48 protein-coding genes and 1 pseudogene (2 of these 49 cut by a window edge) are annotated in these 57,671 nt (G+C 69.6%); 27 read left to right on the forward strand and 22 right to left on the reverse strand.

What is annotated here, in order from left to right; all coding sequences use genetic code 11:
• From ACFZBB_RS11820 to ACFZBB_RS11840, 5 genes and pseudogenes are all read left to right on the forward strand, one after another.
• A protein-coding gene (locus ACFZBB_RS11820) for a LamG-like jellyroll fold domain-containing protein (protein WP_391120331.1) crosses the window boundary here: on the forward strand, positions 1 to 982 show its 3' end. Its footprint begins 2,687 nt before the window's first position; only the last 982 of its 3,669 coding nucleotides appear in the window; the start codon falls outside the window, past its left edge; its stop codon occupies positions 980 to 982.
• Positions 983 to 1,250: 268 nt separating this feature from the next.
• A complete protein-coding gene (locus tag ACFZBB_RS11825; protein WP_391120333.1) occupies positions 1,251 to 7,682 on the forward strand; it encodes an RHS repeat-associated core domain-containing protein in 6,432 nt (2,143 codons plus the stop codon).
• Positions 7,683 to 7,782: 100 nt separating this feature from the next.
• Entirely contained in the window at positions 7,783 to 8,766 is a 984-nt protein-coding gene (locus ACFZBB_RS11830) for a hypothetical protein (protein WP_391120335.1), read from the forward strand.
• 745 nt (positions 8,767 to 9,511) lie between these two features.
• Positions 9,512 to 10,846 (forward strand): annotated as a pseudogene (locus ACFZBB_RS11835) (IS256 family transposase).
• 519 nt (positions 10,847 to 11,365) lie between these two features.
• Positions 11,366 to 11,779: a hypothetical protein gene (locus tag ACFZBB_RS11840; protein WP_391120337.1), complete on the forward strand. Its 414-nt coding sequence runs from the start codon at positions 11,366 to 11,368 to the stop codon at positions 11,777 to 11,779.
• A 136-nt stretch (positions 11,780 to 11,915) separates the two neighbouring features.
• On the opposite strand, the gene ACFZBB_RS11845 is transcribed toward ACFZBB_RS11840, so the two are convergent.
• Positions 11,916 to 14,147 (reverse strand): tetratricopeptide repeat protein, encoded by a 2,232-nt coding sequence (locus ACFZBB_RS11845; RefSeq protein WP_391120339.1) that lies wholly within the window; start codon positions 14,145 to 14,147, stop codon positions 11,916 to 11,918.
• 458 nt (positions 14,148 to 14,605) lie between these two features.
• Here ACFZBB_RS11845 and ACFZBB_RS11850 point away from each other — a divergent pair, with 458 nt between their 5' ends.
• The 9 genes from ACFZBB_RS11850 (at position 14,606) to ACFZBB_RS11890 (ending at position 21,989) form a co-directional block, all read left to right on the forward strand.
• Positions 14,606 to 14,821 carry a hypothetical protein gene (locus ACFZBB_RS11850; RefSeq protein WP_391120341.1) on the forward strand — a complete coding sequence of 72 codons (216 nt, stop codon included), beginning with the start codon at positions 14,606 to 14,608 and terminating at the stop codon, positions 14,819 to 14,821.
• The gene (locus tag ACFZBB_RS11855; RefSeq protein WP_391120343.1) at positions 14,808 to 15,335 is read left to right on the forward strand and encodes a DUF6879 family protein; all 528 of its coding nucleotides are present in this window, start codon (positions 14,808 to 14,810) and stop codon (positions 15,333 to 15,335) included. Before ACFZBB_RS11850 ends, ACFZBB_RS11855 begins: the two co-directional genes overlap by 14 nt.
• A gap of 88 nt (positions 15,336 to 15,423) precedes the next feature.
• Entirely contained in the window at positions 15,424 to 16,284 is an 861-nt protein-coding gene (locus ACFZBB_RS11860) for a formyltransferase family protein (RefSeq protein WP_391121062.1), read from the forward strand.
• A 541-nt stretch (positions 16,285 to 16,825) separates the two neighbouring features.
• The gene (locus ACFZBB_RS11865; RefSeq protein ID WP_391120345.1) at positions 16,826 to 17,359 is read left to right on the forward strand and encodes a hypothetical protein; all 534 of its coding nucleotides are present in this window, start codon (positions 16,826 to 16,828) and stop codon (positions 17,357 to 17,359) included.
• A complete protein-coding gene (locus ACFZBB_RS11870) occupies positions 17,347 to 17,502 on the forward strand; it encodes a hypothetical protein (RefSeq protein WP_391120347.1) in 156 nt (51 codons plus the stop codon). The genes ACFZBB_RS11865 and ACFZBB_RS11870 overlap by 13 nt, the downstream gene beginning before the upstream one ends.
• Positions 17,503 to 17,693: 191 nt before the next feature.
• Complete coding sequence (locus tag ACFZBB_RS11875) at positions 17,694 to 18,032, forward strand: hypothetical protein (RefSeq protein WP_391120349.1); 339 nt, start codon at positions 17,694 to 17,696, stop codon at positions 18,030 to 18,032.
• Complete coding sequence (locus ACFZBB_RS11880; RefSeq protein WP_391120351.1) at positions 18,025 to 18,312, forward strand: hypothetical protein; 288 nt, start codon at positions 18,025 to 18,027, stop codon at positions 18,310 to 18,312. The genes ACFZBB_RS11875 and ACFZBB_RS11880 overlap by 8 nt, the downstream gene beginning before the upstream one ends.
• 513 nt (positions 18,313 to 18,825) lie before the next feature.
• Positions 18,826 to 19,335 (forward strand): hypothetical protein, encoded by a 510-nt coding sequence (locus tag ACFZBB_RS11885; protein WP_391120353.1) that lies wholly within the window; start codon positions 18,826 to 18,828, stop codon positions 19,333 to 19,335.
• A gap of 710 nt (positions 19,336 to 20,045) precedes the next feature.
• Positions 20,046 to 21,989, forward strand: coding sequence for a TIM-barrel domain-containing protein (locus tag ACFZBB_RS11890; RefSeq protein WP_391120355.1), 1,944 nt, complete (start codon positions 20,046 to 20,048; stop codon positions 21,987 to 21,989).
• Positions 21,990 to 22,012: 23 nt separating this feature from the next.
• On the opposite strand, the gene ACFZBB_RS11895 is transcribed toward ACFZBB_RS11890, so the two are convergent.
• The 5 genes from ACFZBB_RS11895 to ACFZBB_RS11915 all read right to left on the reverse strand — a co-directional run bounded on the left by ACFZBB_RS11895 (position 22,013) and on the right by ACFZBB_RS11915 (position 25,739).
• Complete coding sequence (locus ACFZBB_RS11895; protein WP_391120358.1) at positions 22,013 to 22,417, reverse strand: CPCC family cysteine-rich protein; 405 nt, start codon at positions 22,415 to 22,417, stop codon at positions 22,013 to 22,015.
• Positions 22,418 to 22,596: 179 nt separating this feature from the next.
• Complete coding sequence (locus tag ACFZBB_RS11900; protein ID WP_391120360.1) at positions 22,597 to 23,025, reverse strand: SH3 domain-containing protein; 429 nt, start codon at positions 23,023 to 23,025, stop codon at positions 22,597 to 22,599.
• 193 nt (positions 23,026 to 23,218) lie between these two features.
• Complete coding sequence (locus ACFZBB_RS11905; RefSeq protein WP_391120362.1) at positions 23,219 to 23,977, reverse strand: SDR family oxidoreductase; 759 nt, start codon at positions 23,975 to 23,977, stop codon at positions 23,219 to 23,221.
• A 311-nt stretch (positions 23,978 to 24,288) separates the two neighbouring features.
• Positions 24,289 to 25,248: an alpha/beta hydrolase fold domain-containing protein gene (locus ACFZBB_RS11910; RefSeq protein WP_391120364.1), complete on the reverse strand. Its 960-nt coding sequence runs from the start codon at positions 25,246 to 25,248 to the stop codon at positions 24,289 to 24,291.
• Positions 25,249 to 25,421: 173 nt separating this feature from the next.
• The gene (locus ACFZBB_RS11915; protein WP_391120366.1) at positions 25,422 to 25,739 is read right to left on the reverse strand and encodes an antibiotic biosynthesis monooxygenase; all 318 of its coding nucleotides are present in this window, start codon (positions 25,737 to 25,739) and stop codon (positions 25,422 to 25,424) included.
• A gap of 143 nt (positions 25,740 to 25,882) precedes the next feature.
• Between ACFZBB_RS11915 and ACFZBB_RS11920 the strand changes: the two genes are divergently transcribed.
• Together ACFZBB_RS11920 and ACFZBB_RS11925 are read left to right on the forward strand one after the other, a co-directional pair.
• A complete protein-coding gene (locus ACFZBB_RS11920) occupies positions 25,883 to 26,812 on the forward strand; it encodes an AraC family transcriptional regulator N-terminal domain-containing protein (protein WP_391120368.1) in 930 nt (309 codons plus the stop codon).
• 132 nt (positions 26,813 to 26,944) lie between these two features.
• Positions 26,945 to 27,178, forward strand: coding sequence for a hypothetical protein (locus tag ACFZBB_RS11925; protein WP_391120370.1), 234 nt, complete (start codon positions 26,945 to 26,947; stop codon positions 27,176 to 27,178).
• Positions 27,179 to 27,431: 253 nt separating this feature from the next.
• Here ACFZBB_RS11925 and ACFZBB_RS11930 read toward each other — a convergent pair whose 3' ends face one another.
• The 4 genes from ACFZBB_RS11930 to ACFZBB_RS11945 all read right to left on the reverse strand — a co-directional run bounded on the left by ACFZBB_RS11930 (position 27,432) and on the right by ACFZBB_RS11945 (position 32,119).
• Positions 27,432 to 28,307, reverse strand: a complete 876-nt coding sequence (locus ACFZBB_RS11930) for a geranyl diphosphate 2-C-methyltransferase (protein ID WP_391120372.1) — start codon at positions 28,305 to 28,307, stop codon at positions 27,432 to 27,434.
• Between the two features lie 63 nt (positions 28,308 to 28,370).
• Positions 28,371 to 29,426, reverse strand: coding sequence for a family 2 encapsulin nanocompartment cargo protein terpene cyclase (locus tag ACFZBB_RS11935; RefSeq protein ID WP_391121065.1), 1,056 nt, complete (start codon positions 29,424 to 29,426; stop codon positions 28,371 to 28,373).
• 71 nt (positions 29,427 to 29,497) lie between these two features.
• The gene (locus ACFZBB_RS11940) at positions 29,498 to 30,943 is read right to left on the reverse strand and encodes a family 2B encapsulin nanocompartment shell protein (RefSeq protein ID WP_391120374.1); all 1,446 of its coding nucleotides are present in this window, start codon (positions 30,941 to 30,943) and stop codon (positions 29,498 to 29,500) included.
• A 369-nt stretch (positions 30,944 to 31,312) separates the two neighbouring features.
• A complete protein-coding gene (locus ACFZBB_RS11945; RefSeq protein WP_391120376.1) occupies positions 31,313 to 32,119 on the reverse strand; it encodes a DeoR family transcriptional regulator in 807 nt (268 codons plus the stop codon).
• 72 nt (positions 32,120 to 32,191) lie between these two features.
• Between ACFZBB_RS11945 and ACFZBB_RS11950 the strand changes: the two genes are divergently transcribed.
• The 3 genes from ACFZBB_RS11950 to ACFZBB_RS11960 all read left to right on the forward strand — a co-directional run bounded on the left by ACFZBB_RS11950 (position 32,192) and on the right by ACFZBB_RS11960 (position 36,769).
• Entirely contained in the window at positions 32,192 to 33,505 is a 1,314-nt protein-coding gene (locus ACFZBB_RS11950; RefSeq protein WP_391120378.1) for an MFS transporter, read from the forward strand.
• A gap of 197 nt (positions 33,506 to 33,702) precedes the next feature.
• Complete coding sequence (locus tag ACFZBB_RS11955; RefSeq protein ID WP_391120380.1) at positions 33,703 to 34,956, forward strand: betaine/proline/choline family ABC transporter ATP-binding protein; 1,254 nt, start codon at positions 33,703 to 33,705, stop codon at positions 34,954 to 34,956.
• Positions 34,949 to 36,769, forward strand: coding sequence for a glycine betaine ABC transporter substrate-binding protein (locus ACFZBB_RS11960; protein ID WP_391120382.1), 1,821 nt, complete (start codon positions 34,949 to 34,951; stop codon positions 36,767 to 36,769). The genes ACFZBB_RS11955 and ACFZBB_RS11960 overlap by 8 nt, the downstream gene beginning before the upstream one ends.
• Positions 36,770 to 36,802: 33 nt before the next feature.
• On the opposite strand, the gene ACFZBB_RS11965 is transcribed toward ACFZBB_RS11960, so the two are convergent.
• The 7 genes from ACFZBB_RS11965 to ACFZBB_RS11995 form a co-directional block, all read right to left on the reverse strand.
• Positions 36,803 to 37,432: a response regulator gene (locus ACFZBB_RS11965; protein WP_391120384.1), complete on the reverse strand. Its 630-nt coding sequence runs from the start codon at positions 37,430 to 37,432 to the stop codon at positions 36,803 to 36,805.
• The gene (locus ACFZBB_RS11970; RefSeq protein ID WP_391120387.1) at positions 37,429 to 38,700 is read right to left on the reverse strand and encodes a histidine kinase; all 1,272 of its coding nucleotides are present in this window, start codon (positions 38,698 to 38,700) and stop codon (positions 37,429 to 37,431) included. Before ACFZBB_RS11970 ends, ACFZBB_RS11965 begins: the two co-directional genes overlap by 4 nt.
• Entirely contained in the window at positions 38,658 to 39,416 is a 759-nt protein-coding gene (locus ACFZBB_RS11975) for an ABC transporter permease (RefSeq protein ID WP_391121068.1), read from the reverse strand. The genes ACFZBB_RS11970 and ACFZBB_RS11975 overlap by 43 nt, the downstream gene beginning before the upstream one ends.
• 107 nt (positions 39,417 to 39,523) lie before the next feature.
• Positions 39,524 to 40,480, reverse strand: coding sequence for an ATP-binding cassette domain-containing protein (locus ACFZBB_RS11980; RefSeq protein ID WP_391120389.1), 957 nt, complete (start codon positions 40,478 to 40,480; stop codon positions 39,524 to 39,526).
• Between the two features lie 116 nt (positions 40,481 to 40,596).
• Positions 40,597 to 41,052 (reverse strand): flavin reductase family protein, encoded by a 456-nt coding sequence (locus ACFZBB_RS11985; RefSeq protein ID WP_355336440.1) that lies wholly within the window; start codon positions 41,050 to 41,052, stop codon positions 40,597 to 40,599.
• 74 nt (positions 41,053 to 41,126) lie between these two features.
• Entirely contained in the window at positions 41,127 to 43,403 is a 2,277-nt protein-coding gene (locus ACFZBB_RS11990; RefSeq protein ID WP_391120391.1) for a tetratricopeptide repeat protein, read from the reverse strand.
• Between the two features lie 126 nt (positions 43,404 to 43,529).
• Positions 43,530 to 44,810, reverse strand: a complete 1,281-nt coding sequence (locus tag ACFZBB_RS11995) for a hypothetical protein (protein WP_391120393.1) — start codon at positions 44,808 to 44,810, stop codon at positions 43,530 to 43,532.
• Positions 44,811 to 45,444: 634 nt separating this feature from the next.
• Here ACFZBB_RS11995 and ACFZBB_RS12000 point away from each other — a divergent pair.
• Together ACFZBB_RS12000 and ACFZBB_RS12005 are read left to right on the forward strand one after the other, a co-directional pair.
• Positions 45,445 to 48,891: an AAA family ATPase gene (locus ACFZBB_RS12000; RefSeq protein WP_391120395.1), complete on the forward strand. Its 3,447-nt coding sequence runs from the start codon at positions 45,445 to 45,447 to the stop codon at positions 48,889 to 48,891.
• 246 nt (positions 48,892 to 49,137) lie between these two features.
• On the forward strand, positions 49,138 to 49,452 hold the full coding sequence (locus tag ACFZBB_RS12005; protein WP_391121071.1) for a beta/gamma crystallin domain-containing protein: 315 nt from the start codon (positions 49,138 to 49,140) through the stop codon (positions 49,450 to 49,452).
• A 99-nt stretch (positions 49,453 to 49,551) separates the two neighbouring features.
• Here ACFZBB_RS12005 and ACFZBB_RS12010 read toward each other — a convergent pair whose 3' ends face one another.
• From ACFZBB_RS12010 to ACFZBB_RS12020, 3 genes are read right to left on the reverse strand one after another with little or no spacing between them, the layout of a single operon-like run.
• Complete coding sequence (locus ACFZBB_RS12010) at positions 49,552 to 50,451, reverse strand: TIGR03619 family F420-dependent LLM class oxidoreductase (protein WP_391120397.1); 900 nt, start codon at positions 50,449 to 50,451, stop codon at positions 49,552 to 49,554.
• A gap of 23 nt (positions 50,452 to 50,474) precedes the next feature.
• Positions 50,475 to 50,720, reverse strand: a complete 246-nt coding sequence (locus ACFZBB_RS12015) for a DUF397 domain-containing protein (protein WP_391120399.1) — start codon at positions 50,718 to 50,720, stop codon at positions 50,475 to 50,477.
• The gene (locus ACFZBB_RS12020) at positions 50,717 to 51,595 is read right to left on the reverse strand and encodes a Scr1 family TA system antitoxin-like transcriptional regulator (protein ID WP_391120401.1); all 879 of its coding nucleotides are present in this window, start codon (positions 51,593 to 51,595) and stop codon (positions 50,717 to 50,719) included. The genes ACFZBB_RS12015 and ACFZBB_RS12020 overlap by 4 nt, the downstream gene beginning before the upstream one ends.
• A 160-nt stretch (positions 51,596 to 51,755) precedes the next feature.
• Here ACFZBB_RS12020 and ACFZBB_RS12025 point away from each other — a divergent pair, with 160 nt between their 5' ends.
• Both ACFZBB_RS12025 and ACFZBB_RS12030 read left to right on the forward strand, forming a co-directional pair.
• Positions 51,756 to 52,220, forward strand: a complete 465-nt coding sequence (locus ACFZBB_RS12025) for an ATP-binding protein (protein WP_391120403.1) — start codon at positions 51,756 to 51,758, stop codon at positions 52,218 to 52,220.
• 24 nt (positions 52,221 to 52,244) lie between these two features.
• Entirely contained in the window at positions 52,245 to 52,769 is a 525-nt protein-coding gene (locus tag ACFZBB_RS12030) for a hypothetical protein (RefSeq protein ID WP_391120405.1), read from the forward strand.
• A 31-nt stretch (positions 52,770 to 52,800) separates the two neighbouring features.
• On the opposite strand, the gene ACFZBB_RS12035 is transcribed toward ACFZBB_RS12030, so the two are convergent.
• The gene (locus tag ACFZBB_RS12035; protein ID WP_391120407.1) at positions 52,801 to 53,187 is read right to left on the reverse strand and encodes a cupin domain-containing protein; all 387 of its coding nucleotides are present in this window, start codon (positions 53,185 to 53,187) and stop codon (positions 52,801 to 52,803) included.
• A 30-nt stretch (positions 53,188 to 53,217) separates the two neighbouring features.
• Complete coding sequence (locus tag ACFZBB_RS12040; RefSeq protein WP_391120409.1) at positions 53,218 to 54,669, reverse strand: amidase; 1,452 nt, start codon at positions 54,667 to 54,669, stop codon at positions 53,218 to 53,220.
• 159 nt (positions 54,670 to 54,828) lie between these two features.
• Between ACFZBB_RS12040 and ACFZBB_RS12045 the strand changes: the two genes are divergently transcribed.
• The 4 genes from ACFZBB_RS12045 to ACFZBB_RS12060 all read left to right on the forward strand — a co-directional run.
• Positions 54,829 to 55,317, forward strand: a complete 489-nt coding sequence (locus ACFZBB_RS12045) for a MarR family transcriptional regulator (protein WP_391120411.1) — start codon at positions 54,829 to 54,831, stop codon at positions 55,315 to 55,317.
• 10 nt (positions 55,318 to 55,327) lie between these two features.
• Positions 55,328 to 56,809 carry an MFS transporter gene (locus ACFZBB_RS12050; RefSeq protein ID WP_391120413.1) on the forward strand — a complete coding sequence of 494 codons (1,482 nt, stop codon included), beginning with the start codon at positions 55,328 to 55,330 and terminating at the stop codon, positions 56,807 to 56,809.
• Positions 56,810 to 56,941: 132 nt separating this feature from the next.
• Complete coding sequence (locus tag ACFZBB_RS12055) at positions 56,942 to 57,361, forward strand: YciI family protein (RefSeq protein ID WP_188285869.1); 420 nt, start codon at positions 56,942 to 56,944, stop codon at positions 57,359 to 57,361.
• A 233-nt stretch (positions 57,362 to 57,594) separates the two neighbouring features.
• Positions 57,595 to 57,671 carry the beginning of a DUF6596 domain-containing protein gene (locus tag ACFZBB_RS12060; RefSeq protein ID WP_391121074.1) on the forward strand. 1,192 nt of this gene lie beyond the right edge of the window, so only the first 77 of its 1,269 coding nucleotides appear in the window; it begins with the start codon at positions 57,595 to 57,597; the stop codon falls past the right edge of the window.

Raw genomic sequence — 57,671 nt, forward strand, 5'->3', positions numbered from 1 at the left:
CTCCTCCGCGAATCCGGCCACGTTCGGCGTGTGGACGCACGTGGCCGCTACCTATGACGCCTCGTCGAAGCAGATCCACTTCTTCGTCAACGGTGTCTGGCAGGGCAAGACTTCCTTCACCACCGCATGGTCGGCGACTGGGCCGATGCAGTTCGGACGCGCCAAGTGGTCGGACGCCTACACCGACTACGTCAACGGCAGCGTTGATGAGGTGAAGGTCTGGCAGATGGCGCTGCCGTCCGACACCGTCGCCGACGAGGCCCGCGCCCTGGACTCCGGCGGTTGGGGTGCCACCGAGATGGTGTCCGACTGGGACATGAACGACCAGACCGGAGCCACGTTCATCGACACCAAGGACAGCTACGGGCACAACCTCACTCTTGAGGGTGGCGCCACGCTGAACGGGCAGGACCTGGTGCTCAACGGGACCGATGCGGCCGCCACGACGCCCAGCACACCGGTGGACGACGCCGGTTCGTTCACTGCCACGACCCTGGTGAATGTTGACCGGGCCGCTGTGCTGGCGAAGCCTGATGGCTATACCGCACAGATCCTGGGGAACAGGACCTCGTCGGGGTCTTCGTGGGGGCTTTGGCTCACAAAGACCGGCACCGAGACTGTCGTCGATGACGATTTCAACGAGACCACAGTGCCGGTGGGTTTGTGGTACTTCGGCCGACTGAACAGCGACGGCACCATCACCGGCGTGCAGTCCGACGACGCCGCAGCGATCGGCGCCACGGTTCGACTGACCGGAGTCTTCAACGCGCAGGACCAGACGGCGAGCTTGTACGTCGGTCTGGCCCAAAACGGTATCACCACGCCATACACCGCGCAGTTGAGTTCTGATCCTTTGGCGGTCGGCAAAGGCTGGACGAACAATGCCTGGGGTCATTGGCTGCCCGGCGTCATTGGTGAGATTCGTATCTGGGCCGGTGCCATGACCGGTCCGGATGAAGTGCAGGAGATCATCGGCGATTAGGAGACCAGAGGCGCCCAGGACACGCGAGTCCTTCCTGGGCGCTCCAGGCACTGTCAACCGCACCACCCGCTGCTCCGCTTTTTGTTCACGCGCTCGACTGCCCTTCGCCTAAGTCCTTATGGGGGCTGGGGGCGTTCTATCCGACGTTGTCCTGGGGGTTGTCATCGTGAGTCCCGAGTCCGCCTCCCGGTGGATACCTGTCCGTCGCGACGCAGGTCGTGTGCGTGCTGTTCGGCGGCGTCGGGCCGCTGCTTGGCGGCGCACCGCTGTGATCGGTGTGGCGGTGGCGGTGGCGTTGACGGTTCCGCTGGTTTCGGCGACATCCGCCCAGGCGCGGGGGTCGCAGGCCCTGGGACGGCCCGATGTGCCGAAGCCGCAAGTGAGCAAGGTGTACGTGCCCGGGCCGGGTGCGAAGGAGGCTCGCGCGGGGGTCGCTCACCAAAAGGCGGTCAACGCGGCGCAGGCCAAGCGGGCACGCGCGGAACAACACACCTCCTGGCCTACAGCCGCCAGCAGCAGCATTACCTTGGCACCGAAGGCGGCCGCTGCTGCGCCGGGCGGGTTGCCGGTCACCCTGTCCGCGCCGGGCGTACACGCCGCCTCAGGCTCCGCCAAGATCACTGTCGTCAGCCGGGCGGCGACCAAGGCCGCGCACGTGCAGGGTGTGCTGCTGAGCGTGACTCCTCAGCACGGTGGCAGCGCGAAGATCAGTGTCGACTATGCCAAGTTCGCGTCCGCTTACGGAGGTGGCTGGGCCGGCAGGCTCACCCTGGTGCGATTGCCGGCGTGTGCGCTGACGACGCCGGAGAAGGCCGCGTGCCGCACGCAGACGCCCGTCGTGACGTCCAACGAAGTCTCCGCCCAGCAGTTGAGCGCCACCGTGGACCTCGCTCCGGCCGCGTCCGGCGCGGACAGCGCTGAGGTCACGCTTCTGGCGGCAACGGCCGGGTCGGGTGAATCGGCCTCGGGGCAGGGCACGTACAAGGCGACCGAGCTGAACTCGTCGGCCACGTGGGCCGCCGGAGCGTCGTCCGGTTCGTTCACATGGTCCTATCCGATGGCGGCGCCGGCACCGGCGGCCGGGACGTCTCCGCCGCTGACGCTGTCGTACGACTCGGGCAGCATCGACGGGCAGACGGCCAATACCAACAACCAGGGCTCGCAGGTCGGTGAGGGTTTTTCGCTGTCCGCCCAGTCGTACGTCGAGCGGCGGTACGACTCCTGCGACGACGACGGCCAGGACGGCAAGGACGACCTGTGCTGGAAGTACGACAATGCGTCCCTGGTGCTGAACGGCAGTTCCACCGAGCTGGTCAAGGACGACACCAGCGGCATCTGGCGGCTGAAGGACGACGACGCTTCCAAGGTCGAGCGCCTGAACGACACCGGTCTCGGCAACGGTGACTCGACCGGCGAGTACTGGCGGATCACCACCGGGGACGGCACCCAGTACTACTTCGGTCAGAACAAGCTGCCCGGCTGGTCCGATCACGGGGCGGACGCGGACGATCCGGTCACCAACTCGGTGTGGACCGCGCCCGTCTTCGGCGACGACGTCGGCGAGCCCGGTTACAGCAACGGCAGCACGTTCGCGGACCGCTCCACAGTGCGGGCCTGGCGCTGGAACCTGGACTACGTCGTGGACACCCACGGCAACGCCATGTCGTACTGGTACACCAAGGAGACCAACTACTACCCGAAGAACGGCGCCTCCACCGCGAACGCCGCCTACACCCGCGGCGGTTACCTCACCAAGGTCCTCTACGGTCAGCGGTCGGACAACCTCTTCGCTACCGCCCCCGGCAAGGTCGCCTTCACCTACAAGGAGCGGTGCACCGCAGCCGACTGCTCGTCGCTGACCGACTCCACCGCGGAGAACTGGCCCGACGTCCCCTTCGACGCGCTGTGCAGCTCGGGTCAGTCCACCTCTGACTGCCACGCAAGCGGTCCGTCGTTCTTCACCCGTAAGCGCCTCACCCAGATCGATACCTCTGTCAATCCAGGCACCGGGGATATCCCTGTGGATACCTGGACGCTGACCCAGGAATACCTGGACGGCGGAGACATCGGCGATTCCTCGGACCAGTCGCTCACGTTGTCGTCGATCACTCGCGTCGGACACACCGGCGCCAGCGGAGGCAGCGGCGGAGACGCTCCGCTGGACCCGGTGTCCTTCACCTATCAGTGGCGCGCCAACCGCGTGGCGGGCGGTACGCAACCTGGCGGCGGCAACATCCTGCCGCTCACGAAGCCGCGCATCTCCACAGTGACTTCAGAGACCGGTGCGATCACCACGGTGACGCTGTCGCCGGAGGACGATTGCGTGCGCGGTACCAGGATGCCTGTTGTCGAGGACAACAACACCGATTCGTCGGTCGCCTGCTATCCGGTGTACTGGCATATCAACGGTGCTGAGGACGCGACTCTGGACTGGTTCCACAAATACCGCGTCATCGCGGTGACCACTGCAGACCCGGCGGCGAACAATCCGATCGTGGAGTACGGCTACGACTACTCCGCCCCGGCCTGGCATCACGACGACTCGCCTTTCACGCCGACGGACGAGCGCACGTGGTCGCAGTGGCGCGGCTATGGGACCGTGACCGCCTACACCGGTGACACGGCGAATCCCCGTTCCAAGACCGTTACCCGCTTCATGCAGGGTATGAACGGTGACACGAAGAAGGACGGCACCACCCGCTCCGTCACCACCGCTGGCATCGACGTCACCGGCCTGAATGTCGCGGACACCACCGACAGCGATCAGTACGCCGGTTTCACTCGCGAGCAGATCACCTACGACGGTGCGACGCCGATCTCGGTGACGGTCAACGACCCGTGGTCGAAGAAGACCGCGACTCAGCACAAGTCGTATGCGGACGTCGAGTCGTACTTCGTGCGGACCTCGAAGACCGCGACCTCGACCTACCTCACGGTTCCGAAGACCTGGCGCACCACCGCCACGTCGACCACGTACGACTCCTACGGCATGCCGAGCAAGGTCGACAACGCAGGTGACACCGCCGTGAGCGGCGACGAGACCTGCAACCGCATGTGGTATGCCCGCAACGACGACCTTGGTATCAACGGCCTTGTCTCGCGTGCCCGGACTGTCGGCCAGTCCTGCTCGGTCGCCGAGGTGAGCCTCAGCCTGCCTGCCTCCAGTGCCACTGCCGGAGACGTGCTGTCCGACACCGCCACCGTCTACGACAACGCCACTGCCACGGCTTGGACCGCCAGCCAGACGCCCACCAAGGGCGAAGCGGACTGGACCGGCCGCGCTTCCGCCTACCCCGCGACCGCCGATTCCGGCGGTGAGCGGGCTCCCAGCATCTGGCAGAAGATCGCAAGCACCACGTACGACGCGCTCGGCCGCCCGCAGACCGTGACGGACGTCGCCGGCCACGTGACGCGCACCGACTACACCCCGACCGGCAACGGTCCGCTGACGAAGACCATTGTCACCAACCCCAAGTCCCAGAAGTCAGCCACTTTCCTGGACGGTGTGCGCGGGTTGCCGCTGCGTACGTACGACGTCAACAGCAAGAAGACCGAGCTGACCTACGACGGGCTGGGCCGCACGACGGGGGTGTGGCTGCCCAACCGGTCAAAGGACGCCGGCCTGAGCGCCAACACCACCTTCGCCTATCACCTCAAGCGTGGTGACGCCCCGTACGTCGCCACCGGGTCGCTGCGCCGTGACGGCGGCTACAACACCACCTACACCATCTACGACGCGCTGCTAAGGCCGTTGCAGACGCAGTCCCCGACTCCCATCGGCGGACGCATCCTCACCGACACCCGCTACGACGCTCGCGGTCTCGCGTACGAGACGTACGGCGACATCTACGACAACCTCACCACGCCCAATGGCACGTACGCCCGCGCCGAATACGGCCGCGCTCCCAGCCAGCACGAACTGACCTTCGACGGTGCCGGCCGCCAGGCCACTGACACGTTCACGGTCTTCGGCGTCGACAAGTGGACCACCACCACCAGCTACACCGGCGACAGCACCGCCACGACCACGCCCAGCGGGGGTTCGGCCTCCCGTACCATCACCGACGCACTCGGCCGCACGGTGGAGACGCGCGCCTACGCCTCGACCGCGCCGACCGATGCCGCCTACGGCGGCCAGAGCCCGGCGCCGTCCTACCACACCACCAAGTTCACCTACACCCGTGACGGCAAGCAGGCCACCGTCACCGGCCCGGACAGTACCATCTGGTCGTACGTCTACGACCTGTTCGGCCGGCAGATCTCCACCACGGACCCGGACAAGGGCACGACCACCACCGCCTACACCACCCTCGACCAGGTCGACTGGACCAAGGACGCGGGCGGAGCCAAGCTGCTCTACGACTACGACGAGCTCGGTCGCCCCACCGGCCTGTGGCAGACGGACAAGACCGACCCCAACAAGCTCGCCGCGTGGGGCTTCGACACCCTCGCCAAGGGACAGCTTGACTACTCCACCAGGTACGACGGCGGCGTCGGCGGCAAGGCCTACACCACCAAGGCACTCGCGTACGACGACCTGTACCACGCGACCACGTCGGAGCTTGACCTTCCGGCAACAGATCCCCTGGTCGCGGCCGGAGCTGCGCAGGCCAGCTACACATTCCAGAGCATCTACAACATCGACGGCACCCTGCAGAGCGGCTATCAGCCCGCCGCAGGTGGCCTGCCCGCGGAGTGGGTCGGCTACGACTACACGCCCACTGGCCAGGTCACCACCGTCTCCGGTGCCTCCGGCTACGTCCTCGACACCAGCTACTCCCCCCTCGGCCAGCCCCAGCAGCTCACTCTGGGCACCTCCGACACCGGTGTAAAGAAGGCCTTCCTCACCAACAACTGGGAGGCAGGCACCGGACGGCTCACCCGGGCTTCCGTCACAGACCAGACCCACGCCTGGATGCCCCAGGACCTGCACTACAGCTACGACAACGCAGGCGACGTCACCACCGTCGACGATCCCGCGACGATGGGCGGGACCGGCAAGGCGGACACCCAGTGCTACGCCTACGACGGCTACCAGCGCATGACCGAAGCCTGGACGCCCACCAACGCCGACTGCACCACCAGCCAGCGCACCACCACGAACCTCGGCGGCGCCGCCCCCTACTGGAGCAGCTACATTTACGACCCCGCCGGCCAGCGCATCACCGAGACACAGCACACCACCAGCGGCGACACCACCACCCGCTCCTGTTACACCAACAGCGCTCACCCGCATGCGCTCAGCGCCACCAGCACGACCGCGACAAGCTGCACCGGCGTGCCGGCCACCTACGGCTACGACGCCAACGGCAACACCACCGCCCGGCCCCACAACACCGCAAGCCAGACCCTGACGTGGAACAGCGAGGGCAAGCTCGCCTCGCTCACCGAAGGGTCGAAGAAGGCCACCTACCTGTACGACCCGGACGGCAATCTCCTCATCCGTCGCGCGGTCGGCGACGGTGAGACGGTCCTCTACATCGGGGACACCGAACTCCACTACCAGGTCACCGGCGCCACCAAGAAGACCTGGGCCACCCGCACCTACACCTCCGGCACCGCAGACGTCGCCATCCGCACCAACGAAAGCGGAACCGCGAAGCTAAGCTTCCTCTTCGGTGACGCCCACGGAACCTCAAGCCTCGCGCTGGACTCGTCCACCCAGGCCATCACCAAGCGCTACAGCACACCTTTCGGCGCCCCCCGCGGTACCGCCCCCACCACCTGGCCCGACGACAAGGGCTTCCTCGGCAAAACCACCGACGACTCCACCGGCCTCACCCACATCGGCGCCCGCGAATACGACCCTGCCACCGGCCGCTTCCTCAGCGTCGACCCCCTCCTCGACACCACCGACGACCAGTCCCTCAACGGCTACACCTACGCCGACAACAGCCCTGCCACCGACTCCGACCCCACCGGCCAAATGCGGGAAGGAGGCCGTGACGGCGGTAACGGGTCCATTGTTCCGTCTACTCCGCGGGAAACTCCGATAAGAGATACCCCGGGGGTGGATCGGACTGGGGCGAACCCTGCGATGGAGGACCCGGCGGACTTGTTCGGGCTGCAGCGCGTAGCAGATACCATTGATGTAGTCGATAGATACGTGCAAGGCCGAATAGATGCCACCAGGACTCAAAATAACACTAGCCCACGCGGAGATTTCACGTACATTGTGGCAGAAGTGGATGTTGACGTCCACGGGATTAAGGTTCCGCGGATAGTCGTCACGAGCAATCAGAAACTCCCCAGTTCTGTGATCGATGAATTGGCCGACATGGATGTCGTTGCTTATCATTCAGGTTTCAGACGGAAGTCAGATAGCAAGATCGATCATGCTGAGTCCGCCGCCGCCAGCCTGAGGGATCAGGAAGATGTTCAGGAGCGAGACCTGGGAGGCAAGATAACTCGCGTTCAAACCGCGGTCGTGAGCAGTAAGGTTTGCACTGAGACGTGTGCAGAGAATTTGGGTAGGTTTATGAATTTGCCGTCGGCGGCTGCAAAATCCCTGAAAGGCACGTGGGGATCTGTCAGGGGTCGGGTCATTGATCCAGCCGAGGTGAAATCTTTGAGGGGTGGTGTCCCTGCCTATAAGGTGAGTCCTCTCAGGGCGGTAGGCAATGCGATCGAGTTGGGCAGCTTTGAGATGAGGCCGCCGACCGGCGGTTCCTTCATTCCAGTGGAGGAGATTCCGGAATAGTCCCAGAGGAATATCCGTGGATACGGAGTGATGGTCGGTGTGGTAATCTCACTCTTGGCATCCGTTAGTGTTGCGCAACGTGTGGGCATTCGGGAGAAGTATGCGTAATCCGCTGGACGTTGTCTTGGAGGTATCGTTCGCGGAGCATTCCCCGGATGGTGTCGTTCCGGTGCTGGCGTGGGGCGGAGGCGAGCGGTCTACGGACACGCCTCTGCTGCTCTCGAACGGCACCGGCTATGACGCATGGCGTTGGGATCCGCGTACCGGCGAAGAGTGTTGGAAGTTCGCGGGCGAGGATCTGGTGTCGACCATGTCCGTGGCCACCCCGGCCGGGCATGATGCCGTGGTCGTGGTGGCCACGGACATCGGGGTGGTGCGTGTCGATGCCGAGACTGGGAGGCCCGTCCCGGTGGGGGCGATGGGCGAGTTCGACGACACGGCGTGGGATGTCACCACGGGTGCGTTGCCCGGCGGGCGGGCGTTCGTTGCTGTCGCCGCGCAGTGCGAGCCGTTCATCCACTACTGGGACGCGACCACCGGCGTAGCTCTGGAGCCTCCGCTGACGGGTCCTGACTATCCGCTGAAGGCCATCACGTCACTGACACTCAAGGACGGCACGGTCCTCATTGCGGCGGAGGACGAGGCTGGAGTCGTGTACCGGTGGGTCGCGGCGACGGGCGAGCCATTCGGATCGCCTATTGACGGCTACGGCGAATACAACATGAGGATGACGGCGCTCACGCGTCCCGACGGCCGGGCCGTCCTGGCATCGCTCGACATGAACGGCAATCTGTCCCGGTACGATGCAGTGAGTGGTGAGCCGCTTGGGCCTCCGTTGCCGATGGGTTCGGACGTGGGGGCCATCGCCGGAGCCTGCTTGAGCGATTCCGCGCTCCTGTTCGTGTCGATCGGGGCCGGGCCCACGCTCATTCTCGACGCCGTCACCGGCGAAACAGCCCACCCGCCGGTTCCGGGAAGCAACCCGGCGGCCCTTGCCTGCCCGGACGGCTCCGTCCTCTTGGCCACGGTCCAGGCGGCCGACGACCGCGCCACGCTCCACCGCCTGACCCGGCCAGCAGGTTAGCCTGTCATTGATGATGTCTGAGCCGTGCGGGGACTGGGCTCGGGCGGCTTCGACACCCCGAACAGCGGGGGGTTGGTGCTGGAATGTGCGATGTCTAAACCTGCTGTTCAACCCTGCGCTAGCCCCTATTGAGGTCAGCAGATTGTGGACACCAGACAAGGCCAGCCGGGGTCATTAGCGGGGTCTCCTTCGGAGGCGTCGGGCCTCTTCGTGATCATTCTGCCGGCGCAACATTGCGGCTCCGTCGGTGGACAGCCGGTGGACAGACGCCTTTGGACGGTGCATCACAGGGCGGCACGGGGCAACCTGCTGCACGTGCTCTGACCAGGTAGAACGGCACCAGAAACTACTACCAGGCACCGGGTAACATGATCGCTCACGGACTCGTAATGCGTAGGTCTCGGGTTCGAATCCCGAAGGCGGCTCCGAAAAACCCCAGGACTCACTCGCCGTGACCTGGGGTTTTTCCTTTTCTCCGGCTTCTAGTCGGTCCGCCAGTTCGGCCAGCGACGCTCGCAGAGGTCAAGGGGAGCGCGAGGGGAGCGCATTGGGACAGGCGGAGGACAGCGGGCCGTTCCTGGGGAGCGCGCGGTGTGCGTGGAAGAAACTCGGCGGGGAGCTGCTGGTGCGGTGGAGCGGTGACGGCCCCAGACGCGCGCAAGCGGCTGGCAGGCCGAGTCCGGAAGGGGGTCTGTACGGTCTTCGGTGCAACTCCCGATCATGGAAGTAGCACCTGATGAGCGACGTGACTGTCTCGGTTGAGGCGGTTGAAGAGGTCCGTCCGGCCGAGTTGGCGGTGGACATGCTGGACGTGCAGTTGATCGGGCAGTTGGTCGACCGGGCACGTGCAAGCGGGCTGGCGTTGACCGGCGAGGGCGGATTGCTGCAGCAGCTGACCAGGCGGGTGCTGGAGTCCGCACTCGAAGGCGGGATCACCGACCGCCTCGGCTACGAAGAGCACGACCCGGCAGCGCCGGCAGCGGCAACGGCCGCAACGGTGTCCGCTCCAAAGCCGTGCTGACGGACGTCGGCCCGGTCGAGGTAGCCGTCCCCCGAGACCGGGAGGGCAGCTTCGAGCCACAGGTCGTCAAGGAGCGGCAGCCACGCTTGACCGGCGTCGACGAAATGGTCCTGTCACTGTCCGCGCGGGGCCTGACCCACGGGGACATCTCCGCCCACCTGGCCGAGGTCTATGGCGCCAGTGTGTCCAAGCAGACCATCTCGACGATCACCGACAAGGTCATGGACGGCATGGCCGAGTGGCAGAACCGGCCCCTCGACCCGGTCTATCCGGTGGTCTTCATCGACGCAGTCCACGTGAAGGTCCGCGACGGGCAGGTCGCCGACCGTCCGATCTGCGTCGCCCTGGCCGTCACGGTCGACGGCACCCGCGACATCCTCGGACTGTGGGCCGGCGACGGCGGCGAGGGAGCCAAGTACCGGCTCCAGGTCCTGACCGAGACCCGCAACCGAGGACGTGTGCATGGTCGTCTGCGACGGCCTCAAGGGGCTGCCCGACGCCATCGAGACGGTCTGGCCCCGGGCCGTGACGCAGACCTGCACCGTCCACCTGCTGCGGGCCTCTTTCCGCTACGCGGACCGCCAGGACTGGGAAAAGATCTCCCGCTCACTCAAGCCCGTATGCACGGCCCCGACCGCGAAGGCCGCCGAGGACCGCTTCCTGGACTTCCAGGAGGAATGGGGCAGCAAGTATCCGGCGATCGTGCGGCTCTGGGAGAAGGCCTGGGCAGAGTTCGCGCCCTTCCTCCGGTTCGACCCGGAGATCCGCCGGACCGTCTGCACGACCAACGCCATCGAGAGCGTCAACGCGCGGATCCGTAAGGCAGTCCGGGCCCGAGGGCACTTCCCCAACGAGGCCGCGGCACTCACATGCGTCTATATGGCCGTCATGAGCCTGGACCCCACCGGCCAGGGACGCAAACGCCGGACCATGCGAGGGAAGCCCGCACTCCAGGCCTTCGACATCGCCTTCGACGGCCGACCCACCGCCGGCCGCCGCCCGCCGCTAACCACACCACGAGTTACACCGCCGGCTGGACAGACCCTAGGGTCGAGCTGAATCAGCCCCGGATGCCCGCAGACGTGTCCGCCGTCGGATCCGAGCGACGAGTCGGCCCTGTGTTCACGAGGCGAGCAATCGGTGGCCTGACATGCAGAAGACAGGATGGTTGCCACCATCAGGGCGGTGAAGGGCTCGGAAGGCTTTTCGGCTTGGTCGAGACGGCAGTCCACTTGCTGACCCTCCGCGTTGGCTGCCGGATCGTGGCGCACATACGAGTTGGTGGCCGGGAGGCGCTGATCGGCGATGCAACTTCGGACGGCACTCGGACCTGTCCCTCTTTCGGGCGGGCGTGCCCTTGGTAGCAGGAGTGCTGCACCAGGCTGAGGCTCTGCCTGCCGCCGATGTTTCACAAGCTCGCCAGCCGGTTCGCCCCCGACATGAAGGCCAGGCAACTCGGCCTCCCTCGAAGGCCACGCGGACACGCCGCCCACAACTTGGCCAGTGCACGGGTGCGGGGACGTAGTGATGCGCCTACCGTAGCCATGGTTGGCCGACGGATCCTCTCTAGGAGCTTTCATGGAAGCAGAGTTAGCGAGGCTCGCGACATCGGGGGCCACTACGGTGGTTGCTCTCATGGCAAGCGACGCATGGAATGCGATGAGGTCCCGGATCGTCGCGCTGGTGCGCCGAGGCAGCGCAACGCAGGAAGAGGCGGATCGAGCTGAGGCTGAAATGGACTCGGAACGCCTTGAGGCGACAGCGGTCCGGGACAGTGGCGACCCGACGGTAGTCGCCGACCTTGAGGCGGTCTGGCGAGTCAGGCTGCGTCAGCTGCTTCGTGAGGACCCCTCCGCGTCAGTCGCGCTCCGGGAACTCATCGCAGAGGGGACTGCCGCGCCGGGCGCAGTCCATAACAGCATTAGCGGCGGAGAGTTCCGGCAGGCGGTCATTCAGGCCGGGAACATTCAGGGGGGTATCCATCTTGGTTGACCGCGTCGGGCCCCTTCTGTCTGCTTCTATCTAGGCGCTGCCAAGCAGTCGATCTCCGGTAAGGGCCGGTGCCTGTGTTTCCTCGCCCGAGTACCTGCCAGCTCACCGCCGTCCGGTGCGACCGTGGCAAGGGGTGCTACTCCGGACCGAGTAGGGCTTCAAGGCGGCTGCGTTTGGCTTCGGCTTCGGGTCCCGAGAAGTTCGCGAGGAGTTGGACTGCCTCGCGGCGGTGCTCCTGCGCTTCGAGGAGGTTTCCCTCCTGGACCAGAGTGTCTGCGAGGTGGGCGAGGGAGGTTGCGAGTGACCACCGGTCGCCCCGGCTGCGATGGGCGGTGGCGGCCTGGAGGTGAAAGCCGGCGGCGTCCTCGGTACGCCCGAGCAAGAGGTATGTCTCGCCGGTTACATCCCACGTGGTGGCTTGGAGATCGGGGCGTCCGACTCGTTGGAAGAGGGCTGCTGCCTGTTGAAGGTGGCTCAAGGCTTCGCCGGCCTCCGGCCGTGCCACGGCGTTGCGGCCGAGTTCGAGCAGGGCGAGCGCTTCGAAGAGGGTCGCTTCGGATTCGCCGGCGATGGCCAATGCCTGCTCGGCTGCGGCGTCGGCCGCGTCGAAACGGTGCGAGCGCCTGTACACGGCGGCGAGAAGGGTGAGCGCCTCGGCTTGCTCAAGGGACTCTCCCGCTCCGGACAAAATGTCGGCTGCTTGGCGCAGCACTGTTTCTGCCCGGTCGACGTCACCTCGCTGGAGGAGGGCCCAGCCGAGATTGCGCGTGAAGGCACCGGTGTAGAGCTCGTTGCCGAGTTCGCGCACCAGGTGCAGGGCCTCCTCGAAGCGAACCGCGGCCCGGTCGGGGTGGTGAGCGAACATGTGCGTAACGCCGAGGCCGTTTGCGGCCCGCGCCTGGCCAAACGCGTCTCCAAGACGGTGGAACACCGTCAGAGCCCCGCTGAAGTGTTCTTCTGCCTGTAGGAGCCGGAACAGATGGCGGTAGGCGATACCCAGATTGTCGAGCGTGATCGCTTCTCCGTATCGGTCATCTGCTCGCCGTGCTGCTTCAAGCGCCATCTGCTGAGCGGGGAGCCACGCATCGGCGGGTTCACGATCGGCGATGATCATGGTGAGGAGGGCGGGAATCTGCCAGGCGATACGGTCCATTCGGCTGGTGCACGCCGCCTGGACTGCGGCAACGAGGTTGCTTCGTTCGGTCTCGTACCAGGCGATGGCCGCTCCGCTGTCTTCGAAGGTGGCTGCGGTCACGTTGTCGGGCAGGGGCTGCAGAGTGACGGGCAACGTGTAGGCACTTGATCCGACATGGGCGGCCGCCGCCGCGGCGTGCAGGTACCAGCCGAGAAGGCGTTCCAGGGCGGCGTGCCGCTCCACTTCGGGTTCCTCGGTCTGGGCCTGGTCGAGAGCGTACGCGCGCAGAAGGTCGTGAAATTGGTAGCGGTGGTGTCCGCTCTCGTCCAGAAGATGCGCGCCCGCCAAGGTGTCGAGTTGTCGCCGTGCCGTGACGGGAGGAACCGCCGCGAGGGCGGCAGCCGCGTTGAGGCTGAAGTCCGGTCCTGGATGGAGACCCAGGAGCCGGAACATGCGGGCTGCCTGGGGAGTGAGCGAACGGTAGGACCACGCGAATACGGTGCGAACCGCGTCTGTTTGTTCTGGGCCCTGCTCGTTTTCGGACGACAGCGCGTCCCAGAGGCCGGACTCGTCGCGCAGATCCGTGATGAGGTCGCGCAGGGGCATCCGCGGCCGGGCGGCGGCGCGCTCGGCCACGATGCGTAACGCCAGTGGCAGCCGGGCGCACAGCCGGGCCAACTCGGCGAGTTCTTCGTCACCGTCGCTGGTGCGGTACGCGGCGAGGACGGTGCGGAGCAGCTGAACCGAGGCGGTCTGTGAGAGAGTCTCCAGGCTCACGCGATGTGCCCCTTCCCGTGCCACCAGTCCCGACATGCGAGTGCGACTGGTAATGACCACCAGGCAGTTCGGAGCCCCGGGTAGCAGCGGACGGATCTGTCCTGCCGTGGCGGCGTTGTCCAAGACAATGAGGATACGACGTTCGGCCATGGACGAACGAAAGAGCTCCGCCCGCGGTTCCTCACCGTTGGGAATGCGTTCCAGCGGGATGTCCAGGGCGCGCAAGAATCGTACGAGTACGTCCGTTGCGGCGACGGGCGGTCCTGGATCGTAACCGTGAAGGTTGACGTACAACTGACCATCAGGAAAGCGGTCCCTGACCTGGTGTGCCCAGCGGACCGCCAGGGATGTTTTGCCCACGCCGGCTGTACCGACGATCAATGCGAGCCGTAGCGGGGCCGCTTCCCCGCCGGCGGGATCCGCTACCGCGGCGTCGAGACTCTCCAGTTCCTGCACGCGGTTGACGAATCCCCGCGCCTCTCCTGGAAGCTGCCCCGGGCGGGGCCCGGCGTTGAGGGGGGAGGAGTGGAAGTGGACGCCCCCGCCAATGTCCCTGGCCTGCACTACGTTGCCTGCGGAACCGGACATGTCGGAATGTGTGCCGTGATAACCCGGTGGCACCGGCTCGTTGCTGGAACTGTTCGGTTCCCCCGTCAAGTGACCTCCTCCCCGTTGGCGCGAACCTGAGGCGGACACCCCGACGTTCTTTGAACGGGGTTTGCCGGGTCAGCTCACTGGCTAGCATCGCTCTTGGCGATAGCAACACACACCCTCCGTCTCTGCAATACCGGATCAGGCCGCAGCGGCCGGTGGGCGAGTGCGGTGATCGATGCGCCAAATGCGCCATCGCAGCGCCGTCAGGCGTTCTGCACCACGTTCTTGCCCGGAGTGACGTCGAGACGCGAGGTTCGATCATGAAGATAGAGTTCGTCGGCGGTTCCACAGGTCAGGGGGGGTCGCCGCGGTTGTACCGGGACGCGGAGAGCGGCGACTTCATCGTGCAGGGCTACGTTATCGACGAACCGTCCGACCTGGATCAGATGAAAGTTCCTGTCGGTGAGACGGTCGTGCGCGTCCCGGCGTCCCTGTTCGACTACTTACCGAAGGACGGTGCACGTGGAGTCTCTTGACGCAGATGGCTGGGCGGGGTTGTTCAACGCCTGCCGTCAGTCGGCCTGCCACCTGGAGATGCGCGACAGCTACGCGGTACAGGAAGAGCAGTCCGACATCGAGAAGTGGCGGGCCGGTGAATGGGGCCCGGTGCAGGATGCCGAGAGCAAAGCCGGCTGGCTCGACCTCATGAGGGCCACCGCAGCACGGGGCGTGAAACTGCGCAGAGTACGCATCGTCTCCGAGCCCGTTACCGAATACATCCGTTTCGAGCATGACGGGACGCCGCAGAACATTGCCGCAGGCGAAGATGTGCGCTGGCTGCCGCGCACTCGGGCCTCCACATTGTCTCTGCCGGGCAACGACTGCTGGATCTTCGATGGCCAGACAGTGCTGTTCAACCACTTCACCGGGGATGGGAACTGGGTCGGCAACGAGTTGGACGCAGATCCCGAGGTGGCGACACGCTGCGCTGCCGCGTTCGAAGAGGCCTGGAAGCTGGGCATTCCCCACAGCGAGTACAAGCTGAACTGAGTGGGATCGGGGCGTAGCCGCCCGCATTCGCGAATCCAGACCACTCCAAGCTGAGGACGGGAGCTTGCCACAAGCCCTGAGGATCGGCGTGATCTCCTCCGGTCCCGCCGAATTTGCCACGATCCACGCAGCCTGCACAGACGCTGGACATCTCCCGGTTGCCTACTTCTACGGCCGGTCCCTCCGATCTGGCGGTCCGAATCTCAGCGATGCTCCAGAGACAACCGCAGAGATCCTCGACGCTGTCCCACCAGGGATGGACCTGCTGCTCCCAGGGAGCATGGAGGGACTCGCCGGTGCCCTGGCGAGCTATCGCCTCGACCTGGTGATCGTGTTCGGCTTCGCCTGGAAGATCCCGCAGGCCGTCCTGGCGATCCCACGGCTCGGCATCATGAACATCCATGTCTCCATGCTGCCGAAATACCGTGGGCCCGCGCCACTGCTCTGGGCGATCCGCAACGGCGACACGACCGGCGGTGTAACCGTGCACTGGATGGACGACGACTTCGACACAGGAAACGTCCTCGCGCAGCGGGACGGCATCCCCCTCGCCGAGGACATCACCTGGAAGAACTACTGCGACGAAGCGATGCCCGTCATCTACAACCTGCTGATGGACTCCCTTGAGCTGGCTGCCGGTGGCTACGCCGGTGAGCCACAGGATGCTGATGCGGCTACCTACGCGGGATTCATGGAAGATGACTTCTCCGTTATTGACTGGTCCGACAGTGCGCGCGATATCCACAATCAGGTCAGAACGTATCGCTACATGCGATCCACCACCTACCCGCTTGCGCGGATCGAGACTGGTGAATGGCTGCACATCATCCGCACGAGTCTCGAAACTGCCAACGGGCCCGAGATCGTTTGTGGCGACGGACTCTCTCTTTGGCTGCTTGAATCCGAACCTGGGCAGCCGCCGGCGAGCTATAGCCACAGAGCCCCATGATCTTCTCTGAGAATCAGGAGGAGAGTGGTTACAGTGTGCTCTGAGCGGGCCGCTCTGCTCCTGATGCAGCGCAGCTAGGGCATTCTTCAGCGAAGTGCGAAATCACAGGCGCGCCTGCAGCGTGGGCAACTCGGTCGGCACTACGGAGTCGAGCCCACGGCGGGCACGCGGCGCGGACGCTGACCGCGCCGACCAGACAGACTGAGGTCGGTACGGCACGGCGCGGATCCGCAACCGGTCAGGCCATGCGATCGGTGTGCCGCAGGACGACGGAGATTAGGGCAGCGGCCCGTGTGAAGAAGTAGTCAGTTGCGTCGTTCGTAGGGATGGGATGTTTGTCGATCTCGTGGTGCCGAAAGAGCGTCGCGGCTCAACTGCCGGGCCTGCTGCGTGATGCCGCACAAGCCGTCGCTACTACGACAGCGGGGACGAGCACCGGCAGGCCCTGCTGGCCCGCGCCGAGGCGCTGCGTCTGGCCGGCACCTACCTCACCCAGGTGCGGCAGTACGACATCGCGTATGCCGCTGTGCGTGGCGCCATTATGGACGCCCGTCTGGCCGGAGACATGCTTGCGGCGGGCTCCGGCGTCGGCTGCATGTGCTGGCTGCTGGTGCGCCAGGGCCGGTTGGACGAGGCGGAACAGGTCGCCGCCCAGAGCATGGACGCGGTGGAGCCGAAGATCACCGGGGCCGAGCCGGACCACTACGCGGTGTGGGGCGGCCTGGCGATGGAGGCCGCCGCAGCAGCCGCGAGGAACAACCGTCCCGACGAGGCGAAGGAGTACCGTCAGGCCGCCCGGGTCGCGGCAACCGCGGTCGGGACGGCACATCGCAACGTCTCCCGGCACTGGTCCGTCTTCGGACCGGTCACCGTCGCGGTCAAGGCACTCGAAGACTCCCTGGTCATCGGCGACGCCCGCGCGGTGGTGCGCAAGGCAGGCGAGCAGGAGGAGTTGTCGCCCAAGGCGTGGAGCGCCTGGGCAGGCCCAGCACCAACGACGGGAACCGCTTCACCCTCGATGTGGCGCGCGCCCACACCCGGACCGGCGACCTGTCCGCCGCCATGGACGAGTTGACCCGTGCCAGGGAAGCCGCCCCGCAGTGGCTGCGGCACCAGAACGGGGCCGCCGAGACCATGCAGGAGATCCTGGGCAAGCGCAAGCGCACCCTCACGACGGAGATGCGCGACATGGCGGACTACCTGGGCGTTGCCGGGTAGCTGCCACGCAGCGTGGCAGCTCGTGCGGCGAGTGTTGCGAACTGCCATATATTTTACCTGGGGTGACGGTCAGTCAGTACCTACGGTCAGTCAGTACCTACGGTCAGTCAGTACCTACGGTCAGTGTGTCCACGATCAGTGACCCAGGCCGGGGGTGCCCAGTGGGTCAGCCCAGGAGCGATGCCGACCGCATGCGTCGCAGAGAGCTGTACGACGCCGCGTCCGGCGGGGGAGGTCCCCGCTTACTGCCGTGGACCAGCCCGGAGGGGAAGCCCTGCTACCTGAGCACCGACGGCCGGGGCTACCTCTCCACCCTCGCCGACAGCATCGAGACGGCACAGCTCAGCATGGGCCAGGAACTGTTGGACTACGCCCGCGCGGCCACGGCGCCCGGCGCGAAAACCCTGTCGGCGACCGAATACCGCTGGCTGGCCCGCCGGTTGACAGAAGCCCTGACGGACGCGCTCAGGGTTGCGGACTCGCGCGGACAGCGCATCCCGGATCAGGAAGAGGCGACCGAGGATGCCTGACTCTCCGACTGCCAGCGCACCGGTACGCGATGCCTCTCGGGGGAGCTACCGCTTCCGCGAGTACCACGTGACCACCGTCTCCGACCCTCTGGCGCTGCCAGCGTTCGAGGCGGTCTGCGTCACCGGCGAAGAGCGCAACTGCGGTGCCACGTCAGGCACGCTGCACACCCCGGACGAGCTGACCCGCTGGATCGCCGGACACTGTGCCCAGAGCGGCCACGAACTGTATGAGCAGACCGTCCGAGCCCTCGTCCGTGCCGAGCCCGGCGCATGGCAGTAGGGTCCACTTGCGCCGACACCAGGCCAGTGGCAACGCGACCGCGCGGCCCGAGCCCTTGACGGCAGTAGTGACGGCAACAACCACGGATTCCCCCGCACAAGCACGGACACCAGCGGAACCCGAAACCGTCGCTGATCTGCGAAAACGCAGATAGAGCGGGCCCGCTTAGCACACGTACTATGTGCTCGCCGGTGACACGCCGATCTTGGTTCATAACACAGCCTGTTCCATCGATTCGGTGCCGGGGCCCAATGGTGAGTCGTTCCCCTTGCCAAAGGGAGCGGCAGGTGTACCAGTCGAAACTGGGAAGGGAATCACTTACGATATCCCGGCCGGCACGGAGGGGCTTGACCCGCGAGTGATGCAGGTCCGGATAATGGAACCGGTCACAACTGGCAGGTTTCAGTACCCGAATGGGTATGTGGTCTATATGAACAAGGCAGGACAATCAGTGAATCCCCTGACCGGGCAGACAGTGGCTAAGTCCAGTCCCTACAATCACCTCCCCTTGCCATGATCGCGGTCGAAGACCTCCTCTGGGCGCCCGGCAGGGTGTCAGGCGTTCCTGGTCCCGAGATGGATCCGCTTGTTGAGAGGGATGCGCTCCAGGAGGCGCAGGTACTTGACCTGCGCGTGCATGCGCTGACGTCCACGGTGGGTCTCCTGTTTGAGCTGCGGACCGCATTGCAGTTCGAATACGGAAATGCGGCTGTCCTGATTCTCCGTGGAGTACAGGAGGCTAATTGGCGCGCACTTCAAAGAAGTGGAGAGAAGACGGCCTGGAGTGTGGTCGGGAGTGAAATGCGTTCCGGATCCGGCCTTCTTGAGCTGAGTATCATGCTCTCTCCGCGTGCCTCGATCGACATCCGTGGAACGAGCGCGGAGTTCTATGTGCTTGATGTCCCGGACATCGGTGAAGTCCCGCCTGACTACTGCTCCGATGGGGAGGGCCGTATCAGGAGTGGGTTGTCCGGGGGGGGCTTGGCGTTCACAGTTCTCCAGTCTTCCTGTCGGGAGGGGTGAGAAGGGTAGAAAGATCTGGCGCCCCATCCGATTCGAGTGCGGACGGGCGCGGGAGTGCCTCGCGGCAGTAGGTGGCGGCGAGGTCGGCGGACGAAGGCGCCTCTTCGGCTCGAACTGTCGTTCAACGGGCTGAAACGCGGTGCGTCATCGGTCGGGTCGGCGGCGGGGCGGGCGGTGAACGGGCCGCGGGTGTGGGCTGATGGGGTGAATCGTCGCCTGGGGGGGCGGCCGTTTCGGCGGCCGGTGAACCCGCCCGAGGCGCCCGCCGCGACCCCGCCGCGACCCCGCCGCGACTCCGGCGCGCTCTGGTGCGGAAGATGAGCCGCGTTGCTCGATATGGCCGTGTTTCGAGCTATTGTGCTCACGAATGGGACTGGCTAGCCTGCGCTGCGCAGTGATCGGGCCGTCTCAGTGGGGCCCCGCCCGGCCCTGGGATCGGATACTGAAAGCCATGTCCGTTCGACAGCCGCACCATCCAATGCAGCGACTCGACGCTGCTCACCAGGAGGAGCACCATGGCTGAACAAGGGATGCCTCGAAGGCGTTTGCTCGCCGTCGGCGGAGCGGTCGGCGTGTCAGGTGCGCTTTTGACGAGTGGTCAGTCGGCTGCCCGTAGCGAGTCGCGCGCGACCGCGCAGCCAGGGAACAGTGCGACCGGAGCCCCGGCGCCCACGCGGTTCGAGGACACCGTCGACAGCGTCAGACTTATTGTGTCGGCCGCGGCGAAGGCCCCGGGCTACACCGTGGTCGTCACCAAGTCGCCCTTCCGGATCACCACACTGCGCGATCGCAAGGTGGTGTTGCAGACCGACGCGGGCTCGTCCGCGTCGTCGGGGTCCGGCCCCGCGGTCTTCCGCACGGCCCAGGGAGCGTGGGCGACCGCCACGTCCGTTACGAGCGCGCGCTGGAGCGACGGTGTGCTCGTACTGACGCTGGCGACCACGGTACCCGGCAGCACCGTGACCTACCGGATCACTCCGGCCGCTGACCGGTACCGGATGACCTGGTCGGTCCAGGGACAGGTGGCCGCGACCAAGGTGGCCAGCCATTATCTGGTCGAGTCGGCCGGTCACTGGTACGGGCAGGGCGAGGCGGTGACCGCGAGCGGTGCGCCGTACATCGACCAGCCGTGGCCGTTGGACTCCGGCAAGGTCCGGGACAAGGCGATGGCGCCCGCGGAGTATCTGATCACCGAGCCGTTCTGGTTCACCCAGCGGGGCACCGGCTTGTGGGTCAACACCGAAGACGTCATGGATGTGTCCATCAACGACGCGCAGCAGGGTGTCTTCGGCTACACCCTCACCCAGAGTTCCACGATGGACGCCACCGTCTTCGTGGAACGCAACGCCAGAGACGTCTATGAGAACTACATCGGCATCACCGGCACGCCCGCCAAGAGCGACGCGTCGAGCGCGCAGTACGCCAAGCCGTTGTGGAACTCGTGGGCGCAGTTCTACTCCGCCGTCTCACAGGACTCGCTGCTGGGCTGGGCCAGGAGTCTGCACGACGCGGGAGTGCCGGGGCACACGGTCCAGATGGACGACGGCTGGATGAGCCATTACGGCGACTTCACCTTCAACGGCAAATTCCCGGCGCCGAAGGCGATGTCCGACGAGATCCACGCGATGGGATACGACTTCGGGATCTGGGTCACGCTGTGGATCAACACCGACGCCGACAACTTCTCCTATGCCGCCGACCACGGCTACCTCCTGAAATCGAGGACCGACCCGGCCGAACCGGGCCTGGTCAAGTGGTGGAACGGCACCGCCGGCATCGTCGACATCGCCAATCCCGAGGCCCGCGCCTGGTATGTCGGGAACCTTCAGAGCCTGCGGCAGGACTACGGCGTCGACGGGTTCAAATTCGACACCCGCTTCTACGACGAGACCTGTGCGCCGTATCCCGGTCACACCGCGCTCGACTACCTCAAGCTCGGCGCGGAACTGTGCGACCAGTTCGACCTGCAAGGCGCCGGCGTACGGATCCACTGGACCGGCTCGCAGCGGTACGGCTTCGTCACCCGGCAGATCGACAAGGGAACAAGCTGGGTCTCGCTGCGCGCGGCGGTGGCGCAGAACCTCTCGATCAGTACCGTCGGCTACCCCTTCGTCGAGACGGACATGATCGGCGGTTCGCTCAGCAAGGCCCCGCCTGCCAAGCAGGTGCTCGTGCGGTGGGCGCAGGCGGCGTCGCTGATGCCGCTGATGTACTCCTCCACCTCGCCGCTCGGAGTGTCCAACGCCTACGGCAGCCAGAAGTACGATCAGGAGACGGTCGACCTCTACGTCGCCGCGGTCCAGGCTCACGAACGCCTCGCGCCGTACATCGAGTCGCAGGCCGAGCGGGCGGTGCGCACCGGGGAACCGATCATGAAGCCGCTGTTCTTCAACTACCCGCAGGATGAGGCGGCCTACACGATCGCCGATCAGTGGCTGCTCGGCGACTCGCTGATGGCCGCGCCTGTCCTCACCGATCAGACGCGGCGCGACATCCATGTCCCGCCGGGCCAGTGGTACGACGTCCTGCACCGGAGGACGATCCACGGACCCGCCGAGCTGACGGGCTACGCCGCCGACCTGAGCCGGACCCCGGTGTTCGTCCTGCTGGGCACGCACGACACCGACGCCCTGATGCATGCCGTCTCCCGATGACGCGTCTCCTCGCGGGGGGGGGCTCACTCCCCCCGTGAGGCCGCTCGGGGCGGGGCGTCTCGACGCCAGAAGGTCGGCAGCCACCAGCACAGCACTGTGCGGTCCTGAGGCCAGGGAGCCCGCTCCGCCGCGTCCCAGTCCTCGAAGAAGTCGCGGGACGGATCGATGGGGCGCCACGCCGGGTCGAGTGGCTCGTCTGCGGCGGGCGGCCGTACGTACTGTCGAGCACGGCGGTCACAGGCCCCGAACTCCCGGTAGTTCCGCTGGGCTTCGACGAGCGGGACGCGGTTGGCTCCGCCGGCCGTTCCGGGCCACCGGAGCTGGATGTCGTCGTCTTCCCAGAAACAGACGGGGCAGATCTCGTAGGAGCCGGGCATGTCGTCAAGGACGAGATGCCCGCAGCACGGGCACGGGAAGGGTCCGCTCATCCGCGCAGTGTGGATGAGGGCCGCGCCGTTTCACCACTGGGTTTTCGAATGCAGTTGGCCGTCGGCGTGCGTGAGCGGGTGACCCGGTGCCGCGCCACGGCAATGAGGCCGGCCCGGAGTCGCGGGTGGGGACTTGGGCGACTCCGGGATGGCTCGTGGTGGGGGAAGGCGGGAGGGGGTCAGCCCTTGGCGCCCTTGGGGACTGCCTTCAGGGTGGAGAGGTCGCTGCGCAGGACGTCCTTGCAGTAGGAGACGTTGCCGGTGTTGTCGACGTACTTCGCCGAGACCCAGTTCGAGTTGTCGCGCAGCAGGTACCAGATGTCGTTGCCCGCGATGTTCTGGGCGCGGACCTTGCAGCGCAGGCCGACCTGCTGGTGGTAGCGCAGCGAGCCCTTGACGGCTGAGTCCGTGCTCGGGAACTGGCGCTGGACCACGCCGTCACCGGCGACGACCGTGCCGTACGGACGGGCCGGGGTGACGGTCGGGGCGGCGGCCTGGGCGGCCGTCGCGCCGAGCAGCGTGGTGCCGAGTACGACGGCGGTGGTCAGCGCGCTGGCGCCGGTGATGATGCGGCCTCGGAGGGAAGGAAGAGCAGCGAATGTCGCCAAGGGACTTCTCCTGTTCCTGATGTGCAATGACACGCATGGGCACCGCTGAAAATACGCCGGACAATCTCCAACAACTAGGAAAAATGGCCACGTTGGGCCGAACGTGTGCAGTCCTCACCCGTCTGCGCGTGCCGCCGCCACCCGGACGGCGGCCTGTGCGCACAGCGGGCCCGCCGGACAGGCCCTAGAAGTTCTAGAGGTTGTAGCCGCCCGAGACCTCGATGGTCTGGGCGGTGACCCAGTGGGACTCGGGGGAGGTGAGGGTGGCGATCATGGGGCCGATGTCGGCGGGTTCGCCGAGGCGGCCGAGGGCGGTCTTCGCGGCGAGGGCCGGGATGACCTCGGGGAACTGGGTGAAGGCGTCGTTGGCGATGCGGGTGCGGGTGGAGCCGGGGGAGACGGCGTTGACCCGGATGCCGCGCGGGCTGAATTCCTTGGCCATGTAGCGGGTCAGGACGTCGAGGCCGCCCTTCATCGAGGCGTAGACCGAGTAGCCGGGTTCGAGGCCGGCGGACGCGGTCGAGTTGCTGCTCGTGTTGACGATGGCGCCGCCGTCGGCCATCAGGGGGAGCAGCTTCTGTGTCAGGAAGTACGGACCCTTGAGCAGGACGCGCATGAGCCGGTCGAAGGTCTCCTCGGTGGTGTTCTCGATCAGCGAGGTGAGGGAGAGACCGGCGTTGTTGACCAGGTAGTCGAAGGTGTCGCGCTGCCAGGTGTCGTGCAGTACGGCGGCCACGGTGTCGCGGAAGGCGGTGAAGGTGCCGGCCTCGCCGACGTCCAGGGGCAGGGCGACGGCTGTGCCGCCCGCCTTCTCGATCGCGGCGACGGTCTCCCGGCCGCCGGCCGGGTTGTTGGCGTAGGTCAGGATGACGCCGGTTCCGCGTTTGGCGATCTCGATCGCGGCGCTCTGTCCGATGCCGGAGCTGGCGCCGGTGACGATGGCGACGTTCATGGTGGTCCTCCAGAAGGGGGTGGGTCTACGCGGCCGGGTGGGCTTACGTGACCGGGTGGGTCTACGCGGCCGGGTGGGCCTACGCGGTTACGTGACCGGGTGGAGTTACGCGGCCGGGTGGGCCTACGCGGTTACGTGACCGGGTGGGTTTACGCGGCCGGGTGGGCTTACGTGACCGGGTGGAGTTACGCGGCCGGGTGGGTTTACGCGGCCGGGTGGCCTTACGCGATCAAGGGGGCTTACGTGACTGGTTGGGCTTACGTGACCAGGCCGGATTACGTGACCGGGCGGGGTTATCCGGCCGGGCGGGCCTATGCGGACAGGGTGCGGGCGAGCCAGTCGGTGCGGGTCCTGCGAGCGGTGGCCGCGATACGGGCCTGCGGGTACAGCGCGTCGAAGCCGTGGAAGCCGCCCGCCCAGACGTGGAGCTCGGCCTGGCCGCCGGCCGCCCAGATCCGGGTGGCGTAATCGGTGTCCTCGTCGCGGAAGACCTCGGCGGAACCGGTGTCGATGTAGGCGGTCGGCAGATTCGACAGGTCGTCGGCCAGGGCAGGCGATACGTACGCGGGTACGTCGTCGCCGACGAGGCCGCCCAGCAGGCAGCTCCAGCCGAACTCGTTCATCTCGCGGGTCCATACGCCGGGTTCGTTCGCGTACTGGCGGCTGGAGGCGGTGGTGTTGCGGTGGTCGAGCATGGGGCCGATCAGCACCTGGGCGGCGATGGCCGGGGCCTGCCGGTCGCGGGCCGCCAGCGCCACCCCGGCGGCGAGGCCGCCGCCCGCGCTGGCACCCGCGACGACGATACGGGCGGGGTCGATGCCCAGTTCGGCCGCGTGCTCGGCGACCCAGAGCAGCCCCTGGTAGCAGTCCTCGACGGGGATCGTGCCGCCGGACTCCGGCGCGAGCCGGTACTCGACGGTGACCACGACGGCGCCGCACTCGTCGAGCCACTCCAGCGGAATGTCTATCTGGGAGAAGCGGTCGCCCATGACCATCCCGCCGCCGTGCATCCAGTAGACGCAGGGCGCCGCGGTGGCACGGCCGCCGGTGGCCGCGGGGCTGAACACCGACAGCGCGATCGGCTCGCCGTCCCGGCTCGGGACGGTCACCTCGCGGCGGTCGATCGCGCGCCCTTCCAGGAGCGGTTCGACGGGCGCCGAGGAGAAGGGGCGGACCTGCGCGAGCACCTCCGGGCTGAGCCCGGACATCAGCGGCAAGTCGGCGAGCAGGTCGTGCAGTTCGGGGTCGAGGCCGGGGCGGGGCGTAGTCATGGGCGGTGCCTTTCTCAAGAGGTGGAGCCGGGGGTGGTGGCGGACTGGCGCATCAGAAAACGGGAGCCGACCGGTGAGCCGGAAAGCCGGGGCCGACCGATGAGCCAGAGCGCGGGAGCCGGCGGGTGAGCCGGAGCGCGGGAGCCGGCGGATAGGAAGTCAGAGCAGGCGGATCAGAAAGCGGCCTTGCCCCGCACCGGCACGTAATCCGTGTAGTCGGACTCCTTGGCCAGCAGCGGGCCGATCCGCGCCACGATGGCCTGCGCCGCCTCGCCGGCGAAGACGCGGTGGTGGTCCTCCTCGCTGGTCCAGCCCTCGGTGACGTGGACGACGTCCGGGTCGGAGGCGGAGCGGGAGACGAGGTAGACGACGCAGTGCTCGCTCGCGCCGGGGCTGCCCTCGTCCAGGCCGGTCAGCAGCAGCTCGACGAGCTGGTCGCTCATTCCGGCCTTGGCGGTCAGCGTGGCGTTGAAGCCATAGTTCGCGATCATGGAATCCTTCTTCTCTCCGTTGGAGTGCGGTGATTCCATTGAACCGCTCTGACCTGCGGAAACGTTAGAACGTTCCTCGTTCGTACTTGCACGATCCTCGCGGTCACGGGAGCCAGGGCGCGGTGGGGTGGTGCAATGGACGTATGACCCGTGAAGAACACCTGGACGAGCTGCGCGCCCTGCTGGCACGGCACGCGCCGCGCTCCGGCTGGACCACCGCCATCGACGGCGTCCTCATCTCGAAGGTCGACCGCCCCGACCCGCCCGCCCCCTCGATGTCCGGCACGGTCCTGGCGGTCATCGCCCAGGGCGCCAAACGCCTGGCCCTGGGGGAGCGGGTCTTCGAGTACGGGGCCGGGCAGTATCTGATCGCGTCCGTGGATCTGCCGGTCACCGGACAGTTCCTCCAAGTCGACGCCGAGGAACCGGCGTTGGGGTTCGGCCTGGTCCTCGAACCGTCCGCCGTCGCCGAACTGCTGCTCCAGGCCGGGCCCGGCAACTCCCCCCGCACCGGGGGCGGTACGCCGTCGGGCATCGTCGTCAGCGACTCGCCGCCAGCACTGCTCGACGCGGTCGTCCGGCTGCTGCGCCTGCTCGACGAGCCGCACGACCGGGCCGTCCTCGCGCCCCTCGTCAAGCGCGAGATCCTGTGGCGGCTGATCACCGGCGAACAGGGCGCGGCGGTGCGGCAGTTCGGCCTGGCCGACAGCAGCCTCAGCCATGTCTCGCGCGCCGTGCGCTGGATCCGCGAGCACTACGCGCAGCCCTTCCGCGTCGAGGACGTGGCGCGGCAGTCCGGCATGAGCGTGTCCGCCTTCTACCGCAACTTCCAGGCGGTGACCGCGATGAGCCCGATCCAGTTCCAGAAGCAGATCCGGCTCCAGGAGGCCCGGCTGCTGCTCACCACCCACCCGGGCGACGTCACCGGGGTCGGGCAGCGCGTCGGCTACGACAACCCCTCGCAGTTCAGCCGCGAGTACCGTCGCCAGTTCGGCGCGCCCCCCAGCCGGGACGCCGCCCGCCTGCGCCAGACCGTCCGTACCGTCCGCACCCCGGCGGGCGTCCTCCCCTGAGCGGGGAGACCTCCGGGCCGGGGAGCGGCGGGGCGGACCCGGGTGAGGGCGCTCATCCCCACGACGGGAGCCAGGGCGCCTGTGGGACCCAGGGCAGCGTGAAGGCGGCGAAATCCGCTGATCATGCGTCAGATGGCGTTCGCCGTGCGGGAAGGCGGCGCGGCCGGTATGCGGGCGCAGGGCCTCGACGACCTGCGCGTGATCCGCGCGGTCACCGACGTCCCCCTCATCGGCCTCTGGAAGGACGGCACACGAGGAGGACGTCGCGACGGCGCCGTCCGAACTCCCGGAGGGCGCCGTCACCGCGTCGGCCGAGCCGGGGCCCGGCCGGGCGGGGGTCAGTTCGTGGCGCGGGTGGGCAGGTAGCCGAAGTACGGCGACAGGTTCATAACGGACGCTATGCGCGGAATCGACCGCCGACTCTCCTGAGCCCGCCAATCGAGCGCACCGCTTCGCTCGAGCGACTAATTCGTACGCCGAAGCAGCTGATCGAACACTGGCTCCGCCGTGCCGACGCCCCGGCGTCAGCCCCCCTTCCGCCGCGCCGCCACTGACCCCCGGAACCCCGGCTCGTGTTGGTCCGAGCCGGGGTCCCCCCGGAGGTCTCGCGCGCCGAAGGTCAGACGCGGTCGGCGACGATCATCAGGTACTGGAAGCTGCCGTTCTTGTACGCGGTCAGGAAGGCGTCCTCGACTCCGGTGACCAAGTGGTCGGCGGACTTGCGCAGTTCCCAGTACGGGATGGTCGCGGCCGTCAGGTCCTCGACGTGGGTGGGCACCAGCCGGTGCTTGGCCATCGCCTGGAAGTACGCCGAGCGCGGGTGGATGTCGCAGATGTAGTGGGCGTTGATCAGGGACACCTCGCGGGACGCGCGCCCGTACGTGTCGTTGTAGCAGCCGGTGATGACGACGTAGCGACCGCCGCGGCGCAGCAGCCGGGAGTGCTCGGCGAAGAGCAGATCCAACTCCACGTACATCGTCGACTCGTTGTTCCACGACGCGGCGTAACCGCCGGTCTGGAAACCGGTGTCGAGCATGTTGCGGTGGTGGTAGCGGACCTTGCCGTCGATACCGCGCGCCCGCGCCTGCTCATTGGCGAAGTCGGCCTGCTTGGTGGAGAGCGTGACGCCGTCGGCGTGGCACTGGTAGCGCATGTTCGCGGTGACGCTGCCGCCGCCGCGCCCGCAGCCGGCGTCGAAGACCCGGTCCTCGGGGCTCAGCGGGCCCAGGTGCTTGGCGAGGAGTTCGGCCTGGGCGTGTTCGAGCCGGTGCAGTTCCGCGGTGATCACGTCCCGGCGCCTGACGGGGTCCATCTCGTCGAGCACGGACCAGTCCACGTCGCCGACACCGTAGTGGTGGTGGTACAGGTCGTCGATCCTGCCGAGTTCGAGGTTGACCGGATTCTGTTCGGCGTTCCAGTAGTCCGCGACGCGGGTCTGGTACGTGGACTGGGCCGGAACCGGTGCCTTGGCGACGCCGGGGTGCGAAATGGTCAACGCTGACTCCTCTTGGTACTGGGGTCGGTCATCGTGCCGTGGAGCGGATGAAGCAGCCTGCGCCTACCAGTAGTTGGGCAGGCGGTATCGGTGGGTGTTGGTCGCGTGCCATTCGTGGTTGCCGGCCACCCAGTCCGACAGCCCGCGTGCGTACCGCGCGACCAGCGGTGACGTCGCCGACGCGGCGGCGGCCTCCTCCTCGAAGGAGCCCATGATCCGGTTGTGGATCTCGACGCTCTCCAGATAGGCCGCCTTGAGGCCGCATCCCTCGTTGGCGGCCACGACCTGCGGCAGATTGAGGTGCGTCGGGTCGCCCTCCAGCTCCTTGGTGAAGGAGTAGAGGTCGTTGACGATGGTCGTCGCGTTGCAGGCCAGCGCCGTGATCCGCTGGATCTCCGGCCGCGCGTAGACGGCCTCGGGCAGCTCGTATCCGTCGACCGCGTCGATGATCGACAGGCAGGGGCGGAAGTTGTTGAACTGCCGCATCACCAGGTATTCCCACACCTGCGGGACGAAACGCTTCTCCGCCCAGGCCGCTTCGGCGAGATAGCCCAGGTGCAGCCGGGCGATGTCGTGCAGGAAGCGGGTGGTCTGGCTCGGGGTGGCGAACTGCGCGTAGTCCTTCATGGCCCAGTGGTACGAGCGCAGCGGCCCGTCCGCCTGCATGCCGAGCCGCCACTGTGCCTCGGACTCGGGCGTGCCGTGGTGCGGGTCGATCGCCGACTGGGCCATGAGCAGCGGCCCGCCGAGGCCCTGGTGGGAACCGCCTCTTCCTTCCTCCTCCTCGCAGTAGCAGGAGTCCACCAGGTTCTCGGCGAGCAGCAACTCGCCCGCTACGGTGAGCCGTTCGAGGTCGGCGGCGCCCGGATGCTGGAGCACCACGGCCCGGCCGAACTGGAATCCCGCGAAGTCCCCGTTCCACGCGGGCGGGAACAGGTCGAGGCCGCGCGCCCACTCTTCGAGCCGCCGATCCACCTCGTCGACCTTCGCCTGGTCCACGGGCGGCGCGGGCTGGTACCTGAGACCGGGAACGGCCCCGGTGCGCCGGGCCTTGAGCGTCCGGGTGAGATTCTGCGGACCGGGCAGTTGCCGGGGGACGGTGGGGGTGACGGCGGCCACCGTGGTGGCCGCCGCCTGCGATACGTCCGTGTCCGGGGGTGCGCCCGTCGCGTGGTCCACGCTCGGCCCGGTCACTCGACGGTCCTGCCGAGCTGGACGTTCTCCAGGATGCCGACCGCGTCGGGGACGAGGATCGCCATCGAGTAGTAGGCGGTGACCAGATAGCTGATGACCGCGGTCGTGCTCACCCCCATGTGGCGCATGTTCAGGCCCGGTTGAAGCTGATCCGGCAGCGCGGTCGGGAGCAGGCCGACCACGCCCTGGTCGTCCTCACCGGTACGCAGCGCGATGATGCTGCTGGTGTGGTGCGCGGTGACCGGGATCTTGCCGCAGGGCAGCAGCGGCACACCGCGCCAGGCGGGCACCGCGTGCCCGTTGACGTCGGCGAGGCCCGGCATCAGACCGCGCTTGCTCACCTGCCGGAAGAAGGCGGTGATCGCCTTCGGGTGGGCGATGAGGAAGCGGGTGCCCCGCCGCATGGACAGCAGCTCGTCCAGGTCGTCCGGTGTCGGCGGGCCGCTGAAGGTGCTGATCCGCTGGTCGTACTCGGTGTTGTGCAGCAGCCCGAAGTCGCGGTTGTTGACCAGCTCCCACTCCTGGCGCTCGCGGATCTCCTCGATGGTCAGCTTGAGCTGCTGCTGGGTCTGGTCCATCGGGTCGTTGTAGAGGTCCCCGACCCTGCTGTGCACGCGCAGCGTGGTCTGGGTCAGCGACAACTCGTACTCGCGCGGGGCCAGTTCGTACTCCACGTAGCCGCTGGGGATCGACCGCTCGCCGCGGTGCCCCGCCTGCATCGGGACGTCCGCCTCGCCGCGCCGGTTCGTCGGCCGCCGCTGCCGCTCGGCGTACGCGGCCAGGTGCGCGGCGAAGGAGGGTACGCGGTCGGCGACTTCGGCGACGACGGTCCAGGGGACGGTGAGCAGGACGGCCGCGGTGTCGGCCCGCGCCGATGACGTCCACCGCGGCTCGTCCTGGCCGATGGCCTCGTCCCCCAACTGGCCGCCGTCGGTGACGACTCCGGTGACCGCCTCCTCCCCGTACGTGCCCTCGGTGTACCGGGTCAGCCGTCCGTGGACGACGAGGTAGGTGTCGGTGATCGGCTGCCCCGCGGTGAACAGCGCTTCTCCTGCGCGCACTTGGCGGACCTCGTAGCGGCCGGCCAGCTCCCGCAGCACGTCGGTGTCCTGGTAGCCGCGCAGCGCCGGGAGTTCGGTCAGCGTCTCCGGGATCACCCGGACGTTGTCGGCGCCGTTCTGCTCGAAGCTCACCCTGCCCTGGCCGACGTGGAGTTGGAGCCTGCGGTTGACGCGGTAGGTGCCGCTCGGGACGTCCACCCAGGGCAGCATCCTGAGCAGCCAGCGCGAGCTGATCCCGCGCATCTGCGGTTCCGACTTGGTGGTGGTGGCGAGTTGCCGCGCCCCCGGGGTGCTGAGGCTGGTGAGCCGCGCGCCGTCGCCGGGTGCGGCGGGCGGCGGCTCGTCGGTCGTGGGGCGGATGGTGCTTTCCGAAGCGGGCACTTTGCCTCCGGGACGGGGAACAGAGCTGTGCGCACAGGCCAGTCGCGGACCGGACGGCCCGCGGGACCGAACGGCCCCGGGACCGGACGGCCCACCGCACGGGAACCAGCGAAACAGCCCGGGGCGCCGTCCCGGTACGGCGCGCGGGGGGCGACTTCGCGCCGCGAGTGGTGCAAACCTGCCGGCCGAGGCGGCAAGGGGCGCGCGCCCCCGCGATCACCTCAGCCCGCCGCCACACCCCCGCCGCCAGCCGTTTTCCCCACCCTTCACGGGTTCGGGTGATCCCCCCCGCCACAAGGTTTCACCCCGGCGCGCCCCCTGCCCGTGCGCCGTTCGCGGGACGCGGGAAAGGCCCCCGAGGGGCACGTCTCAGACGGTGTGGACCGTGACCCCGGCCGCCGCGAGGGCTTCGGTCTCCTCGGCGGGGGCCGCGCCGTCCGTGACGACGGCGTCGAGGGCGGTCGGCGCGGCGACGAACGCCAGCGCCGTACGGGAGAACTTGGCCGCGTCGGCGACGGCGATGACCCGGCGGGCGGCGGAGATCGCGGCGCGCTTGACGGCGGCGTCGGCGAGGTCGTAGGCGGTGAGGCCGTCGGCCGCGGTGAGGCCGCAGCAGCCGATGACGGCGGTGTCGAAGCGCAGGGAGGCGAGCGACGCCTCGGTGAGCGGTCCGGTGAGGGCGAGTTCGCCGGGGCGGGGCTCGCCTCCCGGCAGCAGCAGCTTGACGCGGGCGGCGCCGGTGAGGGCGTTGGCCGCGTGGAGGGACAGCGGCATGACCGTCAGGCGCCGGTGTTCCAGGGCGCGCGCGACCTCAAGACATGTGGTGCCGCTGTCGAGCACGACGGACTCGCCGTCGGTGAGCATCTGCGCGACGGCGGCGGCGATCCGCCGCTTCGCGTCGCTCCCGTCCTGCGCGCGCAGCGCGAACGGCGGCTCCTCGCCGCGCAGCAGCAGACTCCGGGCGCCGCCCCGGTAGCGCTCGATGACGCCCTGCTCGGCCAGCGCCTCCAGGTCGCGGCGGATCGTCATCTCGGAGGTATCGGTGAGTTCCGCCAGGTCCGCGACGCTCATCCGGCCCGCCTCGCGCACGGCCTCCGCGATCCTCCGCAGCCGTTCCGCCGCCCCGGCGTGCGCCGCGCCGCCCGTTCCCTCAGTACCGCCCGTCGTACTCGCCATGACGCAATCGAACACCCGAGATGTTCGGATTGCAACTTTACAAACAGAGAATCTGTTCGTTACGTTCGAACCATGGAGAGATCCCTGCGGGCCGGACGGCTGGCCACCTTCGCCTTCTTCGCTCTCAACGGCTTCGTCCTGGGCATGTGGATCGTGCACATTCCCGCCATCGAACACCGCGTGGGCATCAGCCACGCCGTGCTCGGCTGGCTCCTTCTGCTGCTCGGCGGGGGCGCCTTCATCGGCATGCAGCTCGCCGGGCCCCTCACCGACCGGATCGGCTCCCGCAAGGTCGTACCCGCGAGCGCCACGCTGTGCGCCGCCGCCGTCGTCCTGCCGGGCCTGGCCACCAACCCGTGGGCGCTGGCCGCCGCCCTGTTCGTCTTCGGCTTCGGCAACGGCTCCCTCGACGTCAGCATGAACACCCACGCCGTCCAGGTCGAGCACGGATACGCGCGGCCCATCATGTCCGCCTTCCACGCCGTCTTCTCGGTCGGCGGCGTCATCGCCTCGCTGCTCGGCGCACTCACCTTGAAGCTCGACTGGAGCCCGGCGGTCACCCTCGGCGCCGCGGCCCTGGTCGGCCTCGCCGTCATGGCCCTGGCCACCCCGGCGCTGCTCCCCAAGGAAGTGGCCGAGCGGGCGGACGCGAGCGCGGCCACGGATACGGCCACAACCCCGGATACGCCCAAGGCGGCGGCCAAGTCCGCCCGCAAGACCCCCTCCCGTATCTGGATCCTCGCCGCCCTCGCCCTGATGCTCATGCTCAGCGAAGGCGTCGCCAACGACTGGAGCGTGCTCCACCTGCGCGACGTCCTCGACGCCCCGCAGGCCACCGCCGCCCTCGCGTACGGCGCGTTCGCCACCGCGATGACCGTCGGCCGCTTCCTGACCGACTCGGTCGCCGCCCGCGTCGGCACGGTCGCGGTCCTGCGGTACGGCTCCGCCCTCGGCGCCGTCGGTCTCGCGACGGCCGCGCTGTCCAACAGCGTCCCGCTGGCCCTCGTGGGCTGGACGGTCTTCGGTATCGGCCTGTCCGGCTGCATCCCGCAGCTCTTCAGCGCCGCCGGCCACGCGGACAAGGACGCGGCGGGCGCCAACGTCTCCCGCGTGGCGGGCCTCGGCTACCTCGGCATGCTCGCGGGCCCGGCCGTCATCGGCCCGCTCACCCACTTCATGCCGCTGAACGCCACCTTCGCCCTGCCGGTCGCCTTCTGTGTCATCGCGAGCGTCGCGGCGGGCACCCTGAAGCCGGACGCGGAGGCGGACACGGCGGCCGAGGCGGACACGGCGGCCGAGAGAGACACGGCGGCCGAGGCGGACACAATGGCGGAGGCGGACGCGATGGCCGAGACGGACGCCGCCAGTGCGCCGCACGGGGCCTGAGTGTCAGGCGGGGCTGACGAGTTCCCTGAGTTCTGGACACGATCCGATCACAATGAGCTGCCCCGCAAAGCAACATCAAATTGGGCATAAGGGACCGATTTAAGCCGTCTTGTTTGCGCTGCGTGTGACCTCGGGTAGGCGGCGACGCGGAGTCGGAAGGTTCGGCTCCGCTCTGTCCCCTGCCCCGAAAGGCCACCGTGACACAGCTCGTCGTCGAGCACGTAAGCAAGATCTTCGGCAGAAGGCCGAAGGAAGGAGTACGTCGGCTTCAGGAAGGCGCCGACCGCGAGAAACTGAGGGAGGAAGGGACGACCGCCGCGGTCGTCGATGCCTCCTTCACCGTGGAACCCGGCGAGATATTCGTCGTGATGGGCCTGTCGGGATCGGGCAAGTCCACCCTGCTGCGCATGCTGAACGGTCTGCTGGAGCCCACCTCGGGCAGGGTGCTGTTCGACGGGCGGGACCTCACGGCCCTGTCCGCGAAGGCCCTGCGCGACCTGCGCTCCCGCAGGATCAGCATGGTCTTCCAGCACTTCGCGCTCTTCCCGCACCGCAGCGTGCTGGAGAACGCCGCCTACGGCCTCGAAGTCCAGGGCCGCCCGCGCGAGGAGCGCGAGGCCAAGGCCGCCGAGGCGCTGGCGATGACCGGCCTCAGCGGCTGGGAGAAGTCCTGGCCCGACGAGCTGTCCGGCGGTATGCAGCAGCGCGTCGGCCTGGCCCGCGCGCTGGCCACCGACGCCGAACTGCTGCTGATGGACGAGTCGTTCTCCGCGCTGGACCCGCTGATCCGCCGCGACATGCAGGACCAGCTCCTCGAACTCCAGCAGCGGCTGCGCAAGACCATCGTCTTCATCACCCACGACCTGAACGAGGCCATGCGGCTCGGCGACCGTATCGCCGTCATGCGCGACGGCCGGATCGTCCAGATCGGCACCGCGCAGGACATCCTCACCGAACCGGCCGACGACTACGTGGCCAGCTTCGTGCAGGACGTCGACCGCTCCCGTGTGCTCACCGCCGCCTCGATCATGGAGGAGCCGCGTGTGATGGTCAGTCCGGACGACGGGCCGCGCGCCGCGATGAGCGTCCTGCGCGACGACCACGCGACCGCCGCCTTCGTCGTCGAGGGCGGGGCCGAGGGCGGTCGCAAGCTGGTCGGCACGGTCACCGAGGCCAGCTGCACGCAGGCTGACAACGATGGCACCGTGCGCGACCTCATGGACACCGACTGCGTGACGACCCAGGCCGACACCCCGCTGTCCGGCCTGCTCACACCCGCCTCGCGGACGAAGCTGCCGCTGGCCGTCGTGGACGACGACGGGCGGCTCACCGGAGTGATCCCGCGCGTCGCGCTGCTCGCGGCGCTCGGCGACCACGAGGACGAGACCGCGCCCGAATCCGGGACCGTCGAATCCGGGACCGTCGAAGGGAAGGAGGCCGCCCGTGCCTAGGATCCACCTCGGTAACTGGGCGGAGGACGCCGTCAATTGGCTGACGGACCACCTCTCCTGGCTCTTCGACGCGATCAGCAGCGTCGTCAACCACATGTACGACGGCGTGGAATGGGTGCTCGGCGGCCCGCCGCCGCTGCTCATGGCGGCCATCCTCGCGGTGATCGCGCTGTGGATGCGCGGCCTCCCGGCGGGCGTACTCGCCTTCCTCGGCTTCGCGTTGATCGACTCCATCGCGCAGTGGGACGAGGCGATGCAGTCGCTGTCCCTGGTCGTCGTCTCCGGTGTCGTGGCCCTGCTGCTCGCGGTGCCGCTGGGCATCTGGGCGGCGCGCAGCCGGACCGCGAGCATGGTCGTACGGCCGGTGCTCGACGTCATGCAGACGCTGCCCGCCTTCGTGTACCTGATCCCGGCGATCATCTTCTTCAGCCTCGGTACGGTCCCGGCCGTCATCGCCTGCATCGTCTTCGCGATGCCGGTCGGCGTCCGGATGACCGAGCTGGGCATCCGGCAGGTCGACGAGGAACTGGTCGAGGCCGCCGACGCGTTCGGTACGTCGCCGGGCCGCACGCTGATGCGCGTGCAGTTGCCGCTGGCGCTGCCGACCATCATGGCGGGCGTCAACCAGGTCATCATGCTGACGCTGTCGATGGTCGTCATCGGCGGCATGGTCGGCGCCGAAGGACTCGGCTCGACCGTCTTCGGCGCGATCAGCCAGGTCAACATCGGCCTCGGCTTCGAGGGCGGCATCGCGGTGGTCATCCTGGCCATCTACCTCGACCGGATCACCGGCGCGCTCGGCGACCAGGTCTCGCCGCTGGGCCGCCGCGCCCTGGCGCTGGCCCGCGCGAAGCTCCCGACGCGCGGCCTGAGCGTGCTGCGCTACCGCCCGCGCCCCGCCGTCGGCCTGTCCGCCGTCGTCGCCCTCGCCCTGATCGCCTGCGGCACCGGCATCTTCGGCGGCGACTCCGACGACGGCCCCACGACGGCCGGTTCGGCGAACGTCGGCAAGGGCCGGACGGTCAAGATCGGCTCCTTCAACTGGGACGAGTCCATCGCGTCGGCCAACCTGTGGAAGGAAGTCCTGGACTCGCGCGGCTACAAGGCCCAGGTCAACACCTACGACCCCGGTGCCGCCTTCACCGGCCTGTCCACCGGCAACTTCGACTACCTCACCGACGCCTGGCTGCCCACCACGCACGCGTCCTACCTCCAGCAGTACGGCAAGGACTACGCCGACCTCGGCAAGTGGTACGACCAGACGTCCCTGGAGGTCTCCGTCCCGTCGTACGTCAAGGGCGTCTCGTCCATGGCCGATCTCAAGGGCCGGGGCAAGGAGTTCGGGGGCAAGATCATTGGCATCGAGCCGGGCGCGGGCGAGATGAAGCTGCTCAACTCCACGGTGCTCAAGGGCTACGGCCTCGACAGGGAGTACAAGGTCGTCAGCAGCTCCACCTCCGCCATGCTCGCCGAGTTGAAGCGGGACTACGCGCAGCACAGGCCGGTCGCGGTCGTCCTGTGGTCCCCGCACTGGGCCTACAGCACGTACGAGCTGACCAAGCTCGCCGACCCCAAGGGCCTGTGGGGCAAGGCCGACTCCATCCACAATCTGGCCAACAAGGGCCGGGCGGACAAGCTGCCGCAGGTCACCGCCTGGATGAAGGACTTCCACCTCACCGAGGAGCAGCTCAGCTCCCTGGAGGCCGACATCCAGTCCGCGGGCCAGGACAACACGGCGGCGGGCGTCAAGAAGTGGCTCGCGAAGAATCCGGGGATCGCCGACAAGATGGCGCCGGTGACCGCCACCGGCTGACCTTCCGTCAAATCTGTTGTGCGGGACAGGGGTTCACAGAATCCCGTACCGCATCGCGCTCGTCACCGCCGCCGTCCTGTCGGTGACGTCGAGCTTGGCGAAGGCCCGCAACAGGTGGGTCTTGACGGTGGATTCGCCGATGAACAGGCGTCGGCCGATCTCGGCGTTGGTGCAGCCCTCGGCGACCAGCCGCAGGACGGCGGTCTCGCGCTCGGACAGCCGGGGGCGCTCCGGCCGGGCGCGGAGCCGGTCGACCAGGCGGGCGGCGACGGACGGGGCGAGCACGGTCTCGCCCCGCGCCGCCGCCCGCACGGCGTCGGCGAGTTCGCCGCGGGCCACGTCCTTGAGGAGGTAGCCCGCGGCGCCCGCCTCGACCGCCCGCAGGATGTCGCCGTCCGTCTCGTACGTGGTCAGCACCACGACCCGGCAGGGCAGCCCGGCCGCGGTCATCCGCACGATCGACTCGACCCCGCCGCCGCCCGGCATCCGCAGGTCCATCAGGACGATGTCCGGCAGCAGGTCGGCGCTGAGCGCCTCGGCGCGCGGCCCGCTGTCGGCCTGCCCGACGACGTCGAGGTCCGGCTCCGCGCTGAGCATCGCCGCCAGCCCTTCCCGTACGACGGGGTGGTCGTCGGCCAGCAGCACCCGAATGACCCTGCTCACGTCACAGCCTCCAGCGGCAACCGTACGGTGATGGTCGTGCCGTGGCCCGGCGCCGATTCGACCCGCGCGACCCCGCCCATCTCGGCGGCCCGCGCCCGCAGCCCCGGCAACCCGTATCCGGGACGCGGCAGTTCGGGGTCGAAGCCGCGCCCGGTGTCGCACACCCGCAGGCCCAGCGCGTCCGGCGCGTAGTCCAGGCCGAGCGCGACGGCGGCGTTCGGGCCGGCGTGACGGCGGGTGTTGGCCAGCGCCTCCTGGCAGGTGCGCAGGACGACCACCTCGACGGCGGCGGGCAGCCCGCGAACGGACCCGGTCACGTCCACGGCGGCTGCCGCGCCGGTCTGCTCCGCGTGCCGGGCCGCCAGTCGGCGTACGGCGTCGGGCAGCGAGCTGTCCCGCAGGTCGGCGGGGGCGCCGCCGGTGACCAGCGCGCGGGCCTCGGCCAGGTTCTCGCGGGCGGTGCGGGCCATCAACTCCAGGTGCCGACGGGCCTGTTCGTCGTCGTGCCCGACCTCGGCCTCCACCACCTGGGCGAGCATCAGCAGGCTGGTGAAGCCCTGCGCGAGGGTGTCGTGGATCTCCCGCGAGAAGCGTTCGCGCTCCGCGAGAGCGCCGCGTTCGGCGGAGAGCCGGGCGATCACCTCGCGGCTGGCGTCGAGTTCGGCGACGAGTTCGGCGCGGCCCGCGCTCTGCTCGATGATCTGGATGATCCAACTGCCCACGACCGCGGAGAACATCAAAGTGACGACCGCGAAGACCGAGTTGTAGTAGAGGTCGTGCGCGTCTGGACGCCACAGCGCCGCCCAGCCCGCTACGGGCGTGATGTTGATGACGGCGTCCGCGACCAGCGCCCACCGCACCCGCAGCAGCATGAAGCACTGCGGGACGAGTGCGAAGGTCGCCAGGCGCGTCTCGCCGACCAGCACCGCGGGCGGCAGGAACAGCGCCACGAGGACGGCGATGTAGCGGACGGCCGTCCGCTCCCCGTAGGACTGCGCGATCAGCAGCGGGCGGCCGACGAGCACGTACCACGGCACGAGCAGGCCGAAGAGGCAGGCGGCCGTGGTGCGCACGCCGGGCCCCGGGCTCTCGGCGGCCAGCGCGAAGAGCACGGTGGCGACCCACACCACCGCGAAGAAGCAGTCCCAGGGCAGGAACGAGCGCTCCCACACGTCGGGGGACCGGGCCCCCGCCCCGGCCCCCGACGCCTCGGCCGCCGTGGCGCTCAGCCCTCGCTCCGGTTCTTCCACCGGAAGGTCAGCAGACACAGCACCAATCCTCCGACGACCCACGCCCCCAGCACCAGGGCGATCCGCCCGTACTCCCAACTCCCGGCCGGTTCCAGGGAAGCCGCCGCCTGGGGCAGGAACACCCCGCGCAGCCCCTGGCACAGCCACTTCAGCGGGAAGACCGACCCGATCGTCAGCATCCAGTTGGGCACGGTGTCGATCAGGATGTACACCCCCGAGATGAACTGGAGCACCAGGAAGGGCAGGACGACCACCGAGGTCGCGCTGCGGCCTGTCTTCGGCACGCTGCTGATCGCGATGCCCAGCAGCGCGCACGAGGTGGCCCCCAGCAGGAACAGCCACCCGAAGGTCAGCCAACCGCCCACGTCAGAGGGCAGGTTCACGTCGTAGATCGTCGTTCCGAAGAGCAGCAGCAGCGCCGTCTCCGCCACGCTGGTCACCAGCACCAGCCAGATCTTCCCGAGGAAGTACGCGGCCGGCGGCATCGGTGTGCCGCGCAGCCTGCGCAGCACGTGCTCGTCGCGTTCGATCGCGATCGAGACGCCCAGCGACTGGAAGCTGGTCGACATGATGCCCGCCGCGATCATCGACGCCACGTAGTACTGCGACGCCGTGGACCCGGTGTTCGCCATGTCGTCGCCGAAGATCGACGCGAAGAGGAACAGGAACACGATCGGGAACGCGAAGGTGAAGACGAGCTGCTCGCGCAGCCGGAAGAAGATCCGCAGCTCCATCGCCCCGCGCGCGAGCCCGAGCCGCCAGGCCCCCGGCAGCCGCTCGTGCTCGGCACGCGGAGCGCCGCCGGGAGCGGTCTCCACCCCGGCGCCGGTCTCGGCGGCGGTCATATGGCGTCTCCTCGGGGTGCGGTGGGTCCGGGGTCCGGTGCGTCGCCGTGGGTGGGCTCGGCTCGGTGCGGGGGCCGTGGCGTTTGGGCGGGCGTCGCCGCAGGCGTCTCGGCGCTGATCAGCCGCAGGTAGATGTCCTCCAACGTGGGCCGGGTGATGCGGAGTTCGGGGATCTCGCCGTCGAGGCGGGCCGCGAGGGCGGTGACCGTGCGGGTCGGGGTGTCGGTCTCCTGCGACCGCCGGGTGCCGTCGGGCTCGGCCCAGTGGACGGTGGCGCGGGCCTGGGCGCGACCGGCCAGGGAGGCGGGCGCGCCCTCGGCGACCACGCGCCCGGCGCTGATCACGGCGAGCCGGTCGGTGAGGGCCTCGGCCTCCTCCAGGTAGTGCGTGGTGAGGATGATCGTCGTGCCCTCGTCCGCGAGGTGCCGGATCAGCTCCCAGAACTGCCGCCGCGCCGCCGGGTCGAAGCCGGTCGTCGGCTCGTCGAGCAGCAGCAGCTCGGGCCCGCCGATGACGCCCAACGCCACGTCGAGCCGCCGCCGTTGACCGCCCGACAGCGTCTTGGTCCGGCTGCGCGCCTTCGCGTCGAGGCCGACCAGCGCGATGACCTCGTCCGGGTCGCGCGGGCGCGGGTAGTAGCGGGCGAAGTGCCGTACGGTCTCGGCGACCGTCAGCTCCTGCGCCGCCGACTCGTCCTGCCACACGATCCCGACCCGCGCCTGCCAGGCCCGGTCGCCCGCCGCCGGGTCCTGCCCGAGAACGTCGACCTCGCCGCTGTCGCGCGAGCGGTACCCCTGGAGGATCTCCACGGTCGTGCTCTTGCCCGCCCCGTTGGGCCCCAGAATGCCGAACACCTCGCCCCGCGCGATGTCCAGATCCACCCCGTCCACCGCGGCGACCTCGCCGTACCGCTTGCGAAGCCCCCGTACCCGTACCGCCGTGTTCCTCGTCATGCCCCCACGCTCCCGCGCGCGGACGGCCCGGCGGGACGACCGTACGGGTACTCCGCTGTCCACCGAACGGTGGACGGGGAGCCCGCGGGGTCGTCCCGCCGGGCCGTCAACAGGCTCTAGGGAAGCGCCAGATGGACGAACGCGCCGTCGTGGTGGATCAACGGCCGGGCGGGGGAGGGGGCGTGGGTGGCCTCGACGACCCGGCCGATGGCCAGGGCGTGGTCGCCGACCGGCACGAGCTGGACGAGGGAGACGATCAGCGCGGCGAGGACGTCGTCCAGCACGGGCAGGCCGCGCGGCCCCCGGTGCCAGGCGGTGGCCGCCCCGAATTTCGCGGCCCCGCCGTGGGCGAAGCGCCGGGCGGTGTCCTCCTGGCCCTCGGCGAGCAGGTGGACGGCGACATGGCGGGCGCTCTCCACGGCGGTGAAGGACGCCGCGTGCAGGCCGACGGTGAAGGAGACCAGCGGCGGGTCCAGGGAGACCGACGTCAGCGAGGTGGCGCAGAAGCCGACCGGCGGCCCGGCGTCCTCGCCCGCGGTGATGACGGCGACGCCCTTCGCGTGCTGCCGCATCACCGCCCGGTAGAGCCCGGGCCCCACGCCCGCCTCCAACTCCGTTACGGAGGCGGGCGCCTCGGCGGACGCGGTCACGCCGCGCCCTCCCGGCCGCTCGGTACGGACTCCCGGCCGACCGTTGCGGACTCCCCGTCGCCCGGCACGAACTCCCGCATCCGCTCGGCGATCTCCTCCACGAAGGGCGACGCCTCGCCCTCCCCGTAGGCCGCCAGGTGGTCGCGCCAGTCGGCGAAGGCGCCGTCCGTCTCACCGAGCGCGAGGCGTACGGCGCCGCGCCGGTAGAGCAGGTCGGGGTCCTCGTCCGCGAGCGCCGGGATCGCGATGTCCAGGTCGGCCAGGGCCCGTTCGTACGCGCCCAGGTCGTACAGCGCCAGCGCCCGGTTGCCGCGCAGCACCGGGTCGTCGGCCAGCTCGATCGCGTGGTCCAGGTCGTCCACGGCCTCCGGCAGCCGCCCGGCGGAGTACGACAGCACGGCCCGGTTGACCCAGGCGGCGACGAACGACGGGTCGGACTCCAGGGCGGCGGTGAAACTGGAGAAGGCCGCGTCGACCTGCTCGGACTCGGCCAGCAGAGTCCCTTGCGCGCACAGCAGGTTGGCGTTCTTGGAGTCCAGCGCGAGACCCGCCTCGACGTCCGCCGTCGCCTGCTCGATCTCCCCGAGCGCCATCAGCAGGTCGGCCCGGTTGACGAGGGTGTCGACGTGGCCGGGGTCGAGGATCGCCGCGTAGTCCAGATCGCGCAGCGCGGCTTCCTCGTCGCCCAACTCCCGCAGCAGATCGGCCCGGTTGAAGTGCGCCTCGTGGAACGGCGGGCTGAGCCGGATCGCCTCGGCGTAGTCGGCGAGCGCCGCGTCGAACTGCCCGTTGGCCCGCCGCCCTCCGGCCCGCTCGAAGTAGTAGTCGCCGTAGTCGGGGTCGCGGCTGATCACCAGGTCGTAGTCGGCGAGCGAGCCGTCGTGGTCGCCGCGCGCGGCCAGGATCTGCGCGCGGTTGTAGCGCAGCACCGAGCGGTGCAGAAGCTGCTCGTCCGGGCCAAGGTCCTCGTCCGTCATCGCGATGGCGTCGTTGACCAGCGCCAGCGCCGCGTCCAGGTCGGCGCGGTGCAGCTCGACCAGCGCCTTCGCGTTCCGCATGAAAGCGCCGACGAAGACGCGGCGGTGCGGGTCCGGATTCCAGTCCGCGATGGCGATCGCGGTGTTGACCCACTCCAGCGCCCGCATCTCGTCGTGCATGCCCTTGGGCAGGTGGCGGGTGTAGAGCATCGCCATCATGTAGCAGCTATTCATGTGGATCTCGGGCTCGGTGCTGCCCGAGCGCAGCTCGGCGAAGTACGAGAAGCCCTTCTCGCCGCGCCGCAGGTACGACAGGCAGGCGCCGATCTTGTTGGTGAGGTTCCAGTACGGCTTGGGCCGCGCGTCGCCGAACAGCGCCCGCCCGCGCTGCGAGATCTCCAGCGCCGCCTCGTAGAAGCCGCTGTCGAAGCAGGACTCGCAGGCGTCCACGAAGGCGGTGCCCGCGCCGGCCGCCGGGTCGGTGCCGTGCTCCAGGTGGTAGAGGTGCGCGCCCAACGACACACCCGGCTCGGCGCGTTCGGCCAACAGTTCCGCGCGGGCGCTGTGCCGGGCGGCCCGCTCGGCCGGGTCCAACGCCTCGTAGGCGGCGGTCAGTCGCGGGTCCTTGCTGGTGCCGTCCGCGTCGATGAAGAGCTGCGCGAGATCCGCACCCTCCAGCCGCTCGTCCGGGGTCCCGGCCGTCTCCGGCGCGGCCCGGTCGGCATACGTGCGCAGCGCCTGCCCCAACTCGTCGTCGGCGAGTCCGTCCGTCTCCACCACCAGCCGCAGGACGGCCGGGTCGCAGCGCCGCAGCAGGACGGCGACCAGCTCACGGTCGGTGGGGTCGGCGTCGTCCAGCTCACGGAAGCGGATCACCGTACCGCCGGGGCGGACGGTACGCGCCCAGTCCGTCAGCAGCTCGGCGACGCCGTGCGAGACGCGCAGCGTACGGGCGACGGAGTAGAAGCGGGTGCGCTCGGCGCGGCTGGCGAGCGCGGTCAGCGTCTGCGGCGCGATCGGCACCCGGGGTGCCAGGTCGGGTGCCAGCGAGATCACCTCGGTGGCCCGCGCGGCGATGAACTCGTCGTGCTCTCCCGCCAGTTCGGGGATCACCGCGCGCAGCAGGGCCCCGCCCCCGGTGTACGGGCCCCGCAGCCGGCGATGACAGCGCACGTCGATGTCGGGCTCGGGCGCGGGCGGGAGGTCGCCGTACGTGACGGAACCGGCCGGGTCGACGGGGTCGGCGGTGGTGCCGGTGGCGGCGACCCAGCAGTGCCGAGGCGGGGACGAGGTCATGAAGTGCTCCTTGTGGTCCTGGAGTTCCTGGGAGTTCCTGAGGTTCGTGGGGTTTATGCGAGCCAAGCGGGGTGAGCGAACAAAGCGGGGCAAGCGAGCCGAGCGATCCAAGAGGAAAGGCGTGCTTTAAGCGACGCCTGCGATTTCCGGCTCCTGGCCGTTCGGGCCCTGTTCCTCTGCCCGTTCCGAATCCCCACGGGATTCCTTGGCGGCGCGCCGGTCCCGTACTGTCACGTAAAGCAGCAGCCCGAACTGGAGTGCGGTGAGGCCGACGAAGCTGATCGCGTCGAGAATCCCGCTGGTGGCCGTCCCGGAATCGCTGAAGCGGTTGTTGATCTGCGACCAGAAGTGCACGGTGGTCGGAATCCCCGCCCACAGCAGGCTGCCGAGCGAGAATCCGTAACCGACCACGAGCATCGGCGCGTACCAGCGCGCCATCCGCCGGTCACGGTCGGACCATTCGGCGTCGGGGTCGGCCACCGGGGGCGGCCTGCGCGTCCAGCGGCGGAAGAGCGTACGGACCTGGAAGCGGGCGGCGTTCTGGAGGTCGGAGCAGCGCAGGGCGTTGGTGAGGACGTAGTAGAGGTCGGTCTCCAGGTAGAACATGAACTGCCAGAGCAGCCGCATCACACACGTGAAGGAGATCGCCAGCATCAGGGCGGAGATCCACGCGGGGCCGTGTCCGCGCAGCGCCACGGCCAGCAGCGTCAGGCCCGAGATCAGCACGGCGTCGGCCAGCATCCCGGCCACGAACGGCAGATAGCGCCGCTTGCGCTCCACGCTGAACAGCGAGTCCAGCCGGGTCTCGGCGACCAGGTAGTACAGCCGGCGGCTGATCGTGAGCGTGGACGGCAGCCCCAACCGCCGCCCGGACAGGGCGTGATAGCCCTCGTGCACGAGGATGCAGGGAATCTGAACGACCGTCAGGGCGATGGGGATCAGCGCGAGATGGTCGGTGAAGAACACGTCGTGGTACGAGGGCCGCAGCGACGAGTCCCTGATCATCCAGGCGGCGGCGGTCACCATCAGCGCGAGGTAGACCAGCCAGGCGGGCCAGGAGAACGTCCAGGCGCCGAGCCGCTGCCAGCGCACCGGGCCGGCCGGCTCGTCCTCGCCGTCCCCGCGCAGGAACCCCAGATCGGCCAGGACGTCGAGGAAGTCGTCCACGTCCAGCGGCTCGCCGCAGGTCCGTTCGTACCAGGCGGCCACCCCGGCCACCGGCACCCCGGCCTCCAGCATCCGCAGCGCCTCAGCCCCCTCCTCGGGGAACACGGCGTACGAGGCGGTGTCCGGACGGCCGACCATCACGCCGTCGTCCTCGGGGATCATCGTGAGCTTGTGCAGCAGGACCGCGCCGCCGCCGCCGTCCGGCGCGGTCGTGGTGCCGTCCGACGAGGTCACGGTCATGCGGGGTGCCTCTCTACGGGGAAGTCGGTGACCGGAGTCGGTGACCGGAGCCGGTGACCGGAGCCGGGGCCTGCGCGAGGTGGTCAACAGGGCCCGGCTCCGGCGGTGTTGCTAGAGAGCCGAGCAGCAGTAGTACGCGGAGCTGGTCAGGCGGATGGTGCCGGCCTTGCGGATCGACATCTTCTTCATGGGGTTTCCTCCTCCCGGTTCCGTCGAGCGGTCTTCGGCCGCGGCTGGCCGCCGGGCCGAACCGGGCCAACTATGCGGTGGTAAAGCGCTCGCGCACGTCTGCAACATGACGTAGGCGCGTATGTGGGAATTGACTAGATGTACTCGTCCACGACCGCCGGGTGACCCCTTTTCGGCGTATACCCGCGTACGGCCGGGGACTTCACGGATTTCTGTTTGCGACAGATACGAGACCGCCGCCGGGGCGCGGCGCGGGGAATTACGCCGGATTCCCGCCGCGTCCGGTGAGCGAACACCGTCCGCCACCAGGCACCAAACCTTCACGCGGCCTTTCCGGAACGCCCGTACCAGCCACGATGAAAATGGGCCGGTTTCGCTCCGCCCCCGATGGCAGCTTCTTCGCTTCGCCGTCGACACACCGCTGCCGCGTGCTCACACTGCGCACATGACCAAGTCAGCGCCCTTCGTCGGGCGGTACCCCGAGAAGCGCGCCGCCGTCGCCGCCTTCGACCGCGCGGCGGCCGGCCACGCCCAACTCCTCCTCGTCACCGGCGAGGCGGGCCTCGGCAAGACCCGCCTCGTCCAAGAGCTCGCCACCCTCGTCACCACGGCCCCCCGCCACGCCCACCTCCGCACCGGCGACTCCGTCCCCCTCACCGGCCCCACCCTCGCCTACGGCCCCTTCATCGCCGCCCTCCGCGACCTCTTCGCCTCCGGCGCGGCCCCCCACCCCGCCGCAGACAGCGCTCCGCGCGAGCGCGGACCCTCGCCGGACGGCGGCGCGCGTGGAGCGGGGGGCTTCGGGGGTTCGGCCGATCCGTCGGACGGCGGTCACCTGGCGGACGGCGTGGCCGGTGGGCGCGGCGATGCCGAGGGTGGGCGTGCTTCCGATGGCGCTGTGGGTGGGGACATCCCCGCCACGGGCGATTCCGGCCCCGCGCCTGCTACGGGCGCGCCTTCGCGCGAGCGCGGACCGGTGGCGGGTGGTGGCGCGGAGGGTCGCGGCGCCACGCGCGGCTTCGGGGGTTCGGCCGGTGTGTCGGGCGGTGGTCACCTGGCGGACGGCGTGGCCGGTGGGCCCGGCCGTTCCGGCGCGGGGCGCGGGCCCGGCGATGCCGGGGTTGGCCCCGCGCCCGCAGCCGGGGGCGCTCCGCGCTGGCGCGGGGGCTTCGACGGGCTGGCTGAGCCCGGGCCGGTTGGTGGACGGGGCGCGGCGTACGCGTTTGGTGGGGGGCGGCCGGCTACGCGGCAGCGGGTGTTCGAGCGGGTGCTGGGGGTGCTGGGGGAGATGTCGGTGCGTACGACGCTGGTGCTGGTGCTGGAGGACCTGCATTGGGCGGACGCGTCGACGCGCGATCTGCTGGCGTTTCTGGCGGTGCGGCTGAGACGACAGCCGGTGCTGATCGTGGCCACGGTGAGGGAGGAGGAGCTGACGGCGGACGCGCGGCGCTGGTTCGCGGAGCTGGGCCGATGTCCGAGGGTGACGCGGCTGCGGCTGAGCGGCTTGGCGGACGCGGAGGTCGCCGAGCTGGTGACCGCGCTGCTCCCGGCCGACGCGGACGCCGCCGACGTGGCGGCAGCCGTATCGGCGGCGGAGGGAAACCCGCTGTACGCACAGGAGTTGGCACGGGCGTCCCGCCCCTGGCCGCCCGCGTCCATCGCGGAAGTGGTCCTCGCCCGAGTGAGCTGCGTGGACGCCGACGTCCGCGAGGTCATCGACCAGATCTCCGTGACGGACGACGGCATGACGCACGAACTCCTCGCCTCCACCGTCCCCTTACCCGAGCGAACGCTGCTGGCCGCCGTGCGCCGGGCCGTCGAGCAGCGCCTGCTCACCTCCACCGAGGACGGTTACGCCCTCCCGCACGGCCTGATCCGCCAGATCCTGTACGCCGACCTGCTCCCGGGCGAGCGCCGCCGCCTGCACCGCCGTTACGCGCACGCCCTCGCCGCCCGTACCGCCTCGGACCCCGCCCTCCTGGCCCGGCACTGGCACCTCGCCGACTGCCCCGCCCGCGCGGCCACTTCGGCCCTGACGGCCGCCCGCCTCGCCGTCAGCGCCCGCGCGTACCCCGAGGCCCACCGCCTCTACGCCCTCGCCGTCACCCTCTCCGACCACCTCTCCGAGGCCGCCGCCACCTCTCTCTGGCCGGAGGCCGCCCGCGCGGCCAGCTACGCGGGCGAGCCCCAGTGCGCCACGGAGTACGTCACGCGCGCGCTGGCGCTGTCGACGGGCGGCGGCCCGGCCACCCTCAACACACCGCGCCACGGCCCGCGTTCGGCCGAGGCGTACCGCGCCGACGGAAGCCACGCGGCAGCCGCCGCACAAGGGCAGGCGCAGGCACAGGCGCAGGCGCAGGCACAAGACCGCGCCCGCCTGCTCGAACGCCTCGGCGCCTACCGCCGCGAGGCCGGAGACCCCTGGGGCGCCATCGCCGCGCTGGAAGAGGCGCAAGGGCTCCTGGCCACGGCGCCCGAGGCGACCGGCGCCCTCGAAGCCAGAGTCCTGGCGGCGGCGGCCGACATGCGCGTCCAGGTCGGCGACCCGGACGGCGCGCTGCCGTTGGCGCAACGGGCCTTACGGATGGCCGAGCGCATCGGCGCCCTCGCCGAGCACGCCCACGCCCTCACCACCCTCGGCATCGTCCGCGCCCAGCGCGGCGACCTGGAGGCGGGGCTCGAAGCCCTGTGCGCCGCACGCGACTTGGCCCGCCGTACGGACTCCGTCGAGGACGTCCTGCGCGCGGCCAGCAACCACATGTACCTGCTCTGTACGGGGGGCCGCTTCGCGGAGGCGCGCGAAGTGGCCCTGACCGGACGCCGCGCGGCCAGCGAACTCGGCGCGCCGCCCCCGCTCACCGCCGTCCTGGACTTCAACACTGCCGCGGTCCTCGTCGCCACCGGCCGCTGGCCGGAGGCCGACCAGCTCCTGGCCGAACTCGTCGGCCAGTCCACCGCCCACATCACCCGCTATCTGCACCTGCTCCAACTGGAGTTGGCCGTCGCCCGCGGCGACCGCCGCCGCACTGCGGAACTGACCGCCGTACTCGCCGAAGCCCCCGACGACCCCCGCCTGCTCGGCCCCTGCCACGCCTGCCAGGCCGAACAGGCGCTGGACACAGGGGAGTTGGCGACAGCCGCCGACCACGTCCTGCACGGCCTGCGAGCCGTCGGCGGCGGCGCCCTCGCCGAGGAGGAGATCCGGCTGCTCGCCGACGGCGCCCGCCTCGCCGCCGAACTGGCCCTGCTGCCGGGCCCGGTACGCCCCCACGGCCTGCCCGCCGCCTGGGACAGCGCCGCCGGGACCTTCGCCGAACGCGCCGCCGCCATCGCCGCCCGCCACTGCGGCGAACCCGTCGTCGCCGCCTTCGGCGCCCTCGCCGCGGCCGAACACTCCCGCGCCGACGGCTCCGACGACCGGGCGACCTGGCGCCAGGTCGCCGACGCCTGGCGCGCCGCCGACCAGCCCTACCGCGAGGCGTACGCACGCCTGCGCGAGGCCGGGACCGCGATCCGCGCGGGCCGCCGCGAACAGGCGGGCCGCGCCCTGGCCGCCTGCCTCGGCCTGGCCGAACCCCTGTCCGCGGAACCGCTGTTGCGCCTCGCGCACGAACTGGCCACCCGCGGCCGTCTCACCCGGCCGCCCGACCCCACGCCCCGGTCCGTCGCCGCCCAGGCGCGCCTCGACCTCACCGAACGCGAGGCCCAGGTCCTCGCCCTGCTCTCCCGCGGCGAGAGCAACCGCCAGATCGCCCGCTCCCTCTACATCAGCGACCGCACCGTCGCCGTCCACGTCTCCCACATCCTGGAGAAGCTCGGCGTCCGCAACCGCACCGAAGCCGCCCTGGTCTACGCGCGTACGGACCGCCCCCGCCCCGAGCCCGCCCCGTAACCCGCCGCATCCGCGGTCCGCCGCACCCGTAACCCACCGTGCCCGGAACAAACACACCTTCGCTCGATCGAGTCAAAAACCGACGACATCGCTCCGCTTGCCGCATTTGCCAGAGGCATCACACCAAGATCAGCGGCGGGCCGCCTCCCGGCCCGAAGAAGCGAGCGAGCCGGGCCGGGTGCCGGGCTCCGCGTGAAGGGGATTTGTGTGAGCTCGAAAGCCAAGAAGGTCATCGGCTCGATGACCATGGCGCTGGCCGCCGCCGCCGCGCTGACCGTCGCCGTGCCGAGCGGCCCCGCCTTCGCCATCGACCACGTCGAGTGTGTCGGCGGCGCGGACTACCTGAAGATCTACTCGCACCTCAACGGCCGTGACAGCGTGGACTGTTACGCGAATTCGGGCCGGACCGACTTCGGCGGCTGGTGGGTCGACCGGATCGTCACGGGCAACAACGACTTGATCTACTACGACGTCAACGGCGACTCGGTGCGGATCAATCGCTGGACCGACATCACGTTCCCGAACCGCCCCCCGCAGGTCAAGAGCATCCAGATCCTCTGAGCCCGCGAGCCCGCGAGCCCGCGAATCCGCGCGCCCGCGAGGGTCCGAACCGGCGGCCGGGCGACGTACGGCGCCCGGCCGGGGTACCGGCTCCTCGGATCAGCCCGCGCGGACGCCGTCGAGGATCGCCAAGGCCCGCTCCACGGACTGGTCGACGCCCGCGTCGCTGTACATCGTGTCGACCATCACATGGTCGATGCCGGTACGTTCGCCCGCGGTCTTGATCACCGTCACCACCTGCTCCGTGGACGTGCCCGCCTCGATGTTGACGCGCAAGATCGCGTCGATGGAGCGCGGATCGCGGCCCGCCGTCCGCGCCGCCTCGTCCACCCGCGCCCGCTGCCGGACGATGCCGTCGAAGTCCACGAAGCCCGGCACCACGCACACCGGCAGCCAGCCGTCGGCGCGTTCCCCGATCCGGCGGAGCGCCCGCCCCGAGCGCGCGCCCAGGTACACGGGCGGCCGGGGCCGCCGCGCGGGCTTCAGCGGCGCGTGGTGCAGCGGCACCGACAACCGCGCCCCGCTGTACCCGGCCGGGTCCTTCGTCCAGATCTCTTCGAGTACGTCCAGCGTCTCGTCCATCCGGGCGCCCCGCGTGGCGAAGTCCACGCCCGCGGCCTCGTACTCCTCCGGCGACCAGCCCACGCCGAACCCCGCGAGCAGGCGTCCCCCGCTGATCAGGTCAACGGTCGTGAGCGACCTGGCCAGTTGGACCGGCGGATACAGCGGCGCCACCAGTACGTGGCTGCCGAGCAGGACGCGCTCGGTGGCGCTCGCGGCCACGCCCAGCAGGACGAACGGATCGGCCGCCGCGTTCAACTCCGGCGGAATCGTGCTCCCGCCGCCGTACCCGACGCTCGGATCGACGGCGGCCAGATTCCGGTCGCCCACCCACAGGCTGGCTCCGCCCGCCGACTCGATCCCGCGCGCGAACTCGGCGGCCCGCGCGACCTCGAAAGCCTGCTTGTTGAACTGCGGCAGTGCGAATCCGACCTTCATGGCCTCCTCCTACCCCGCAAGCCTCAGAGTTGGCTCGCAAAGCTCAGGAAGTCCGCCCACTGGGCGGGGGAGAAGGCGAGTTGGGGCCCTTCCTTGTCCTTCGAGTCCCGCACGTGGACGGTGCTCGGGCAGGCCGAGACCTCTACGCAGTTGTCGCCGCTGCCACTGCTGTGGCTGGACTTGTGCCAGGTGGCGGCCACTTCGATGCAATTGTCACCCTGAGCACTGCTGTAGCTGCTCTTGAACCAGGCCAGTTCGGGGGTGCTCATAGTTCTCCTCGAAATCGCTCCAGCAGGCTCCGGGTGTCCTCGGGAGTGAGAGCCTGCGCGCGTAGTTTTGCATACCGCTGCTGGAGGATGCTGACCACTTTCGGATCGGAGATCAACTGGCCGGTCTCTTGCCCCTCACCGTAGGCAAGCCACCGATTGTCCGGGGTCTCCTGCATGACGATAGGGCCGATCAATCCCGAGTGAACGCCTGTGGACAATGGCAGGATCTGGATCTCGATGTTACGCCGCTGGCTCAAATCCAGGATGTGATCGATCAGTTCGCGCGTGACGTCGACGCCGCCCGTCCTCCGTAGGAACAGGTGCTCGTCGAGGACGAAGCTGAAGGCGGTGTTAGGTCGCTCCGTGAGCAGCCGCTTCCGCTTGGCTCGTTCGGCCCATTGCGCCTCCATCTGTTCGTCACTCAGCGGCGGCAGCAAGTCCGCGAACATCGTTTGCGCATAGGCCTCGGTCTGCAACAGGCCCGGGATCATGCGGCACTCGTACGTGTACAGGGTGATCGCGCTCTTCTCCAGCCGCGCCCACTGGCGGAACCAACTGGCCAATCCGCGCTGCCGCCCGAGGTGTTGGTGGGCCTTGCGTAAGGCCCCGGTGTTGCCGAGAACCGGTTCGGCGCGGTCCACGAAGTCGGCGTCGGGCATGCGTCGCCCCTGCTCGATCGAGGCGATCGTGTGTTTGGAGAAGCGCACCTGGTTGCCGAACTCTTCGCGGCTGAGGCGCGCGTGTTCCCGGAGGGCCTGGACAAACGCACCGAAGGTGCGCAAGCTGTCCGAGGTCTCGGGCTCGCTGCCGGGAGTGCCGGCACCCGTACCGGCGGAAGTTTCCGCCTCTCCCGCACCGTCCATGCCATCGGCCATCCTTGGCCACCTCCCGCGCGCCCGCCCGTTTGACCACATCGAGTCGGACAATGCTCACAGGGGGTGACGGGTACTGTCTACGTTTTGTGCGCGTACGCTGGCGCAGCGTACGCGGCGGGACCCTGGTGGGAGGGGCGGGGCCGGGGTCACATTGGGCGGTATGACAGCACCAACGATGCACGAACTCCCCGTGACCGAACGTGAGTTCAGCCAGCGGTTCAGCGCCACACGGCGCGGGGCCCGGCTGGCGCGGCACGCGGCGTCGAACGAGCTTCACCTGTGGGGTGTGCCGCACGGCACCGAACTGGCCGAGACGGCCGCCCTGTTGGTGGCCGAGCTGGCGACCAACGCCGCCACCCACGGCCGCGTCGCCGGGCGCGACTTCGAACTCCGTATCCGCCTCACGGCGACCCTGCTCCGTATCGACGTCTCCGACGCCCGCGGGGAACGCCGTCCCCCGGACCCCGGCCACCTCCGTCCCGCCTCCCCGCTCTCCGACTCCGGCCGGGGCCTCCTCCTGGTCGAAGCCCTCGCCACCCGCTGGTCCGTCCTCCCCCGCGACCCCGTCGGCAAGACGCTCCGCGCCGAACTCGACCTCCCCCTTCCCCTGGAAGCGGCCCCGTAGCGAGAGCGTGCCAAAGTGGGCGTTATGACGGCTGACGCACCAGACGTAACAGCGGATGAGGTCGAGGAGTTGTCGGCGGACGCGCTGCGCTGGCTGCTCGGGAACGCGCGGGAGGACGAGGACGGCGGCCTCGCCTGGACCACCACGCCCTCGGACGACGAGCCGAACGCCTCGCTCTACAGCGGTACGGCCGGTGTGATCCCCCTACTCCTCGAAGCGCGGCGGCACTTCGGGGACGACCGGTACGGCGACGCGGCCGTGCGCGCCGCCCGCAGTGTGGCCGCCGCCGTCGACGGCTGGGACGGCAGCTCGCTGCGTGCCGGGCAGTTCCCCGCCGCCGAACGGCGCGCGCAGTTCCACACCGACATGGCCCGCGCGTGGTGGCAGTGGGGCAAAGCGGCGCAGACCGCCACCGCTCTCATGGACGCCCTGCGCGTCTCCCCGTCAGAGGTACGCGACCGCCCCGCGCTGCGCCGCATCGTCACCGACCTCCGCGACCACCACCCCCTCGTCCCCGGCGTCCGCGAACTCGCCGCTTTGACGGGCTGACGACCGGTCCCGGGCGGGTGCGGGGCGGGGGTCAGCCGCGGCGAGAGGATCTGCCTTCGGGGTCGGGTCCCGGGTCCGGGGCGAAGAGAGTGAGGGGCGGGCCCTCGACGGCGAGGGCGGTGAAGCCGGTGTCGGTGCCGGAAGTGTGGGGCTCGCCCTGGTCCCAGCGGACGCCCTGGCCCGCGGTGAGGGGGGTGCGGACGCCGTCGGGGCCCGCGATCCAGCCGCTGCCGCTGATCATCAGGAACGCCTGGGGCGAGGGCGCGGTGTGCGTGCCGATGATGCCGCCAGGTGTCACCTTGAGGTGTGTGAGCTGGACGGGGCCGCCGTCGCCCGCGGCGACGCGGGTGGCGTGGACGCCGCTGCTTCCGTAGTGGGTGACGCGGCGTTCGTCGCGGTCGAAGTCGAAGATCTCCACGGGGTCCTCCGGGCGGGTGAGGGGCGGGGGTTATGTCGGGGGGTGGAAGCCGCCGGTCAGTGGTTCGAGCAGTTCGGCCAGGCGCAGCGGGGTGCGGTCCTCGAACATCGGGCCGATGAGCTGGACGCCCACCGGCAGGCCCTCGGGGGACCGGCCCGCCGGAATGGCGGTGGCGGGCAGGCCGGGCATGGTGGGCAGACCGGCCCAGACGAGCTGGTCGAAGTACGGGTACCCGGCGCCGTCGATGTCGATCCGGCGTCGCCTCGGATCGGGGCCGTGGTCGTGCGGGAAGGCGGGGGTGGGCGTGATCGGGCAGACCACGGCGTCGAACTCGGCGAAGAACCGCCGCCAGCCGTGCCGGTGGAGCTCGCGGCGGCCGTTCGCGCCGAGCCAGTCGCGGTGGCTGAACACCATGGCGCGCAGCCGCGTCGCCTCCAGACTCTGGTCGTCCGGGCTCAATTCGGCGGCGAGGGACCGCAGTTGCTCCTGCGCCTCGACGGGAAAGTGCGCGGTGGAACTCGACATCAGGAGCTGTGTGTAGACCACCGCGGCTTCGGCCAGGTCGGGCAGCAGCGGGCTGTGCCGTTCGACGCGGGCGCCCCCGTCGGCCAGGGCGTCGGCCACCCGGCCCACGGCCGCCCGTACCGCGGCCCCGGTCGGAATGTGCGGGTGCTGGTCGAGGACCAGGACCCGGAAGTCGCCGAGCCGCTCGTGGCGCGCGGGCGGCAGCGTCAACTCGTACGCCACACCGGACGTCAGCGGGTCAGGCCCTGCCATGACGTCGAGCAGGAGCGCGAGGTCGCGCGCGGAGCGCGCCATCGGGCCGACGACGGCGAGGTCGAGGTCGACCGGCAGCGCCGGTCCGGGCGGCTGGGCCATGCCGCGGTTCGCCGCCAGCCCGAGCGTCGGCTTGTGCGCGTAGACCCCGCAGAAATGCGCGGGGGTGCGCAGCGAACCGGCGATGTCCGAGCCGATGGACAGCGCGCCGAATCCGGACGCGAGGGCCGCCGCCGATCCGCCGGAGGAGCCACCCGACGTGCGGCCGTGGTCCCACGGGTTGTTGGTGGTGCCGTAGATCTCGTTGAAGCTCTGGATGTCCTGGAGCCCGACCGGCACATTGGTCTTGCCGAGCACCACCGCGCCCGCGGCCCTGAGCCGCGACACCTGCACCGCGTCCTCGGCCGGCAGGTGGTTCCGGTGCCGCGGCATGCCCCAGGTCGTCGGGAGTCCGGCCACGTCGTACGACTCCTTGACCGTCACGGGAATGCCGAGCAGCGGCCGGTCCTCGCCGCGGGCCCGCGCCGCGTCCGCCTCGCGCGCGGCGGCCCGCGCCCGGTCGAAGTCCGGCACGCAGATCGCGTTGACCGCCTCGTCGTCCCGCTCGATACGGGCTATCGCCTCGTCGGTCAGTTCCGCCGAGGTCACGTCACCGGCGCGCAGTGCGGCGGTGAGTTCTTCCGCCGTCTGAAAGCTTCTGTCCATGCCGGGGACCGTACGGGCGGTCGGCTGGAGCCACGAAATGTCGATTCGGGCAAGGGAAAGCCGCCCCGATCTCCGGGGTCCGGGGGCTACTTCGCTGCTGCCCCCGGCGCGCCCGGAGCCGTAGCCCCGCAATTGTCACAGCGCTGTTATATTAGCGCTGTGACAACTTCTGATCCCACCGCGCTCCCCGACCCCTGGCACACCCTGCACGAGCTGCTGGCGGCCATGGACGCCGAGATCGAGCAGCTCTACGTCGAGCGCGGCATCACCGGCGTACGGCCCCGGTTCGCGTATCCGCTGATCCGGCTCGCGCACACCGGGCCGCTGACCATCCGCGAGCTGGCGAAGTCCCTGGACCGCTCGCACTCCGCGATCAGCCAGACCGTCGCCGCCATGCGCAAGGAGGATCTGGTCACCTCGGAGCCCGGCCCCGACGCCCGCACCCGGCGGATCGACCTGACCGAACGCGGCCGGTCGCTCGTACCGTTCCTGGAGGCGGAGTGGCGCGCCACCCACGAGACCGTCGCCGAACTGGACGCCGAGGTGCCGTACGCCATGACCGCCGTCGTCGAGGAGGTGCGGCGCGCGCTGGAACACCGGTCGATGCGGCAGCGCATCCTCAACCGCCTTGTCGAGCCGCCGAAGTGAGCGGGCCGAAGTGAGCGGACGGATACGCGTCCGGTTCCTCGACACCCGACCGCTGCGCGGCAGTCAGCCCTTCCGCGACCTGTGGATCGGCACGTCCGTCTCCCAACTGGGCGGCCAGATAGCCAATGTGGCCGTCCTCGCCCAGGTCTGGGACCTCACCGGCAGCGCGGTCGGCACCGGCGCGATCGGGCTCGCCACCGGCCTGCCGATGCTGCTCTTCGGGCTGCTCGGCGGCGCGTTGGCCGACACCGTCGACCGCCGCGCGCTCGTACGCGCCACCACCACGGGCCAACTCCTGGTCGCCGCCGCCCTGTGCGCCCAGGCCCTGGCCCACAACAGGAACGTCCTGCTCCTGCTCGCCCTCGTCGCCCTGGCCACCGTCTTCAGCGCGCTCGGCGCTCCCGCCCGGCGCACCTTTCCCGTCCGGCTGCTGCCCGGCGACCAGGTCGCGGCCGGTCTCGCCCTCACCAACGTCTCCTTCCAGGCCGCGCTGCTGGTCGGGCCCGCCGCGGCCGGACTGATCATCGCCCGCTGGGATTTCCCCGCCGCGTACGGGATTCAGGCCGTGGCCATGGCGGTCTCGATGCTCGCGGTGATTCGGCTGCCGGCGATGCGGCCGGAGGGGGGTGAGGGGACGGCGTCCGAGGGGGGCGGTGGTTGGCGTCGGCTCGCGAAGGGCGGTGGGCTTGGGCTTGGGCGCGCGAAGGGGGGTGTGTTTGGGCTTGGGCGCGCGAGGGGCGGTGGGCTCGCGCTCGCGAAGGGCGGTGCGCCGGGGCCTTCGCGGGGCGGACGGCGGGGTCCTGAACGCGGCGGGCGGCGGCGCCCCGAGCGCGGCGGGTGGCGGATCGTCCTGCGCCGACCCACCCTCTGGGGCTCGATGGCCACCGACCTGGCCGCGACGCTCCTCGCCATGCCCGTGGCGCTCTTCCCCCTCGTCAACGAGATCCGCTTCGGCGGCAACCCGCGGACCCTCGGCCTGTTCCTCTCGGCCGTCGCGGTCGGGGGCATCACGGCCGGTCTGCTCTCCGGCACGGTGACCCGCTGGCGGCGCGGCGGCCTCGTACAGCTCTCCGCCGCCGTGGTCTGGGGCCTGGCGCTGGCCGGGTTCGGACTCGCGGGGCCGCTGTGGCTGGCGCTCGGCTGCCTGGCCGCGGCGGGGGCCGCGGACACTGTGTCCGTCGTCACGCGCAGCGCCCTGGTCCAGTTGGAGACGCCGGACGCGTACCGGGGGCGGGTGTCCTCCGTGGAGCACGTGATCGGTGTCGCGGGCCCCGAACTCGGCAACTTCCGCGGCGGCCTGCTGGCCTCGGCCACCTCCGCCCCGTTCTCCCTGGTCCTCGGCGGGGGGTCCGCCGTCCTGGCGGTGCTGGCCGTGGCCGCGACGAACGCGCCGCTCCGGGCGTACCGCACGCCGTCCCACGGCGGTGCGGACGCGGACGCCGGGCCGGTCCCGGACGCCGACCTGGCGGTGGCCTCCGGCCAGGTCCCGTAAATTCTCCGAATCCGATCCGGCCGCCGTGTCGATCCGCTCCCGTGCCGTTCGACCTTGGGGGTGAGAGGGTCGGGAAACGGCCCCCGGAGCGCGTCAGCGCTGAACGCACGGAACAGAGTGGAGACAGCGGTCATGGCGAAGTACATGCTCATCATGCGTGGTACGGACGAGTCCGTCGCGAAGATGATGGAGACCCCGTTCGACGAGATGCTGGAGACGGTCGGCCGGTTCAACGAAGAGCTGATCCGGGCCGGGGTCCTGGTGGCGGCGGAGGGGCTCGACGACCCGGGCCAGGGGGTCGTCGTCGACTTCAGCGGTGAGGCGCCGGTGGTCACCGACGGCCCGTACGGCGAGACGAAGGAGCTGTTCGGCGGCTTCTACCTGATCGACGTGGCCTCGAAGGAGGAAGCGGTCGAGTGGGCGAAGCGGCTGCCGGCCGTCGCCGGTTCGAAGTGCGAGGTGCGCCGGGTGCCGAGCATCGAGGAGTTCCCGCAGGACAACGAGTGGATCACCAAGGAGCGGGCGTGGCGCGAGCGGACGGGCCAGATCTGAGCGGGCCGGTTCCTGACGAGGTGGCTCGGGACGGGTCGGCTCCGGGCGGTTCGGCTCGGGACGGGTCGGCCCAGGGCGATCGGGGTCCGGACGACGAGGGTTCCGGCGAACAGGGCGGCCGGAGCCCCGACGGGGCGGCTCCCGACGCTTCAGCCCCTGGCGGGTCGGCTCCCGACAGGCCGGCTCCCCGCAGTACGGAGGCCGCGCGCCGCGCCGTCGAGGCCGTCTGGCGGATCGAGTCGGCCCGCGTCGTCGCGGCCCTGGCCCGTTACACCGGGGACTTCGAGCTGGCCGAGGACGTGGCGCAGGA

The sequence above is a fragment of the Streptomyces sp. NPDC008139 genome, assembly GCF_042957025.1.
GTDB lineage: Bacteria > Actinomycetota > Actinomycetes > Streptomycetales > Streptomycetaceae > Actinacidiphila.

What these genes read in the sequence shown, in the direction of transcription:
- ACFZBB_RS11830 (WP_391120335.1), top strand. Translation starts at nt 7,783, where the DNA reads ATGCGTAATCCGCTGGACGTTGTCTTGGAGGTATCGTTCGCGGAGCAT.
- ACFZBB_RS11840 (WP_391120337.1), top strand. Translation starts at nt 11,366, where the DNA reads ATGGAAGCAGAGTTAGCGAGGCTCGCGACATCGGGGGCCACTACGGTG.
- ACFZBB_RS11850 (WP_391120341.1), top strand. Translation starts at nt 14,606, where the DNA reads ATGAAGATAGAGTTCGTCGGCGGTTCCACAGGTCAGGGGGGGTCGCCG.
- ACFZBB_RS11865 (WP_391120345.1), top strand. Translation starts at nt 16,826, where the DNA reads ATGGACGCCCGTCTGGCCGGAGACATGCTTGCGGCGGGCTCCGGCGTC.
- ACFZBB_RS11870 (WP_391120347.1), top strand. Translation starts at nt 17,347, where the DNA reads ATGGACGAGTTGACCCGTGCCAGGGAAGCCGCCCCGCAGTGGCTGCGG.
- ACFZBB_RS11875 (WP_391120349.1), top strand. Translation starts at nt 17,694, where the DNA reads ATGCGTCGCAGAGAGCTGTACGACGCCGCGTCCGGCGGGGGAGGTCCC.
- ACFZBB_RS11880 (WP_391120351.1), top strand. Translation starts at nt 18,025, where the DNA reads ATGCCTGACTCTCCGACTGCCAGCGCACCGGTACGCGATGCCTCTCGG.
- ACFZBB_RS11885 (WP_391120353.1), top strand. Translation starts at nt 18,826, where the DNA reads ATGATCGCGGTCGAAGACCTCCTCTGGGCGCCCGGCAGGGTGTCAGGC.
- ACFZBB_RS11895 (WP_391120358.1), bottom strand. Translation starts at nt 22,417, where the DNA reads ATGAGCGGACCCTTCCCGTGCCCGTGCTGCGGGCATCTCGTCCTTGAC.
- ACFZBB_RS11905 (WP_391120362.1), bottom strand. Translation starts at nt 23,977, where the DNA reads ATGAACGTCGCCATCGTCACCGGCGCCAGCTCCGGCATCGGACAGAGC.
- ACFZBB_RS11910 (WP_391120364.1), bottom strand. Translation starts at nt 25,248, where the DNA reads ATGACTACGCCCCGCCCCGGCCTCGACCCCGAACTGCACGACCTGCTC.
- ACFZBB_RS11915 (WP_391120366.1), bottom strand. Translation starts at nt 25,739, where the DNA reads ATGATCGCGAACTATGGCTTCAACGCCACGCTGACCGCCAAGGCCGGA.
- ACFZBB_RS11920 (WP_391120368.1), top strand. Translation starts at nt 25,883, where the DNA reads ATGACCCGTGAAGAACACCTGGACGAGCTGCGCGCCCTGCTGGCACGG.
- ACFZBB_RS11925 (WP_391120370.1), top strand. Translation starts at nt 26,945, where the DNA reads ATGGCGTTCGCCGTGCGGGAAGGCGGCGCGGCCGGTATGCGGGCGCAG.
- ACFZBB_RS11945 (WP_391120376.1), bottom strand. Translation starts at nt 32,119, where the DNA reads ATGGCGAGTACGACGGGCGGTACTGAGGGAACGGGCGGCGCGGCGCAC.
- ACFZBB_RS11950 (WP_391120378.1), top strand. Translation starts at nt 32,192, where the DNA reads ATGGAGAGATCCCTGCGGGCCGGACGGCTGGCCACCTTCGCCTTCTTC.
- ACFZBB_RS11975 (WP_391121068.1), bottom strand. Translation starts at nt 39,416, where the DNA reads ATGGAGCTGCGGATCTTCTTCCGGCTGCGCGAGCAGCTCGTCTTCACC.
- ACFZBB_RS11980 (WP_391120389.1), bottom strand. Translation starts at nt 40,480, where the DNA reads ATGACGAGGAACACGGCGGTACGGGTACGGGGGCTTCGCAAGCGGTAC.
- ACFZBB_RS11985 (WP_355336440.1), bottom strand. Translation starts at nt 41,052, where the DNA reads ATGCGGCAGCACGCGAAGGGCGTCGCCGTCATCACCGCGGGCGAGGAC.
- ACFZBB_RS11990 (WP_391120391.1), bottom strand. Translation starts at nt 43,403, where the DNA reads ATGACCTCGTCCCCGCCTCGGCACTGCTGGGTCGCCGCCACCGGCACC.
- ACFZBB_RS11995 (WP_391120393.1), bottom strand. Translation starts at nt 44,810, where the DNA reads ATGACCGTGACCTCGTCGGACGGCACCACGACCGCGCCGGACGGCGGC.
- ACFZBB_RS12000 (WP_391120395.1), top strand. Translation starts at nt 45,445, where the DNA reads ATGACCAAGTCAGCGCCCTTCGTCGGGCGGTACCCCGAGAAGCGCGCC.
- ACFZBB_RS12005 (WP_391121071.1), top strand. Translation starts at nt 49,138, where the DNA reads ATGGCGCTGGCCGCCGCCGCCGCGCTGACCGTCGCCGTGCCGAGCGGC.
- ACFZBB_RS12010 (WP_391120397.1), bottom strand. Translation starts at nt 50,451, where the DNA reads ATGAAGGTCGGATTCGCACTGCCGCAGTTCAACAAGCAGGCTTTCGAG.
- ACFZBB_RS12015 (WP_391120399.1), bottom strand. Translation starts at nt 50,720, where the DNA reads ATGAGCACCCCCGAACTGGCCTGGTTCAAGAGCAGCTACAGCAGTGCT.
- ACFZBB_RS12020 (WP_391120401.1), bottom strand. Translation starts at nt 51,595, where the DNA reads ATGGCCGATGGCATGGACGGTGCGGGAGAGGCGGAAACTTCCGCCGGT.
- ACFZBB_RS12025 (WP_391120403.1), top strand. Translation starts at nt 51,756, where the DNA reads ATGACAGCACCAACGATGCACGAACTCCCCGTGACCGAACGTGAGTTC.
- ACFZBB_RS12030 (WP_391120405.1), top strand. Translation starts at nt 52,245, where the DNA reads ATGACGGCTGACGCACCAGACGTAACAGCGGATGAGGTCGAGGAGTTG.
- ACFZBB_RS12040 (WP_391120409.1), bottom strand. Translation starts at nt 54,669, where the DNA reads ATGGACAGAAGCTTTCAGACGGCGGAAGAACTCACCGCCGCACTGCGC.
- ACFZBB_RS12055 (WP_188285869.1), top strand. Translation starts at nt 56,942, where the DNA reads ATGGCGAAGTACATGCTCATCATGCGTGGTACGGACGAGTCCGTCGCG.